Origin of the sequence: Bacillus australimaris, from assembly GCF_001307105.1 — a bacterium.
In the GTDB taxonomy this organism is placed as follows: domain Bacteria; phylum Bacillota; class Bacilli; order Bacillales; family Bacillaceae; genus Bacillus; species Bacillus australimaris.
In genome coordinates this window covers 230,687-288,357 of sequence record NZ_LGYN01000023.1, presented here as the reverse complement: position 1 = coordinate 288,357, position 57,671 = coordinate 230,687, and the positions used below count along the sequence as shown (strand labels likewise).

Below are 57,671 nucleotides of genomic sequence, written 5' to 3'. Positions count from 1 at the left end.
TACTCAGCTCCGTATGCGAGCTCCTCAGAGGCCATTCTCGTTTACTTAGATGTGGAAACATTGTTTATGTACCATCAATCATCATTTGCAAGCGGACAATATTATTACGATACCTTTGTCGATACACTTGGAAAGCTAACGCCAAGGCGCTTAGATATTGACGATTTGACAAATTACGGAGATCATATTTTAGCTGTCGATTTAAAAACTGGACAGCCGATTGATTTCTTCAGTGTGCTGAATTTCTACTATGCTGCAGGTGTCGAGAAGCTGCCTACAATCAGCACGTTGAATTAAGAAAGGCGGTTGACATCAAATCGCCACATGTGTAGAGTAAAGATAATTAAATGACAAAAGTCCACTAGGGGAGTCATGTATGACTGAGACAAGAGAAAATCTTGGACCCTTTGAACCTGATCTAGTTCGTACTAGCGGAGGGAAGTGGAGCTGGACCTTGTCTTATTCATGTTTGAATCGATAAGAAGGCCGCTCCATTTGGGGTGGCTTTTTCATTTATTCAACTGAAAAAGAGGAGGTTTTTTTTATGACATTTTCAATGCAATTAAGAAAAGAAGCAGAATCAATATTTGAAGCCATTTATCAGCATCCGTTTGTCAGGGGACTGGCAGCAGGAAAACTGGAAAAGGAACAGATCATTCATTACGTCAAACAAGATGCAGAATACTTACAGGCATTCATTAAGATTTATGCAGCAGCGCTTAGCAGATGTACAGACAGGGAGGATATTGCCTTTTTCCATCAGCAAATCGCGTTTGTACTAGATAGTGAGACGCACCCTCATCAAAACCTCTGCCGAGTGGCAGGCGTAGCATATGATGAACTTCAAGGTGCTTCTTTGGCCCCGAGTGCTCATCACTATATTCATCACATGCTGCAAGTTGCACAGGAAGGCACGCTTGGAGAAATCATCGCTGTCTTGCTTCCATGCCCTTGGACATATTGGGAGATAGGGAAACGAATGCTCTCAGACGTGCAGCCAGACCCGTCACATCCGTTCTATGAATGGATCACGTTTTATGGAGGATTAACGGACTCTGTCACGGTTGAGCTTTGTAAGCGGCTTGATCAACTGGCGGAAGCAGCAAGCGAGAAGGAAAAGGAAAAAATGAAACAGCACTTTATCTTAAGCTGCCAGCTTGAGTACAAGTTTTGGGAGATGGCATTCACTGTAGAAGAGTGGCCAGTCCAACTGGAGGTGCATTCATCATGACATGGAAGATGAAAGAAGTTGTCCTAGCGGTGATTTTATCCGTTGCGTGCGGTGTGATCTATTTAGGATGGTCCACGCTTTACTTACCAATTACAGCACTTGTTGGCCCGGCAGGAGGAAACATCATGTTTGGAATCTGGGTCATTGCCAGTCCAATTGTCGCGTATATCATTCAAAAACCGGGAGCTGCCCTAATTGCGGAAACAGCCGCTGCAGCAGTGGAATTACTGACAGGCAGCCACTTCGGACTTTCAGCCTTGCTGATTGGTGTATGCCAAGGGCTTGGGGCGGAAATCGCCTTCGCTCTTTTTGGGTATAAACGGTATCGCATGTGGACACTGATGCTGTCTGGTGCCTTCGCAGCTATCGGAGCAATGGCGTACAGTCTCGTGGCAAATGGCTTTGGTTATTACACGTCTCAAGTTTTACTCATGACTCTTGTGACTCAAATCATCAGTGGGATGATACTTGGCGGCTGTTTAGCGAAAGTGGTGGTGGATGCACTATCTAAAACAGGTGTACTGAATCAATATGCCATCATGAAAGAAAAACGAAACAAAGGTGAGCAGCATGAATTCATTTCTCGCGTGCAATGATCTGACTGTCCGTTTTTATGAACAGCCTAAGCCCGTTTTGCATCAAATCTCCCTTACGATTCAAAAAGGGGAAAAGGTGCTTATTTTAGGTCCGAGTGGCAGCGGGAAATCCACGCTCATTTCGGTTCTAGCTGGAATCATTCCAGAACATGTGGAAGCAGACATGCAGGGCGAAGTGGTGTTACAAAGACATACAGGTGTCATGTTTCAAGATCCCGATTCCCAGTTTTGTATGCATCGCGTCAATGAAGAAATTGCCTTTAGCTTAGAGAACCGTTCCGTCCCTCGTGAAGAGATGGATGACATCATTCAGCAGCTCATGCAAAAAGTCCAACTGGATGTCGACCCGAATACAGAGATTCACACATTATCTGGCGGCATGAAGCAGAGATTGGCACTTGCTTGTTTACTAGCATTGCAGCCGGATGTTCTATTCTTTGATGAACCGACCGCACAGCTTGATCCGGCAGGCAGAATGGACATATTTCAACTGCTGCAGCAGCTTGCAGCCGATCAGCAGCAAACCATGATTTTTGTAGAGCATGTGCTAGACGGTGTCATCGAATGGATGGATCGGGTGATTTTATTAGACGATCAAGGCAGCATTTTAGCAGACGGATCTCCAAAAGATGTGCTCACGACATATGAGGAAGAAATGAAAGCGGCAGGAATTTGGCGGCCAAAATTATTTCCCGAGAAATGGTCCACGATCATTCAAGATCCCTTTCATCCAATGAGTCAAACCCTTATGAGAACCTTTGAAGATAGAAAAGAGCAGCATCAAAAAGTGCCATCAATTGAACGAGAGAACATGATACGTACAGACGGTCTTCAATTAAGCTACGGGAAAAAACGGATTATGAGTAACCTTCAGCTAGATATCAAAGCTGGAGATTGGGTAGCGATTATTGGCGAGAATGGAAGCGGTAAAAGTACCTGTCTCAAACATTTGATCCGTTTAGAACCAGCTAAAAAAGGTCATATTTTCTTAAAAGAAACCAACCTCAAAAAATGGTCTGACCGACTGCTATATGAAAAAGCAGGTTTTGTATTTCAAAATCCAGAGCTTCAATTTATACAAGATACAGTGTTTGATGAACTTGCATTTGGCGGCAGACAACGGAATTGGCCAGAAGCAGTAGTACAAGAAAAAACGATTCAGCTATTGGAAGAGTTTGGTTTAGAAAAGCATGCAAAAGCGCATCCTTTCACCTTAAGCTTAGGGCAAAAAAGAAGATTGAGTGTCGCCACGATGCTTCTTTTTGATCAAGATGTCTTGCTGTTAGATGAACCGACTTTCGGGCAGGATGAAAAAACGGCGAAGGAATTAATGAGGCGTTTAAAAGAGCGTCAGCGCCAAGGCACGACCATTTTGATGGTCACACATGACATGGAGCTTGTCGATGAATGTGCCGATCAGGTGCTTCTTTTTCATCAAGGGAAGCATGTGTATGATGGCACCCCGTTTGATTTATTTTCAAATCAGAACCTTGTCGATGCTTATCAGCTGAGAGTCCCTCTACATTATCGCTATGTGGCTGAAAGAAAGGATGTGCTGACACTTGCAAAGTAATCACTCCTTTCTCTCAACTGTCAATCCAGTCATAAAATTACTCGCTCATCTGTTTGCGATGTGCTGCCTCATGGCAATATCTGATCCTAAAACAACCTTCATCATCTGGCTGTTTGCTCTTGGCATTGGACTTGTCTTAGGTGGATGGAATTTGAAGTATCTTATCACAAGGCTTGTCCCTTATCTGCTCTTTTTTATTCTCGTGTTTTGGATGATGGCGGCCTTTGGTAAGGGGGATCATACCGTTTGGAAGTGGGCGTGGTTTCATATCACAGAGGAAAGTTTAAGAAATGGGCTCACGATCGCTTTCAGAATGCTTGGATTTGTGACATTTGGGCTCCTTTTTACGTCCACAACTGATTTGACAACCTTTATGATGAGCCTGATTCATCAATGCCGAATGTCCCCAAAATGGGCGTATGGGATGCTTGCCGGCTTCCGGTTTATTCCGTTATTTCAAAGTGAATTAAAGCAAATGAAGGCTGCGCATAAAATCAGAGGCTACAAGCAAAAAAACAGCTGGAAAGCCTTTATGCGATATGCACTGCCTCTTTTTACGCAAGGCGTACGAAAATCAGAGCGTTTAGCGATTGCGATGGAAGCACGGGGCTTCACTGGGACGAGGGAGCGAACGTATTATCATGTCATCAGCACCTCATGGATCGACTATATGTATCTTTTTCTCATCAGTATCAGTGTCTTTATATGCATTTACTTTTTTTAAAAACTCCCACATTCTCTTAATAGAATGTGGGAGTTTTTATATGTCTTAGGTCATTTGATTGATATTAGTACACATTACAGGCTGTAATAGATCATATAACGAACCGATAAAGAAGATGTACTGAGAAAAAGAGAGGATGAACATAAGCGAATGTCACAGAGAATTGATAACATAATAGACGCTTTACCAATCATTGGACTAGCCATGAGAGAGCAGCTAACCTTTTCTGTTTTAGGGAAAGAGAAGGTTCTTTATTATCAGCAGCACGGGAAAATTGATTTAGGCTTTAAAGCTGGTGATGCACTAGATGTTGGATTCCGAAACTTTGAGATGCTGAAAAATGGGAGAGAAGCATCGTTTATACAAATTCCAAAAGAAGTATACGGGATTCCAATGGATATCGTAGTTGTTCCAATTACTGATGAATCAGGTCAAGTAGTCGCTGCCTTCAGTGTGGCCTATGACCAAACCAATCAACAACGATTAGAGCACATTATGACGGAGAGCAACCAAGCTTCCGAAAAACTAGTCGCAATGGTTCAGCAGGTTGCCGCACATTCAGAGGAACTACAAGCGACAAGTGAACAAATTCTACAAAACACGAAAACCACTGTCGAAAATTCCTCTAAAATCAATCAAGTATCCAATCTCATCAAGGGTATCTCTGATCAAACGAACTTACTTGGACTCAACGCATCAATTGAAGCTGCAAGAGTAGGGGAAGCAGGAGCAGGCTTTGGAGTGGTCGCAACAGAAGTGAGAAAGCTGTCAACTCACGCAAAGCAAGCGACGACTGATATTGAAACAGCTTTAAAAGATGTGCAGGGATCGATTAAAGGAATGGAAGAAGAAATTGCCCAAATTGTCGCTTCCTCTGAACATCAGGCAGAGCTTGTAGGCACTTTTACAAAAATTATTGAAGGTCTTCACGAAACAAACGAAACAATGAAATCATTGGCAAACGATTTAGTGAACTATCAAGTGAAATAAAAGAACGATAAACCTCCAGTTGAATTGGAGGTTTTTTTATCATTTCAAGGTGAGAAACTTGTTAGGATCATGACCGTTTTATCGCTGACAGGCAGGGTACACTTCTGTATGATAGAAAAAGAGAGACTAGTTTTGTGATTAAACCTATTCATAAGGAGGAAGATCATCGTGACACAATCAGCGAAGCTGAAAGAAATACTTGCACCCTACCGTCCGTTGTTAGAAGAAACTGAAAAACCAATGATTCAATTACAGATGAAACACGGAAAAACAGGACTATACGACAGCAAAATAGCAGGAGATCCTTACTTCCCAAAGAGCGACGAATATCCGGTTGATGGTGAAGGGCATCCTATGAAACTTTTGGCACAAATTAATTTCGGCCAGCTGCCAAAGCTGAAGGATTATCCAGAAACAGGACTTTTGCAAGTCTTTATTTCTGTGCATGATGATCTTTATGGGATGAATATTGACCATAAAACAGAGCAAAAAGATTTTCGAATTAAATTTATTGAGGAACCTTTTCTGGCAGAAGAGGAGTTGCTGACTGATTTTTCTTTTGTGAAAATTCCTGACGATTTTTATTTTCCTGTTACGAAGGAAGGCGCGATTACAGGTGAATTATCAAGCGAAACGATCAGTGTAGAAGATTTCCGCTTTGAAAAAGTCACAGGAAAGCGCAGCTGGGATCTATTCGAAGATGCAGAGGGTATTGATGGTGATGAAGCAGATGATTTGCTAGATGAATTTTATGAAACAGCGAGTGGATTTGGTCACAAATTGGGTGGGTATCCAGGGTTTACACAAGAAGATCCGCGTACCTATGTAGATCAAGAACATACCGTTTTGTTATTACAAATTGACTCAGATGATGAAGTAGATTTGATGTGGGGAGATTGCGGTATTGCCAACTTCTTTATCAAACCAGAAGACCTCAAACGAAAAAATTTCGAGAATGTTGTCTATAATTGGGACTGCTCTTGATTTTGTAAAAACACTCTTTATAGAAGATTTGCCTACGGTATGCACCTCCATCTCAGATGGAGGTTTTTTGTGGTCACGGCTCAATCGATCATTGATAGAAAATATCTATTAACCTATAAAAGTATTCGAATGAAATCAAATTGACCGTGAAAAAGTTGAAGGATAATATAAATTAAACAGACCAATTTACTATGTTTTCATACAATATGATAAGTCAAATTAGAATTTTATTCATTTATATTTTAAATAACTGAATTGTCTGAATAATAGTTGTGTGATAGAATGTGAAACATTCATTTACAAAGAAGGTGCGCCATGAACATTGATCACTTAGAGGCATTCGTTTATGTTAATCATTTTGAGAGTTTTAGAAAAGCAGCGGACGCACTGTTTTTGTCACAGCCTTCTGTCTCTGCAAGAATTCAGTCTTTAGAGCGCGAACTTAATACAAAATTGTTCTTGAGAAAAGGGAAACAGTTTCACCTCACTGAACAGGGAAAGAATTTCTTACCATATGCCGAGGAGATTTTAAAAAGTTATCAAAATGGAAAAAAACAGTTGCATGTGCCGAACGAAAAAGATCAAGTTACAATTGGTTCCAATTTATTAATGGCACAATATTATTTACCGTACCTATTACCGTATCTGAGCAATTGCTACCCAAACGTGACATTTAAAACGATGACGACAACGAATGATTCGATGCTCGAAGCGATTTTAAATCAACAGGTGGAATTTGGATTAATGAAGCATACTTCCCATCCAGGAGTGGATTCTTTTAAACTGTTAGACAATCAAATTCACTTGATTGTTCCACCAGAACACGAATTATTGTCGATTGAGAAGCCAACAATTGAGGATATTAGCCGTTATCCCATTGTTTTTTATCAATGTGGCTCATTTGATTGGGCAATGATTCATAAAATATTTGAAGCACTTCCGGAGACGCCTAATATTGGTTTTCACACAGACAATCTTGAGGTAGCTAAAGAACTAATTAGACATGGAAAAGTCGGTTTTTTACCTGAATTGAGTGTGATGAAAGAATTGAGAGAAGGCACGTTGATGAAAAAGAAATTGAACATGTTAAGCGTGAGTCATCAAATCAGTCTTGTTTCATTAAAAGGCACAAAATCTGTTTTTACTGATCGTGTCAAAGCGATTTATCAACAATTCAATAGGAGCCTAATGCTTGCATAAATGAGTTTTGTATACATATAAATCATACTATTTTCATAGTAATAATCAGTTTTGACAACCATAGATGAGGTGATGAATGATGTCGTCAATAAAATTAAGCGTTCTTGATCAAAGTGCTGTCCACCAAAATGAGACCGCTCAAGAAGCTTTGCAGCATACCGTCGAACTAGCAAAAATTGCGGATGAAAAAGGATTCCATCGGTTTTGGGTAGCGGAACACCACAATATGAAAGAGCGAGCAGGTTCTTCGCCGGAGGTGCTCATCTCATATCTGCTCGCTCAAACAAATCAAATTAAAATCGGATCTGGTGGAGTGATGCTGCAGCACTATAGCCCATATAAAGTTGCGGAGAACTTCAATGTACTGGCCAGCCTTGCACCGGGAAGAGTGGATCTCGGTGTGGGGAAATCACCTGGTGGACTGCCTGTCTCAACTGCTACCTTACAAAAAGGTGTATCACAGGATGATTATCCGTTCACAGAAAAAATCAAAGAGCTGGCCCTGTGGCTTCATAACCAAAAACATACGGATGAAAAAGGGGATGAGATTAGAGCCTATCCGCTCCCACCGGTACCTGCTGATCTTTTTTTGCTTGGTACAAGTAAGGGGAGTGCTGAACTTGCTGCTAAACTAGGCGTTTCCTTTGTCTTTGCTCGATTTATCAATAGTGATGAACGGGCACTAGAGGAAGCAATAAAAGCATTTCAACAGAACGTAGATCCACATGTACACAAGAAGCCGTCATTCATTCTCGCATTGTCTGTCATCACAGCTGAAACCAATGAAGAAGCAAAAAGCCTTATTTCAAATGACGAAATTGTCAAAGTCTACTTAAAGAGCGGAAAAACATTTACCCTAGCAAGCGAGGAAAATGCAAGAGAATTTGGAAATCAGAGCGGAGAACCCTATGAGATTAAAAAACAAGAGCGAAAGGTTATTTTCGGCACACAGGAGATAGTTCGAGAGGAACTACTTGCTTTGCAGAAGAAGCTGGGAATTGATGAATTTATCATTTTAACACCAATTGATGATGCGGAAAAACGAAAAAGGTCTCTTGTTCTTTTAAAGGATGCCTTTCATCACGATCACGCAGAGACATTGGCATAAAAGGAGAAGATGACAATGAGAAAAAATAGTGTGTTTATTTTACTAGCAATTATAGTGACAGTCCTAGCCGCATGCGGTGGTCAACAGTCAAGCAGCAAAGGAAAGCAGGATAAAATTGTAATTGCATCACAAGGATCAGACGCCCAAGTTTGGCAGTTTATTGCGAAAACAGATGAGGCAAAAAAAGCAGGCTTGAATATTGAAGTCAAAGAATTTAATGACGGTGTGCAAATCAATGAAGCCACAAATGATGGTCAAGTAGATGTAAATGCCTTCCAATCACTATCCTATTTCCAAGATTACGTGAAGAAAAAGAAGGCAAAGCTTGTCGCCATCGCCACAACGTATCTTGAACCAATGGGACTTTACTCTGACAAATATCAAAAACTTGAGGACATTCCAAATGGTGCGAAAGTGGCGATTCCAAATGATACAGCGAATACAGCAAGAGGACTCAGAGTGCTAGAAAAGGCTGGTCTCATCAAGCTCAAGCCTGATTTCAACTCTTTTAGCACCTTGAAGGACATTAATGACAATCCGAAAAAGCTGCAATTCGTTGAAACAGATGGTACAGCTACGGCACGGGTGCTCCCGGATGTAGACGCTGCGCTAATTGGAAACAGTGTTGCACTTGATGCCGGTCTAAACGCTATAAAAGACTCACTATATCACGAAGAAGTGAATCAAGATACGAAGGCGAATATTAACCTGCTTGTGACACAAGAAAAAAACAAAGACAACAAAACGTTAAAAAAACTTGCAGAGGTTTATCATTCAAAAGAAGTTCAGAACTATGTCAAAAAAGAATTTGGCGGAACGAAAATTCCTGTCGATAAACCAGTCAGTGAAATCACGAACTAAAACCAATACAGGAGATGAATGCAATGACAAATATTAAATTAGATGGTGAAGAATTTTCGATTTATAACGAAAGTGGCAAACAGGTAAAAGGCAGTCGCACCATAGGAACAGAGGGTTTAACACCACTTGAATTATTAGGCGCTTCACTTGGATACTGCACATCGCTCAATTTACGAGTGTTATTAGAAAGAGAAGGGACTCCGATCACAGAGGAAAACTTCAATGTGGCTGTCCAAGCTCAAAAAGCAGTGGAGGGACCATCCAGAGTAGAAAAACTGCACCTGTCAATCAAGCTGCCTAAAGAATTAAGTGAAGAGGCTCGTCAAAAGGTCATTACATCTGCTGAAAGAGGCTGCACCATTAGACGTTCACTCGTGAATGCCATTGATATTACATTTGAGGACGTGACAAATCAAACAAAAGCCGTTAGTTCATAAAGAGGAGATGAATTTACATGAGAAAAATCAATATACTCGCTTTTATTTTCATACTGAGCCTCCTTGTTACCGCTTGCGGACAAACAAATGCGTCGAATGATAAACAAACGCTGACTTTAGGAACCACTGAGGCAACCCTTGATTTTTGGAAGGTTGTAAAGGAAGAGGCGAAAAAGAAAGGCCTTACTTTAGAGTTAAAAACATTTACTGGTGGCGTTGATCTGAATCAATTAACAGAAGATGGCGAAATAGATGCGAACTCCTTTCAGCATCTTGCCTATTTAACAAGCTGGAATAAAACAAGAAAGGGCGAACTGGTAGCGGATATTTCTACCATTGCAGCGCCTCTCGGTATTTACTCTAAAACAAGAAAGAGCTTAAAAGATATTAAAAAGGGCGATAAAATTGCGATTCCAAATGATGATAGCAACTGGCCTCGTGCCCTCGTTTTATTGCAAAATGCCGGTTTAATCAAGCTAAAGGATGATTTTAATGGACAAGGGGGAGAGGACAAAATCTTAGAAAATCCATACAACTTAGACATTGTCCCTGCTCAAGCGGCAAACCTGCCCCGTCTTTTAGATGATGTGGATGCAGCGGTCATCAATAATGGTATAGCCCTTGAAGCAGGCTATAAATTGAAAAGTTCTTTATATCATGAAAGTAAAAAAGAAGCTCCGTACGTTAATGTAGTTGCTGTGACAAAGGATGTCCAAAAGGAGAAAAGGAAAGAGCTTGATACAATCACAGAGATTTTACATTCTAAAAAAATCACGGATTATATTACGAATCACTACGAAGGAAATTTTCTTCCAGTCACCACACCGATTGATCAATTACTAAAGGAATATGACAAAGCTTTACAAAAAGAGGGGGCGTAAGCATGACCAAAGAGATGAAATTAACCGTATATCTCGTTGGATCTGGTATGCATCTTGGCTCATGGAGACTCCCTCATGTGCAAGCAGATGCAAGCATTGATGTGAATTTTTACCGAGAAATGGCTCGGAAAGCAGAGGAAGGAAAACTTGATGCGGTATTTATTGCAGACAGCCTTGCCATAGATGAGAATTCACACCCTCATATTCTTAATCGGTTTGATCCAGCGATTCTCATTACGGCGATGGGCGCTGCTACAAATCGGATTGGTGTTGTAGCTACTGCTTCAACAACCTATAGTGAGCCATATGTGCTCGCAAGACAGTTCGCATCTATTGATCATGTGACTGGAGGACGTGCTGGGTGGAATGTCGTCACCACAGCAGATGCAACGGGGCGAACTGCACAAAACTTTGGACGAACGTCACATGTCAAACATGATGACCGTTACCAAATGGCAGAGGAATTCATCGATGTCGTACAAGGATTATGGGATTCATGGGAAGATGATGCCTTTATTCGAGATAAGGAGACAGGGCAATTTTACGATGAACAAAAGGTGCATCCAATTCATCATAAAGGTACATACTTTCAAGTTCGAGGTCCTTTAAATATAGGAAGAACACCCCAAGGGCAGCCCGTCATCTTTCAGGCGGGCTCTTCTGAACCAGGACAACAATTTGCCGCACGTACAGCGGAAGTGGTATTTAGTCATAAGAAGGATTTGCAATCTGCTCAAGCGTTTTATAAAGAATTGAAAGAGCGGCTGCCTCAATTCGGAAGAAGGCCGAATGAACTTCATATTTTACAAGGCATATCACCGGTTATCGGAAGAACAAAAAAGGAAGCACAGGAAAAAAAGCGTCAGCTGGACGAAGCGCTCCTGCCTGAGCAGGCACTAAAGTTCTTATCTGGTTATGTTGGAAATGTGGATTTAACGGCTTACTCTCCAGACACGCCTGCAAAAGAGGTGGCGTGGACGGAAGTAGATAGTATTCAAAGTGACTTTGAAACGATCATGCGTATCATCGATGAGCAAAACCCAACAGTTGGTGAGCTTTATGCCAAGGTGAGCAATGCAGCTTCACATGACCGTTGGATTGGTACACCAGAACAAATAGCAGATGAAATGGAGAAATGGGTGGATGTAGGAGCAGCAGATGGATTTATGCTGATTCCTGCTGTTCTCCCAGATACCTTAAAAGACTTTGTCGAGCTCGTTGTGCCTATTTTACAGGAAAGAAAATTATTCCGTACCGATTACAAAGGGAACACGCTTCGGGAGCATTTAGGGCTTCGTGTACCAGTGAACCGATATCAATAAAGTAAAGAGAGGTCCGGCCAATGATTGAATTTAAAGATGTACAGAAAGTATATCAGAGTGGACAGCAAAATATTGAAGCCTTGTCCAACATCAATCTGACCATCGAAAAAGGTGATATATTCGGTGTGGTTGGATATAGCGGGGCGGGAAAAAGCACACTATTAAGACTCGTGAACTTACTAGAACGACCAACAGCAGGAGAGGTAAAGGTAAATGGAAAAATATTGACCTCACTGTCTAAAGCGAACTTAAGGAAAGAGAAAAAAGACATTGGCATGATTTTTCAGCATTTTCATTTACTTCAATCAAAGACAGTGTTTGATAATGTGGCTTTGCCGCTTCTATTAAACGGAAGCTCAAAGCGGAAAATCAAAGAAAGAGTAGATGAGCTTTTATCATTCGTAGGTCTTGAATCAAAGGCGAACAATTACCCAGAGCAGCTATCTGGAGGACAAAAGCAGCGTGTCGGAATTGCACGTGCACTGGCAACGAATCCATCCATTCTTCTCTGTGATGAAGCGACATCTGCACTTGATCCAGATACGACGTCTGCGATCTTAGACCTGCTTAAAAAAATCAATCAAGCATATGATATTACGATTCTGTTAATCACTCACGAAATGTCTGTCATTCGTGATATATGTACAAAAGTAGCTGTCATGGAAAATGGCCAAATCGTTGAAAAAGGTTCAGTGTATGAGATTTTTTCTCATCCGAAAACGGAGATTGCAAGACGTTTTGTCAGAACGGTTATCCATGAGCATTTGCCAAATAGTATCATTGAAGAATTAAAAAATGGCCAAAAAACGGTGTGGAAAATGAACTTTATTGGTCACAGTTCCAGCAAACCGCTCCTATCCACAATTGCAAAGAAATATGATATTGATGTCAATGTCTTGTCGGCTAATATTTCAGAAATTCAAGATACCCCTTTTGGCAATATGATTGTTGAAGTGACAGGTGAACAAACCGAAATTGAAAAAGCTTTTTCATATATTCAACAGGAGAAGATCAATGTACAGGAGGTAGCGGGTCTTGACTAGTACATCGCAGCTTTTTGGAATGGAAGTATCGCTAGATCAACTTTTAACCGGATTTGGTCAAACATTATATATGGTCACTTTATCCCTTTTATTTTCTATCATTATTGGGCTGCCGCTTGGGATTATTCTGGTGATCACAAGAAAGGGACACATTTGGGAGCAGTCGGCCATTTTTCATCTGTTGAATTCTGTCATTAACATTTTACGCTCGATCCCGTTTATTATTTTACTGGTTGCACTTATTCCATTTACTCGACTCGTGGTTGGAACAGCGATAGGAACGACTGCAGCAATTGTACCGCTTGTTGTTTACGCCGCACCGTATATTGCACGACTTGTTGAAAACTCACTTCTTGAGGTAGATAAAGGGATTATTGAAGCGGCAGAAGCGATGGGAGCGACAATTTGGCAAATCATTTATCGATTTTTATTGCCTGAAGGTCTCAGCTCGCTTGTGCTTACATTTACAACAGCTACAATTGGTTTGGTAGGAGCATCTGCAATGGCAGGCGCAGTTGGAGCAGGCGGAGTTGGTGATTTGGCATTGACGTATGGGTATCAGCGCTTTGATACAGCGACCATGGTGGTCACTGTTTTCGTATTAGTTGTGATTGTGCAGGTCATTCAATCCGCGGGTAACATCACAGCCAAAAAAATTAGAAGGCGTTAACAGCTTGGAAATATTTATGTATGAAAGAGAAAGTAATCAACAAGGATGCTCTCTCGTGAATGATTTTTCCAAACTTCAAAAAATGAACACCTTTGTATTTTATAAAGTGAGACAAAGTGCTAAAATGTCATTTGTTTTAGCACTTTTTTGTTTTTTCGTGAATGTTTTTAGACTTTTTTGTCCCTATTTCGTCATTTCTGAGAGGCAATATGTCATTCTTACTAGTTGACCGGATCAAAAAAAAATGTAAAATCATCTTAAAGTCCTCTTTTTTGAAAATAATAATAACATGACATATAATTCAACGATAAAATGCTCGAAAAAGCGGAATGTACTGGGGGGTATCAATTGATCATTTCTAAAGTAATCAATAATAATGTTGTCAGTGCGTATGATGACGAGCAGCATGAGCTGGTCATTATGGGCAGAGGGATCGCATTTCAAAAGAAAAGCGGAGACCCAATTGATGAAGAACGTATCGAAAAAGTATTTTCTATTCAAAATAAAGATATATCAGAAAAATTCAAGACCCTGCTTTATGATATTCCGATCGAGTATATGCAAGTGTGTGAGGCAATTATTGATCATGCGAGGACGTCCCTTAACAAAACCTTAAATGACAGCATCTATGTGACGTTGACGGATCATATTACCTTTGCCATTGAACGTCATCAAAAGGGAATGGATATTAAAAATGCTTTGTTATGGGAAATTAAGCGGCTGTATAAAGAGGAGTTCATGTGCGGTGTAGAAGCGATTCGGATCATTCAGGACAAGCTCAACATCCATCTCCCTGAGGATGAAGCCGGCTTTATTGCCATGCATATTGTCAATGCAGAACTCAATGAAGAAATGCCCAACGTGATTCAAATCACAAAGCTGATTCAAGATATTTTGAACATCGTAAAGTATCACTTTCAAATTGATTTAGACGAGGAATCATTAAATTATTTTCGATTTGTGACGCATTTGAAGTTTTTCGGACAGCGTCTGTTTAACGAAACACAAATGGAAAATCAAAATGAATTTCTGTATGAAGTGGTAAAAGAGAAAAATACCGCAGCTTTTCAGTGCGCTGAAAAAATTAACGAGTATGTACAAAAAGAACACAACCGAAGTCTCATAGAAGATGAAATGCTATATTTAACTTTGCATATAGACAGAGTAGTAAAAAGAAAATAAATTCAAAAAGAAAGCGTTGACATCACAAAAATAACATGATAATTTATAACTATAAACTCAATAACCCACAATCTTTTAGGATTGTTACTGGTCAAGCAGGCAAAACCTAAATCATTGTCCCTATCTTTTGATAAGGCGTGATTTAGGTTTTTTTATATCTAAAGACTTATAAAATTAAATAACGATCAATCGCTATGAAGGATTGTTACTGGTTAAGCAGGCAAAACCTAAATATCGATTAATGTCTGAATCGCTATTTTTCGGGCATTAATGGATGTTTAGGTTTTTTCTATATCAAGATTAAATCAACGATTGGAGGGTAACACAATGAACCACAAACAAACAGCAAAAGAAGTGTTAGAGCTTGTCGGCGGTGAAAAGAATGTTAAGCATGTTACACATTGTATGACAAGACTCCGCTTCAACCTATACGATGAAAACAAAGCAGATAAGGAAAAACTGCAATCAACAGACGGTGTCATGGGCGTGAATCAAAGCGGCGGTCAATACCATGTCATTATCGGTAACGATGTATCAAACGTCTATCAAGCAATGATTGCTGACTCTGGGTTATCAACAGATGTAAAATCAAGCGGTACAGAAGAAGCATCAAAACAAAATGTGATATCAAAGCTTTTCGATTTTATCTCTGGTGTCTTCACACCAATTCTTCCAGCCATCGCTGGAGCCGGTATGATCAAAGGAATATTGGCACTCATGCTCACGTTCCAGTGGATATCAGATAAAAGCAGTACGTATACGATTTTAGCAGCAATCGGAGACGGAGCCTTTTACTTCTTACCGATTCTACTAGCTGTAAGCGTAGCTAAAAAACTTGGCACAAATCAATATATCGCCGCTGCCATTGCAGCAGCAGCACTGCACCCGCAGTTAACTGCTTTACTGGGCGCGGGAAATACTGAATTTCTAGGTTTGCCAGTGGTTGCCGTTGTGTACTCTTCATCGGTGATTCCAATTCTACTTACCATCTGGCTCGGCTCATATGTTGAAAGATTCGCAGAAAAATATAGTCCAAAATCATTAAAAATCATCCTTGTCCCAACAGTGACACTTCTTGTCGTTGTACCAGTTATGCTCATCGCGGTTGGACCGCTTGGTGGGATTATCGGAAATGGCCTTTCAGGCGGAATTGATTTATTGTTTAAACATGCAGGCATTTTGGCCGGACTCTTGATCGGCGGATTCATGTCACCATTGATCATTACAGGCATGCACTATGCACTACTTCCAATCATGATCAACAACATTACGTTAAACGGTTTTGACTACATTCTTCCAATGATGTTTGTAGCAAATATGGCACAAGCAGGCGCAGCATTTGGTGTCTTCTTAAGATCAAAAAACAAAACATTCAAATCATTGGCGATGTCAACAAGTATCACAGCTTTAATGGGTATTACTGAACCTGCTATGTATGGTGTGAACATGCGATTGAAAAAACCGTTCCTTGCAGCCCTTATTGGTGCAGCAGCAGGCGGCGTGTTCATGTCGATCTTTAAAGTAAAATCATATGTGATATCTGGATCAGCAGGCCTCCCAGGTCTCCCAACATTCATTGGACCAACATTTGTCTACTCAATCATCGGTTTAGTGATCGGATTTGTTGTAGCAACGATCATGACACTTGTTCTAGGATTCAAAGATGTACCAGTAAAAGATGATACAAAAGCAGACAAACCAGAAGAAAAGAAAGACACAGGAGCACTTCAAAATGAAGTGGTACAAAGCCCGCTTGAAGGTCAGCTAAAGCCGCTCAATCAAGTAAATGATGCAACATTTTCTAATGAAATCATGGGTAAAGGTGCAGCCATTGTACCAACAGTTGGGCGTGTTGTCGCACCGTTCAACGGCAAGGTTGAAACCATTTTCCACACAAAACATGCCATTGGCTTGAAGAGTAACCAAGGCACAGAACTTCTTATTCATGTCGGAATTGACACAGTAAAACTTGATGGAAAGTATTTCACAAGTCATGTGCAGTCCGGTGATCTTGTACAAGCAGGAGATGTGCTCATTGAATTTGATATCAAGGGTATTCAGCAAGAGGGCTATGATGTGATCACACCTGTTATTGTCACCAACACGAATGATTATGCACAAGTTGATGCGAAAACAGATGGAACAATTACAGTGAAAGAGGCACTGCTCACAGTCAGTGTAGAAGAAAAAGAGGAGGGCATTCAACGTGAACAAGTTAGAAAAAACATTTCCTAAAGGTTTCTTATGGGGCGGCGCTGTTGCAGCCAACCAAATTGAAGGCGCAAATAACAAAGATGGAAAAGGCTTATCGACAGCAGACGTATCACCGCATGGTATTATGCACCCATTCGATGAATCCATGAAAGACCTTAACTTATATCATGATGCAATCGATTTCTACCATCGCTATAAAGAAGATATCGCGCTCTTTGCAGAAATGGGATTCAAGTGCTTCAGACTATCCATTTCTTGGCCGCGTATTTTCCCAAATGGCGACGATGCGGAACCGAATGAAGCAGGCCTCGCTTTTTATGAAAGAGTATTTGATGAACTGCGTAAGCATGGAATTGAGCCAGTTGTCACGATTTCTCACTATGAAATGCCGCTTGCACTTGTGAAAAACTACGGCGGATGGAGAAACCGTAAGCTTGTGGATCTTTATGAAACATATGCTAAAACATTGTTTACTCGCTTTAAAGATAAAGTGAAATATTGGATGACCTTCAATGAAATCAATGTCGTATTACATGCACCTTTCACTGGCGGCGGGCTTGTATTTGAAGAAGGAGAAGACGAGAAAAGCATTCAATATCAAGCAGCGCATCACCAATTTGTTGCAAGTGCTCTGGCTGTTAAAGCAGGACATGAAATCATTCCAGATGCAAAAATTGGCTGTATGATTGCAGCGATGACCACATATCCGTATAGCTCAAGACCAGAGGATATGTTTGCTGCAATTGAGCAAGATCGTAAAACATTGTTCTTCTCAGATGTACAGGCAAGAGGCTATTACCCAGGTTACATGAAACGTTACTTCCTGGAAAATAACATCAACATTGAATTCCAAGACGGGGACGAAGACATTTTAAGAAACCATACAGTTGACTATATTGGCTTCAGTTATTATATGAGTTTTGTGACGAGTACTGATCCAAAGATCCTTGAACAAGTTACTGGTGGTAACCTATTTGACGGTGTGAAAAACCCTTATCTAGAAGCAAGTGATTGGGGCTGGCAAATTGATCCGAAAGGACTTCGTACAACACTGAATCAGCTGTACGATCGCTACCAAAAGCCATTGTTTATCGTAGAAAATGGATTGGGTGCTGTCGATCAAGTGGAGGAAGACGGATCGATTCAAGATGATTACCGTATTGAATACCTCAGAAGTCATTTGCTAGAGGCGAGAGAAGCCATCGCAGACGGAGTAGACCTGATCGGTTATACAAGCTGGGGCCCAATTGACCTTGTCAGCGCATCAACGGCTGAAATGAAAAAACGCTACGGCTTCATTTATGTCGACCGTGATAATGAAGGAAACGGTACATTAGATAGAAAGAAAAAGAAAAGCTTCGATTGGTATAAACAAGTGATTGCGACGAATGGAGAGCATTTAGACGCATAACAAAAAGAGACAAACCGCTCATACGGCGGTTTGTCTTTTTTTCGTCAAAGGGACTACGAAGTCCACACTTGATCAGCAATCTCAATCACATGACGCAGCTTTTCCCATTGCTGCTCTTCTGTTAACAGGTTGCCTTCCTCTGTTGAGGCGAACCCGCATTGTGGACTCAAACAAATTTGGTTAATGTCTACATATTGAGCCGCTTCCTCGATCCTTTTTTTAATCTGTTCAACCGGCTCAAGCTCTCCGTATTTTGAAGTGATAAGGCCTAGTACAATTTGAAGGTTTGGGTTCTTCACATATCGAAGAGGCTCAAACCCGCCAGAACGATCGTCGTCGAATTCTAAAAAGAGACCATCAAGATCTAAGCCGGCGAAGATTGTTTCTGCCGCTGCTTCGTAACCACCTTCAGCAGCCCAAGTTGATTTGAAGTTACCGCGGCAAATGTGCATAGTAATCACCAAATCCTCTGGGCGATCGGCAACGGCTTCATTGATTGTCTTCGCAAACGACTCACGAAGTTCATCTTCTTCTCGGCCAAAGGCTTTGATTTGTTCATGACCTTTTTCAGAAAAGAACACAGCCCATGCCGTATCATCCAGCTGTAAATAGCGGCAGCCTGCATCATAAAATGCACGGATGGCTTTCTTATATGCCTGTGCCACATCATGGTGGAATTCTTCTAAGCTGGCATATACCCCTTCTTCAAGCTTTCCACGGAAAAAGAGCATATTCGGACTTGGAATCGTCATTTTAGCCGTATGATCACCAGCGATGCTGTGAAGGAAACGATAATCCTCTAGCATTGGATGATCTGTAAAATCGATCTTGCCTGTTACCTTGATCCCTCGTGCTTTTGTCGTTGTGTTATGGAATTGAATGCCCTGATCTGCCTCAAATCCTTCAACCCCATCGAGCCCTTCAAGAAAGTCAAAATGCCACCATGCACGTCTGAACTCCCCATCTGTGACAACCTCTAATCCAATTTCTTTTTGCTTCTCTACAATACGTGTGATTTCTTCATTTTCGATTTGTCGGAGCTGCTCCGCTGTCAGTGTACCGTCTGCTTTTTGCTTGCGTGCTTCCTTAATGCGCTCTGAACGAAGTAAGCTTCCTACTTGATCTGCGCGAAATGGCGGCTTCGTTGTTTTCTTTCCAATGGTTTGTACTTGTGTCATGCTGAATCCCTTCTTTCTCAGGTTTAAAAACAAATAAAAAAGCTCTTCCTTTGATAAGGAAGAGCATCATATACAGTGAGAACTCTGCCTTATCTTCAAACAAGCATCTGCTTGCTTAAGGAATTAGCACCATTCTGTTCCTAGGAACAGCGGTTGCCGGGTTTCACAGGGCCAGTCCCTCCACCACTCTTAATAAGGTTACCTTTTGATTAAATTTTCTTAATAAACACAATTATTAAACCTTTTCGAGAAAAAGTCAATGGTTTTTACAATTTAATTTCCTACATGAACAAATCAGCGATAAGAACACCAGCTAGTCCGACAAGTGAAAGCACGGTGACCATCAATGTCCACGTTTTAAAGGTTTGGGCCATTGACAGGTTAAAGTATTCTTTATAAATCCAGAAACCTGCATCATTCACATGAGAGAACGTAATACTGCCAGCACCTGTTGCAATCACCATTAATTCAGGGCTGACACCTGTCAGGCCAATAAGTGGTGCAGAAATGCCAGCCGCTGTGAGGCCGGCGACAGTCGCTGATCCTAAAGAGACACGAAGGACCGCAGCAATGAGCCAGGTGAGAAGCAGTGGAGAAAGTGTGCTTCCTTGCATGATTCCTGCAATGTATTGGTCGACGCCGCTATCAATGAGTACCTGTTTAAAGGCGCCGCCTCCTGCAATAATCAATAGAATCATGGCAATAGAGCCGATAGAATCCGTGATGGATTTCATCACGTCCTGCATGCTCTTTCCTCTGCCCAGCCCAAACGTATAGATGGCAAGCAGCACTGAGATTAATAGTGCAATGGCCGGCTCGCCTAAAAACTCAGCTGTTGGCAGCAATGGGGAGGATGGAAAGAAAATTTCCAAAAATGCTCTGAATGTCATAAGCAATACAGGCAAAACAGCGGTGAAAATGCTAATACCGAAGCTTGGCATTTCCTCTTCTGTAAATTCCTTTGGGTTAAATAAGTTCTTTGGAATATGTGCGTGTAATTGATCTTTTTTAAATAGTTTTGTAAATAGAAGTCCGCCTACTAAAACAGCAGGAATCGCTAAAATGATTCCAACTAATAAGGTTTGTCCCATGTTTGCTTGAAAGACATTCGCAATGGCAGTCGGCCCTGGGTGAGGAGGGAGGAAGCCATGTGTTGTGATGAGAGCAGCGACGAGCGGCATACCCACATACAGCACAGGAAGTCTTGCAGCTTGAGCGATTGTAAAGACTAATGGAATTAAGATGATGAATCCGGTTTCATAAAAGAGAGCAATTCCAATCACAAATCCAGTCAGCATCGTCGCCCATTGGATTCTTCCGATGCCAAATTTGTCAATGAGGGTCATTGCGATACGCTGAGCACCGCCAGAATCCGCCATTAATTTCCCGAGCATCGCCCCAAAACCTAAAACGAGTGCTAGGTGACCGAGTGTACTGCCAAGTCCTTTTTCAACGGAAGCAATCGCTTCTAGAGGTGTCATCCCTTCCAAAACAGCAACAATTAAAGAGACAATAATCAAAGAAATGAAAGCGTTTAACTTAAAGATAACCATGAGTAAAAGCAATAACAAAACGCCAAGACCAATAAACACTAACGACATCGTCTTTCCTCCTTTGTGGTGCATCAGGGGGCACAAACACCCCCTATGCTTCATCCTTCAAGTATATCTACAGCTTCTTTTAACGTATCCTTCGACCCAACATTTCCCGGGAAAATCACATAAGACATGAAAGGAAATTTACTTTCTTCTCCTGTTTTCCAAACGGGGATACCAGGTTTGATTTGACCTGCCACGGTCGCACGTTTCACGCTAAGTCCTCTTGTTCCAATATCGCTGGAGGTAATTCCGCCTTTGGCAATGAGATACTTAGGACGAATAGTGAGACGCTGGACAATGCTTGTTACAGCATCACTAATCTGTACAGAGAGCTTTAATTCTTCCTCTTGACGACCATCCCCAAGATCAAGCCGTTCTCTTCTTGTATAAACAGCCACAGATTGACCTGATGCTAACAGCGTTTCAGTTTGCTGAATGACGCGGTCAATTTCTTTGTGAAAGGCTTCCGGCTCTAACACGAGGTGTGTATTAAATTCAATAAAAGCCAACTCTTTATTTTGCTGAAGCGCATTTAATTGTTCTGTTGTTTTTTTTACGTGAGAACCGATCATAATGAGACCACCGTGCGGGCTTTCTTCTTGTATCAAGTCATCTCTTGTTAATAATGCTTGATTACCTATACCGCCTAGTACCTTCGTGAGCGCCGCCGCACTTCTGAACATCAGCTGCTGTCCTGCTTGAATGGCTTCAATGAGAGCTGTGACAAAGACTTTGACATCGTCATAGTCTACAGCGTTTACAACTACCTTTTTGAAATCCTTCACACTCATGAGCTGATGTTTGATTTGCCCAATGCGTAAAGCCCGTAGATCATCTAACGAGATGTAGGTGGTGTTCTCTTTTGTGAACAATCCGTCTGACTTTTCTTCAATCCATTCTCCAAGGTGAGAGGACTGAAAACCGAATGTACGGTCTCGCGCAAATTCTGTGTCACCAGCAGGAATTAATTCGTGTCCTTCCTGTACGTAATGAATATTGTTGATCGTAAAGCGTCCACCTTCTTGGAAAAAAGGAAGAAGGATCTCTCCATCGAACTGGCGGGAGCTCCGTTGTTCAATGGTCGCTCTGAGTACTTCAGTTTCAAGAGGGAAGTGTCCGCGAAGAGTAGAATCCCCTCGGCTGACAATGATGAAATCCTGATTAAGCCGTTCAGCCACCTTTACAATGGTTGCTGCGATGGTTTCGTGCGCAGCGGCAGTTTCTTTCTCTGTCATACTGCGAGAATTGGTCAGTATAAAGAACATGCGGTTGTCTTCAAGAAAACCAGCTTCAATGCTTTCTTCTGACCAATCGGTGAAAACAGAGACGCCATGTACAGTTTGAATCCCTGTTGGATCATCGTCTAATACAATGACTTTATGCTGAAAGCTGCTTAATGCTTGTTCGTATGCTGTTTGAATGGCCTTTGAATCCGCGCTCGGAATGGCATTCAGTATGTCAGTGCTTTGCTTCATGACACCTCATCCTTTCTTCACTTCGACATGAGCCATTTTTTCGTAATATTGAACGATACCGCCATGGTCAAGCCCAGATTTTCCGTCTGCTTTGAGGGCGTGGAAGATTTCGAGCAGTTGACTAGAAAGCGGGAGAGGAACACCGATATCATGAGCTGTTTCCATGACATTGGTTAAATCTTTTAAGTTGATGTCGATGCGTCCGCCAGGTTCAAAGTTTCGTTCTAAGATAAGAGGAACCTTTGCGTCGAGAACGGCGCTTCCAGCCAGCCCGCCGCGGATCGCTTCATACATTTTATCTATGGCAATGCCCGATTTAGCAGCAAGAACGAGTGCCTCGGACATGGCAGCAATATTTAAGTTGACGATAATTTGATTGGCAAGCTTTGCTGTTGTTCCGCTTCCATTCGGTCCGACTAATACGACCTCTGTGCCCATCGCAAGCAGGACATCTTTTACTTGCTCAAAGATGACTTCTTCGCCGCCAGCCATGATGGCAAGTGTTCCGTCTATTGCCTTCGGTTCTCCGCCGCTGACGGGTGCGTCGATAAACTCCACCTGATGCTGTTTTGTGAGAGAAGCTAATGCCCTGGAAGTAACAGGAGAAATTGAGCTCATATCTATGATCACTGTGCCAGGTTTAGCTGTCGTTAAAATGCCATGATCACCTGAAACGACTGCTTCTACATGCTCTCCTTTAGGAAGCATTGTAATGATGATATCGCTTTCAGAAGCTGCCTCAGCAGCTGACATAGCACCTTTTGCTCCGGCTTCTTGTAACGCTCGAATGGCTTTCTCATTCAGGTCAAAAACAGTCACAGTATGACCGGCTTTTAATAGATTGAGTGCCATAGGTTTTCCCATAATACCTAGTCCAATGAATCCAATCTTTTTTGTCACGTTGTCCGCCTCCTATATAGAAAACCCTTACAAAAAGCGCTTTCTTTTCATTTTGTTAGTATATATACTATCTTTATAAATTAATAGTAGGAAATAAACTATTGTTCATTTAATGTACATGACATGATAGGAACGTGTCAACGAAAAATATGATAAAAGTCACAAAAAAAGACCGGAAAACAGCTCCGGTCTTTTTCGTTCATGTTTTATTTTTAGCTACAGCTAATCGAGATCGTTTCACGTTTTCAATGGCATTTGATCCTAGTTCTAGAACAGCGTTGACATATAGTACATCAATGATCACAAGCTGGTTGATACGGGAGATCATAGAGTCCGATCGATAGGTTGTCTCTCTGGAAGAACTGAGCAAATGAAAGTCAGATCGCTTTGCGAGCTCTGATTTCGGATAGCTGGTGATAGAGGCAATTTTTGCCCCTTTTTCTTTTGCAAACTGTACGGCGTCAAGAATTTCTCTACTCTCTCCTGAATGGGAGATCGCGACGATAAAATCGTGTTCAGTGGCGTGTGTTGCAATCATATTCATCATGTGTGGATCACTGCATAGACTCACTTCAAAACCAAGCTGCAGGAACTTATGATAAGCATCTCCAGCAATAAAGCTGGACGCACCTGCTCCAAAAAAGACGGTTTTATGTGCCTGTTTCATGTGTTCAATGAATTGTGTCACGGCATGATCTTCTAAAATATGCTTCATGTCTTGAATAGAGTTTGTTGTTAACTCTATGACCTTATGTTTAATGTCAGCTACACTATCGGATGCCTCGATCTCGCCGTATATGGATTGAGGCGTATTGGTCGCGATATCCTGTGCAACATGGACACGAAACACTTGATACGATTCATAGCCAATTTTTCGTAGAAAACGAAAAATCGTCGTTTCACTTGTGTTGCATTCAGCAGCGAGAGCACTAATGGAATGAAGCACAACTTTCTGAGGGTTTTCTAAAATGTAATTGGCAATCTTTTTCTGGGTCGGGGACAAACTATGGAATGTCGTCCGAATGTGACTAAAAATATTCTCTTCTATGATAAACACCACACTTCATCTAGCATTCTACATTAAGCATACAGGAACTTATAAAAACGGTAAACAAACCCGATGTGGAAAAAGAAAGAATAATATGTAAAAAATCCTTCTTTTGGTTCTTTTGTCATGGTATACTCGATTGGTAATAGACAAAAATGGGGGTTTTTACTATGACGATGAAAAAAGGCCTAACGATCAGCCTGCTCATTTTCTCACTAATTGTTTCGTTGTTTGCACCAGTTGGATCGGCCGATGCCAAACAAGCAAAAAAAGCAAAAGTAAGCACACACTATTATAAAAAGAAAAAAACGTTTAAATATCCACAGGTGAAAAACCTAAGCAAGGCGCATATGAAAACCATCAATCGTGATTTAAAAGAAGATATTGCCTTCTCTTATTCTACTTACTTGTTCTTAAAGGACGAAGCGAAAAAGGAAGGCTATGGGAAGATCACGTACGAGAGATCGTTTAAAACGAAATTTAACAATGGGAAGAAACTAAGTATCTTAAACTATGACTACATGAATGATGGCAGCATGCATGGGGATACGATGGTTTCCAGCATGAACTATGTGTTAACAAAGAAAAAAACAAAGCAGCTGTTCTTGACAGACGTTGTGAAAACAAAGAAAAAGCGTACGAAAGTAAGAGATTATATTTATAACTACACAAAGAAACATAAAAGCAAATTCTTTTCGAACCTGAAAAAAAGTGACATTGAAATCAACTATAACACGCAGTATTACTTCACGAAAAAGGGAATTGCTGTTGTCTTCCAGCCATATGAAATTTCACCGTACTATGTAGGAATTCCTATGATTCAAGTCCCTGCGAAGGTGTATAAATAAAAAGAAAAACGACCAGATTTAGTGGTCGTTTTTTGCTGTTGATTCAAATAAAAAGAGCCCCTCAAGAGGCTCTTTTTTGGGATTTATACTTGTTTGGGTGCATTGTTTAGTGGGTGACGGCGTTTTCCGTTGTAGTGGCGGCGCATACGAAAGATTTCAAACTCCGAAAGCTCTGCGCTTTTTCTTTTTTGGGTGCGGTTATCTTTTTTGAAAGAGAATAGTAAGTAGCAGCAAAGTGAAGCGATAATCAATAAAATCATCATATGACATTCCTCCAATTCATCCTATTCTTTCAGTGTAGACAGGGTGAGTGATGTTTATAACTGAAAATATGCAGCAGATTCGGGTTAGTTCTTAAGGTTTATTTGATCTGCTAAATTAGGACTAAAATACTGGTTGTTTTTAACTATTATATTTCCAGTTATTTCACTCGTCAAGAAGAATTTTTCTGGGGTTGTCTCTATTAGTACGATTAAGTGTCATAAAAGTTTCAGAAAATTGTAAACTTTTATTAAAAAACCGTTCCCGAACAGGAACGGTTGTAAACATGTTTATGCTTTTTCTTCAAATAAACGGGCGATTTCAACGATGACTTCTGTTGCTTTCACCATGTTTTCAACAGAAATAAATTCATATTTCCCGTGGAAGTTTTCCCCGCCAGTAAAGATGTTTGGCGTTGGGAGGCCTTTATATGAAAGCTGGGAGCCATCTGTGCCGCCGCGGATGGGTTCGATGACAGGTGTGACTGAACGATTTTCCATGGCTTCATGGGCAATGTCCACAATATGTTTTACCGGCTCAATTTTTTCTCTCATATTATAATATTGATCCTGAATGCTAAGAGTGATGCTGTTTTCACCATAGATGGCTTTTAAGTCACTTGCTATTTTTTCAAACTGTGCCTTGCGGTTGTTGAATTTCTCTTTATCAAAATCACGGATAATATATTGCAGCTCAGCCTCTTCTACTTCCCCTACAAACTTCGTCAGATGGAAAAAGCCTTCATAGCCTTCTGTATACTCCGGAGATTCGTCAGATGGAAGTTTGTTATGAAAGAGCATCCCAATTTTCGCAGCGCTGACCATTTTGTCTTTTGCTGTACCTGGATGGACGTTGTTTCCTTTAATTGATACCTTCGCGCCTGCTGCGTTAAAGCTCTCATATTGCAGCTCGCCAAGCGGTCCGCCGTCAATGGTGTAAGCATAGGAAGCACCAAAGGCATCAACATCAAACTTGTGCGGTCCTCTGCCAATCTCTTCATCAGGCGTAAAGGCTACGCGAATCTTTCCGTGCTTGATGTCTGGATGCTCAATCAGGTAATGCATAGCAGTCATAATTTCTGCGATACCTGCTTTGTTATCTGCACCAAGCAGGGTTGTGCCATCTGTCGTGATCAACGTATGTCCTTGGTACTTTTGTAAATTTGGAAACTGTTTTGGAGATAAAACGATATGTAGATCTTCATTTAATGTAATGTCGCCGCCTTGATAGTTTTCGTGAAGCTGCGGTTTTACATTTTTGCCAGTGAAGTCAGTGGCTGTGTCGATATGAGCCAGGAAGCCAATGGTCGGCACGTCTTTGTCTGTGTTAGAAGGAATCGTTCCCATGACATAGCCGTTTTCATCCATTGTCACTTCTTGAATCCCAATAGATTTCATCTCTTCAACAAGCTGTCTTGCTAAGTTCAATTGTCCTTCAGTAGATGGGCAGCTTTCCTTTTCTGCATCCGACTGCGTATCTACCTTCACATAACTCGTGAAACGCTGAATCATTTCCTCTTTCATCTATACGTCACTCCTTTTGTAGAATACGTTCATTTTATCACGTCTTGAATGCGCTTCATAACAAGAAAGGCTTTCTCTGGCAATTAGAGAGGAAAAAGGCCTACTTTCATTAGGTGATGTGCTGAATGGTTCTTTAGGGTGATTTTTTTGGGTGTCTTTTTATTTATAATGAGGACATATAAAATCATCCATTTGTACGTTAAATTGGGAGAAAGGGGTGCGAAAGTTGGATTCTAGTCAAACGCTGGCACTCGCTCAAAAGTTTCAGGAAGCGGCTGATGAGATTCGGCAGTCAAAGCAGCTGCTGGAGAATCGGCTGAAGGCAGTAGGGTCAGGCTGGCAGGGAGAAGCAAGAAATAAATTTGATCAAAGCTTTGAAGAAACAACGGCTCGCTATGATCAATTTGAACAGGACTTGCTTGAAACAAGTCAGGAACTGCGGGATGCAGCGGTCAAAATCGAGGAGCGTAAAGCTGAAATTGCCCGAATGGAAGAACTTGAGCGAAAGAGACGAGAAGAACGGAGAGAAAGAAACCGAGAAGGGAGATGATGTGATGGCACGTGACATTGTGGTTGATCCAGATCAGCTGACAGGACTGGCGAATGATGTTGTAGGTGAGCTGTCTGCCATTGAAACGAAGCACCGCGATTTACATAGTGAACTGGATGGTCTGATTTTAGGCTGTGATCCTCGGTATAGAAGCTGTTTTTCTGGTGTCGGGGATGCATGGGGGGCAGGACAAGCACTCATCAGCAAATTGAGCAGTGATGATATTGCGATTCGTCATGCAACAGATAAAATGGTCGAAGCGGATGATATCTTGCGGAAAATGTACAGCATCTATGATCAATATGGTACACTCACAAGCTTAGCTGGTATCGTAATGATGCAGGCGAAATATTATGGGCTTGGAATGACGACCTTCATTAAAGAGAATGGCCGATATGCAGCGCAACATTCAAGGCTGCTGCTTGATCTGACGAGCCGGGTAGAAGGAACGAGATTTGACCGGCTAGCAAGGATATGGCTGAGTAAAAAAGAATTATTAAAAAGATCGAACTGGTCGATGGCTGATTTGGTCCATAAGAAATTCACAAAATTTTATCCTAGCGATACAGTTGCGTTCACGAACAGTGTCCGTGATTTTACAAAAGGAAGTATCAATTGGAAGGACACGGCTGCTATTAAGTCTGTTCTGAAAAATGGTGCAAGATTTGCGAAAGGAAATGCTATCATTGCAACGGTTGTCACTGGTGCAACAGAAACGGTTGGCTGTGGATTGAAAATTGCCGAGAACTATGCAGAATTCGGTGATCAGCCAGAAGTCCTCAAACGTGAAAATGCAAAAGCTGTTGGAAATGCAGTGAACAATACAGTCTTTATCGCTGGTGGATCTGTCGCAGGTGCCGTTGTCGGGGGCGCTCTAGGGAGCTTTGCAGGCCCGATTGGAACTGTTGTTGGCGGAGCCATTGGTTCAGCAGTAGGTGGATTTATTGGTGAAAAAGTTGCCAAGCTGACATCTGGATTTGCTGAACAAGTTGCGGTGAAATTAAAGGACCCGATTCATGCGGTCGTGGATAAAGGGAAGAAAGCATTTGAACTGGCGGGTCAAGGTGTAAAAGCAGTCAATGACACCATTGATCAGGCCAATCAGGTGATACATAAAGGGATAGAAAAAACAAAAGAAACCGCAGATTCGCTCATAAAGGGTGCAGGCGATTTCTTTAAGGGTGCATTTTCTTTTGGATAAGGAGAGATCAAGTTGGATCAGCTAAGCCTAAGTATTGAGGAACTCATCTTTAGTTTTTACAGTGAAGGCTATTTTGAACAAGGTATGTCCTTAAAGGAGGCCTATTATCCTGAAGTAGAGGATGAGCGCCTTGGTTTTTTATTTGAAATTGCCTGCCGTTCTTTGCTTGCAAAAGGTGTACTGGAATTTCGAAACAGACAATATCGTTATAAAGCGGAATACCGTCATTTTATTCAGGCGATGAATGATGCCTCTCACACGATCAAGGTGTCTAAATTTGGAGACTCAGATGAAGAAGTCAGTACTTCCTTTCACACGACACAGGCGGGTGTATATGCGCATCATACGCTATATGATCAACAAGTACATCAGATTCGTAAACTGAACGACGAACAGGTAGAGGAGCAAGTCACTGCCTTTTTTAACATACAGATGAATGATTACCCTGAGCCTGTTATCAGCCTGCAAGCAGAGGAATTTGAGATGCTATTAGAGCAAGCAAGCGAAGCGAAAAATGAGTGGCCATCCTTCCTGAATAAAGCGGAGAATCAAGAGCTTGTGAAGGCATTTGTTTCTGATGTACAGACGAGAAGAGGAAAGATGGACTCCCTCATGAAGGTCGTCTATGACAAAAATAATACCCCTGACGTGGAGTCCATGATATTTGTCATTCCAGGTGAGAAACGATCATGGCTTGTATCAGGAATAAAAGAAAATGAATTTCGCATTGAGACGGCTTATAGAGACGGGTTACGTTCTATATTCTAATGGAGAAAAGGAGAATGACGCTTGAATCCAAGTGAAGTAATAGAAGTGAGGAGCAGACCCTTTTTAAGAGTATGGGCATTCTTAGCGACGGGCGGCTTCGGTATTATCGGTATTTGGTTATTTTCAGAAGCTCTTACATTTGAATCGAATTATACATTGTTTTTATTTTTAGGCGGACTATTAGGTATTGTCTATGGCTGGATTTCCTTTTTGATGATTCTGCCTGCTTTTACGAAGAGAGGAAATGTGATTCTTCGCATTCAGCGTGGAGAGAATGGTGCTGTGCTTCATCGGGAGCAAACCATCCCTTTTCGAGACATTCAATCAATTGATATGCGCAGGCACCGGTATAGTATCAGAGGATTTCTCTTTATGGATGTACTCATTCGAAAATTAGATGGGAAATTGATCAAAATTCCAGCATACAGTATTTTGGATGAAGAAGTATTTGAGCAAACCGTCAAACACGAGATTTATCCATATTTAAATCAGACAGCCCAAGAGAACTGGAGGCAGCAGCATGGCCAGGTAGAAGAGAAGGTCGACTAAGCTGTTTTTGTCATGATTCAATAGGTTGAAGCGCCACTTTTTCAAAAAAATCGTGTATGATGTCAGTAAAGACTGAACACTGAAGAGGTGATGAGAGATGGATAAAGAGATGGTAATCGACCTCGTCACAGAACAAATGGCACGAATTCGAAAAGAAAAGAATTATACGCAAGATCGTATGGCGGAGGTACTTGGTTTATCGAAACGGCATTTACAGCAGGTTGAAAAAAACAGGCTGCGTCTCAACTGGACGCAATCTGCGGCCGTATGTGCATTATTCAGGGATAGTGACATTTTACAAGGAACACTAGGGGATGACCCGCTTGAGATTTTGGAAGTTGTGGCACATGATGAATTGAATCTATCAGTTGAGCGTACGATTGGCGGAAAAGTTTGGTGGAGAACGTCTGTCAAAAAAGGCACGTTTCGCCTTCAGCAAAATGTGCTCAGTCAGCATTATCGCATCTTAGATGATGAGAATTATCGCTATTATAGTTCGTTTAATAAGGAAGAAGCGAAGCGGCGGCTAGAGGAATTAAGCCAGCTGTCTTCTCCATATTGATCAGCAGCTGGTTGGAAAAGGAAAGAGAGGCACCCGTTTGATAGGGGCCTCTCTTTTCTGTGTTTATACTTTTAGAGTGTTTTTCGCCCGAATAAAGGCAACAAGCTGTTTGATTTCTTCATCATTTAGGGGAACGCCGTCTACGTGGATGGTTCCTTCTTTTGCTTCCGTCAGTTCAATTTTGATATCAGAGATTTTGCGTTGGATCTCTGGCTCGTCCGTTCTACCAAGTAAAAAATCAATGGACGTATCATACAAATCAGCCAGCAGCTTCACTGCTTCAAGCGAAGGTCGTCGGTACCCAGATTCGTAACCGGCATAGGTGCTTTTGGCGATACCTAGGCGATCTGCCGTATGCTGGAGAGACCATTTTTTCTTTTTTCTAAGTGTGGTTAAACGATCGAGTATCATTCATGAACGCTCCTTTATTTACAACAACAGTATATCATATTTTGACATAGAATGTACGCGTTATGCGTAACAATTTCTTGATTAATTCGCGTTATGTGACTATAATGGCAATGAAGGTACGCGTAAAGCGTATATTATAGAATAGCACAAGCTAGCTTATAATATGTGTGACAAACGGAGTAATTTTACGAAAGAGGTGGACCTGTTGAAGAAATTATTGCTTTTAACGACTGGTGGGACGATTGCATCTGTAGAGAGTGAGAATGGTTTAGCTCCAGGTGTTAAAGCTGAGGATCTTTTGAGCTATTTAAACGAAATTAATGCAGAATACACAATGGACACAAAGTCCCTAATGAGTATAGATAGTACAAATATGCAGCCTGAATATTGGGTAGATATCGCAACAGCCATTTATGAGAATTATGATCAGTATGACGGGTTTGTCGTTACTCATGGAACCGATACAATGGCCTATACATCAGCAGCGCTGTCTTATATGCTGCAAAATCCTGATAAGCCGATCGTGATTACAGGTTCACAAATTCCGATTACTTTTAAGAAAACAGATGCGAAGAAAAATATCACAGATGCGATTCGTTTTGCATGTGACGGTGTTGGCGGCGTGTATGTCGTATTTGATGGCAGGGTCATCCAAGGAACACGTGCGATTAAACTAAGAACAAAAAGCTATGATGCATTTGAAAGCATCAACTACCCATATATTGCATCAATTGAAAATCATCAAATTGAATACAATAGCAAAGTAAAAAGAACACCAATGAAACCGCTTAAATTAGATGCATCCTTGAACACAGATGTTTGTCTATTAAAACTGCATCCAGGTCTGAAGCCTGAGTTTTTAGATGCTGTCAAAAGCATGTACAAAGGTGTTGTCATTGAAAGCTACGGCAGCGGCGGAATTCCTTTTGAAGGAAGAAACCTTTTAGAAAAGATCAACGAACTGCTCGAAGAAGGCATTTCTGTTGTCATCACAACTCAGTGTCTTGAAGAAGGAGAAGACATGAGTGTGTATGAAGTAGGACGCAAGATCAATCAAGAACTTGTGGCACGTTCAAGAAACATGAACACAGAAGCAATTGTGCCGAAACTCATGTGGGCATTGGGCAAAACAACAGATCCTAGAGAAGTGAAAAAGATTATGGAAACGCCAATCGCAGAAGATTTAGTGATTTAACTATTCTATAGAAAGCAGGTCATAAGAGATGGTTCAAGCAACTTATCGCTATGAGAAGGATTTTCTTGGTGAAAAAGAAATTCCAGCAGACGTGTATTATGGGGTTCAAACCCTTCGTGCAAAGGAGAACTTCCCGATTACTGGATATCGGATGCACGAGGAACTAATTAGAGCCTTTGCCATCGTGAAAAAAGCAGCAGCTCAAGCCAATATGGAAGTTGGACGTTTATATGAAGGAATTGGAAATGCTATTGTTCAAGCGTCTGATGAAGTCATTGAAGGCAAACTCCATGAGTATTTCATTGTCGATCCAATTCAAGGCGGCGCAGGTACTTCAATGAACATGAATGCCAATGAAGTCATTGGAAACAGAGCGTTAGAAATCATGGGACATCAAAAAGGTGAATACATTCATTTAAGTCCAAACACACATGTGAACATGTCGCAATCAACGAATGATTCATTTCCAACAGCTATCCATATCGCTGTGCTCAAGCAGTTAGACATTTTACTTGAGACGATGCAAGTGATGCAGGACGTATTCAAAAAGAAAGCAAAGGAATTCGATCATGTCATCAAAATGGGTCGTACGCACTTGCAGGATGCGGTGCCAATTCGTTTGGGACAGGAATTTGAAGCATACAGCCGTGTGCTCAGCCGTGATATTAAACGGATCAACCAATCAAAGCAGCATTTATATGAAGTCAATATGGGTGCGACAGCTGTTGGGACAGGCTTAAATGCAGATCCTCGTTATATTGAAATCGTGGTGAAAAAGCTCGCTGATATTTCTGGTCTTCCGCTTGTAGGAGCAGAGCATCTTGTGGATGCGACGCAAAATACAGATGCGTACACAGAAGTATCTGCTGCATTAAAAGTATGCATGATGAACATGTCTAAGATTGCCAACGACCTTCGCCTCATGGCATCTGGTCCGCGTGCAGGTCTTGCTGAAATTGCATTGCCAGCTCGTCAGCCTGGATCATCCATTATGCCTGGGAAAGTCAATCCAGTCATGGCAGAGCTCATTAACCAAATTGCATTTCAGGTCATTGGGAACGACCATACCATCTGTCTTGCCTCTGAAGCAGGCCAGCTTGAGTTAAATGTGATGGAGCCTGTTCTGGTGTTTAACTTGCTTCAATCTATTAGTATAATGAATAACGGATTCCGCTCATTCACAGATCATTGCTTAGTAGACATTGAAGCAAATGAAAAACGTTTAAAAGAATATGTAGAAAAAAGTGCAGGCGTGATCACTGCCGTGAACCCTCACTTAGGCTACGAAGCAGCTGCTAGAATTGCAAGAGAAGCGATTTTAACAGGTCAATCGATTAGAGATCTTTGCTTGCAAAATGATGTTTTAACGGAAGAAGAACTTGATATTATCTTAAATCCATACGAGATGACAAAGCCTGGCATTGCGGGTGCAGAGCTCCTAGAGCGATAATAATATCAAAAATTTTATTTTATTAAAATGATGAATTGCCTGTGAAAAAGAGAAAAACAGGCAATTCACATTCTTTCGAATTGACATACTTTTTTCACAATATTTTGAAAACGCTTAACGCACGCACAAAGGGAGGAAACAACATTGAAATCGGTTCGCTTGCCATCTATGATGGAGGTCATCGCGGTATTAGGTTTATTTTTAGCGATTGTCCTTTCATTTACTATTTATTTTGACTTAGATATTCAACTGGCCTTATTTATTTCATGGTTTCTAGCAATTGGGCTTGGTCTTCATTTAGGACATGCTTATAAGGATTTACAAGGTGCTATTACAAAAGGGATATCGAATGGCCTTGAAGCCGTTTTGATTTTACTTGCTGTTGGTGCTTTAATTGGTACTTGGATCGCTGGCGGAGTTGTACCGACACTGATCTATTATGGTCTTGAATTTATTCATCCGAATATCTTTTTACTGGCGACACTTATTATTTGTGCCATTATGTCTGTCGCTACAGGTACGTCTTGGGGAACAGTTGGTACAGCTGGTATTGCCATGATTGCCATTGGTGAAGGTTTAGGGATTCCACTCCCAATCGTAGCTGGTGCCGTATTGTCAGGTGCATATTTTGGGGACAAGCTCTCTCCACTTTCAGATAGTACAGTTTTAGCCTCGTCCTTATCAAAGGTGGAAGTGCTGGCGCATGTGAGAGCAATGATGGTGTTATCCATACCTTCCTTCATTATTACCGCCATTATGTTTACAGTGACTGGCTTTATCTATGGAGGACGCAATATTGATCAAGAGAAGGTATCCTTCTTAAAGAATGCTTTGCTTGATACATTTCAAATTAATGTGTGGATGCTTATTCCAGCTGTGATTGTTGTTGTTTTATTGGTGATGAAAAAACCTGCTCTGCCGGTGATTGCGATCGGCGCGTTATTTGGAGCTATCTGGGCATTTGCATTTCAAGGAATGAATCCAGGTGATGCAATCGGTACAGCATACAATGGATTTTCAATTCAATCAGATGTAGACTTCCTGAACCAACTGCTAAATCGCGGTGGAATGGTCAATATGCTTGGCTCTTTGGTTGTGATTATCCTTGGGCTCGGTTTTGGGGGAGTATTGGAACATCTGGGTGTATTGAAAGTCATTGTCTCAACCTTTGAGAAAAAGCTGCACAATGCAGGGAATGTGACACTGTCGACCATTCTTGTTGCATTCTTTGCAAACATTTTTGGCTGTGCGATGTACGTATCATTGATCTTAACGCCGAAAATTATGGAGAAGAGTTATGATAAATTAAAATTAGACAGACGTGTGATGTCTAGAAACTCTGAGGTCGGTGGTACGCTTACGTCTGGAATGGTGCCATGGTCAGATAACGGAATTTACATGGCAGGAATTCTTGGCGTCTCGACATTCTCTTATTTACCATTTATGTGGTTGAGCTTTGTCGCCATTGGTCTTGCGATCATTTACGGATATACAGGAAAATTCATTTGGTACGTGAAAGATCAAGAGGAAAGAGAAGAATCAGCTTCATAAGCCTTTGCAAAAGCCGCTCCTTAACTGGGCGGCTTTTGTTTGTCCTAGGACCGAGAGACTATATATATTATATAGCAGGTGTTCGGGAGTTTAGGCCCTTTATAAAAGAGGTCTAAAGGTGGAACGTAGTGCCGATTGAAAGCATATTTATCCCATAAAAAGGGCGCAAATACCTATTCAAACATGAGTCTTTGAACCTTATAATAACAATATTGGAAAAAGTGCCATTCACCTTACGCTCGTTTAGAGGAACTCTAAGCAGCGTTTTTATTTTTTGACAGGAGGAGGAACCCATATGAGCTTATCGGATATGCTGTCTGCCCTAAACGGTGGCATTTCAAACAAAAAAGCAGAAATTGAAGAGAAAATTGCTCGGCTCAAAAAGGCGAAAAACAAGGTTGAACGTGAACAAGATGCGGCAGAAACAGATTTAAAGCAAATCAAGCAGCCAAAGCTTGGGACCTCTTGGAAAGGTGAGCGAAGCCAGGATTTCAAAACAGAACGAAATGAAGCACATGATGCGCTGCAAACGATCGTGAATGATAAATACCCACGCTACGTAAGCCGCATCGAATTCAAAATCAGTACATTAGAAGCTGAACAAGCTGCGTTATCCTTTGCCAGCTCCTTAGCTGGAGACGCCGCACGTCTTGCTGAAAAAGGAGAAGACGCAGTAGAGGATGCAAAACGCTTGATCTCAAAAGCATGGAGCAGCTTGTAAGCTGTCTTCATGCTGAACAAATCTGGAGGATATCACAATGGGACAAATTAAGTTAAACTACCAAACAGTCATGGATCAACTAGATGAAGTCTCCCAAGCAGTCGAAGCTTTAACGATGAAAAAAGCAGCAGATAAAGCGGGTGAAAACAGCCTTGAATTTGTGACCAAGTGGACGGCACGTGAAGCAGAGGTAAGTGAAATGGTTTCAAGCTTTAAAGAAGCCTTAATCAAAAATGTTCAGGACACGCGCTCTAATGTAAAAACGTTAAAAGAACAGGACGAAGCGATTGCTGCAAAATAATCAGCACAATTGCTTTTATTTATGGGTTACATTGACATGATATCAATTATAGTCTAAAAGACTCATATAAAATAAAGGGTGTAAGACCTTGTATTATTCCGTTTTTCTTCCAAATGAGAGGCTAAAAGGACACCTTTTCCCTATTTAAGGCTAAGGCTTTTCACCTTATACTATACTTAATGAAAGCAGAACGATAGAAATGCCAGGATTGGAAAAATCAAGTGAGTCAATCGTTTTCAAAGGCTCTGATGCCGTGCTTTCGTATGAGGTCAGATAGAGGTGGATGACATGAGTTTATCCGAGATGCTGGACCATCTGCATATGGGAATTGAGAACAAACATGCAGAATTTGACGAAATGATCTCTCGGTTAAAGACAGCCAAAAGTAATATTCGAACAGAACAAGATCTTGCGCAGTCGGATAGCAAGGAAATCAAGAAGCCCGCTCTAGATTCGTCATGGAAAGGTGAAAGAGGAACCGACTTTCATCGCCATCGGAAAGACGCTTATAGTGTAATGCACGACATCGTCAACAACGAATATGAAAAATATATAGCAGAAATTGACCAAAAAATCTTACACTTTGAATTGAAAAAAATGGAACTGGCTGTTGCCAGTAATTTTGCAGGAAGAGCTCAGGACGTGATGGAAAAGGGCGAGGATTTTGCAAATGATGTTAAGCATTTAATAGAACGGGGCTGGAAAGCTCTTTGAACCCATAAACGAAACAGCCGTCTCATAAGTGAGCGGCTGCTTTTTTGTTTAGTCACACCCACCGCCGCTATCACCTGAATCACCCCCGCAGGAGGTATCAGAAGCGTGATGAGTATACGAATCAGTATAGGTGCTTGTCGTTGAATTGTGATGTGCAGAACGCTTAGCAGATGTACGTTTATCCTTTGGTGTGAACAAATGGGCACTGATTGCTCCTAAAGAAACCAATATGATGATGACAACAAACATAAAAGAACCCATGATGCATCCCTCCTCTAGTTTTCTATTCATACGAATGAGCCATATCATGGTTCCCGATTTGAAAGAAAAACTGGGCAAAGAGTTCTATTTTCGTTTATGATGATAGGCAAAAGTAAATGCCAAGGGAGGAGAGCCCATGCTGTCTTTACGTCAGGAGGAGCTCCTGAAACGCTTGATGCAAGCGGAGCAGGAACTGACAAGTGAAGAAATTGCCCGCGTGATCGGAGTCACATCACGAACCATCCGAACAGATATGAAAGCGCTTAAATCAATTTTAGTAGAACATGGAGCCGTACTACATATTAAACGCGGGGCAGGGTATACATTGACTGTCGAGGATTATGGGGCATTTCGTACATTTTTGAAAAAGTCGCTGAGAGAAAGAAATGACAAAAAGGAACAGGTCATTCCCAATCAGCCTGAAGATCGTGTGGCTTATTTATTGAAAAGGCTGCTTCTGTCAGAAGAGTACATCAAATTAGACGGGCTGGCAGAGGAACTATTTGTGAGTGAATCGACAGTGAAAAATGATCTAAAAGCAGTCAGGCACTTGTTTTCATTGCATGGACTTTCTGTGTCGCATCGCCCTAAATATGGGCTGCGGCTGACAGGGGATGAAATGAAATTAAGATATTGTATGGCAGAGCATGTGTTTCAGCAGGAGCGTGCGAACTCTGCATTGTTACCTGAAGAAACGTATCAATTGATTCAGGACATCGTGCGCTCACGTACAAAATCCACTGGTTTTCATCTGTCAGAAATCGGTTTAAGTAATTTAGTAACCCACATTGCCATCGCTTGCAAACGAATTGAAGAGAAAAAGCTGGTCATGATGCCAGAAAGGGAATTAAATGAGATTCAAGTGCAGCCCGCTTTCAAAGTGGCTAAGCAAATGGCAGAGGATATTCGCCGTGTATTAGCGATTGAATTTCCGTTATCTGAAATGGCGTACATTGCGATTCATTTAATGGGAGCAAAGATGATGGCATATGGAGATGCCGGCCATACGCTATTTCACCTGCTAGACGAAGATCACTTTCGTTTCACTCACCATTTGCTTGCTTATGTAGAGGAGCACATGTCACTTGATATTCAATTTGATAAGGAGCTGATTGTTGGATTAAGTCTTCATTTGCGTTCCGCCATTCATCGTTATAGATACGATATGAACATTCGTAACCCTTATTTACCAGAGATTAAAAGGCACTATCCCATTGCGTTTGAAGCGGGTGTCTATATGGGCAGGTGGTTGAGAGAAAAAGAGGGGATTGAGATCCATGAGGATGAGATCGGGTATTTGGCGCTCCATATTGGGGCTGCAATCGAACGAACAAAATCACAGCATGTGAGAAAGACATGTCTTATTGTGTGTGCGACGGGTGTCGCCAGCAGTCAGCTCCTTCTTCATAAGCTTTCGGCAGCTTTTAGCGGAAGACTTGAAATCGCTGGAACCGCAAGCGTAGGAGAGCTTTCTGCTTATGATTTGAGAAGCATTGATTTTATTATTAGTACCATTCCGCTGCAGAATATATTGCCGGTGCCAGTGATTGATGTACATACGATTCTAAGTGATGATGATATTGTGCGGCTGAAACGGTTTGTGCAGGATTCACAGAATACAGGAGTTTTGCGGTATGTCAGTCCGGCGCTGACATTTTTTCAGCAAGACCTTCAATCAAGGGAAGAGGTTCTTCAATTTTTCGTAAACGTGCTAAAGGAACAACATCGAATCCCGGACGAGTTTGAACAATTATTGCTAGAAAGAGAGCAAGTGTCACCCACATCGTTCGGTCATTTGGTAGCCATTCCTCATCCGATTAAGCCAGCAACGGATGACACGTTTTGTGCAATCTGTACGTTGAAAAAACCGGTGATGTGGGGAGAAGATCGAGTACAAGTCGTTTGTTTGTTAAGCATCCAGAAGACGTATCAAAAAGAATTACAGTCGCTTTATCAATTTCTTGTGCGGCTGACCGAACGGAAGGAAGTGGTGGAGCAACTCATCAAGGCCACTTCATTTGAGGAGTTGTCAGCAGTACTTCACGTATTGGAGCAGCCTAATCAAAATACGAGACACCCATTTCCGCATCTGTGAGGAAAAAGATTAGATGTTAATGAAAGCGCTTTTAAAATAACATCAAAAGGAGGATGATCACGAGTTTTTGCAAAGGGGGAGACAGGTCATGAACTTTAAGGAGAAAGCGGCAGACGTCATGGGACATGTGGCTTATCGTATCACCAATCAGAAATATATTATGGCGATTAAACAGGCATTTGTCACACTGATGCCAATCATCATCACAGGAGCTTTTGCTGTATTGGTGGCGAATATGATCATGAGTCCAGAAACAGGGCTTGCTCATTTTGAGATATTCAGGTTTTTAGCAGAGCTTCAGCCTATTATGAAGGCAATCAATTATGCCACGCTGAACTTTTTAACCATTGGGGCTGTGTTCCTCATTGGGATTGAGCTTGGGAAAATCAACGGGCACAAGTCCCTGTTCCCAGGGTTGATGGCATTGATTTCATTTATATCTGTTATTCCAACGACACTTCTTCTTGAAGTCGATGGATCGATGCGTGAGGTTGTAGACGTATTGGCAAGACAATTTTCCGATCCAAAAAGTTTATTTTTAGGAATGATCATTGCGATCGTATCTGTGGAAATCTTTTGTAAGCTGACCGAGGTGAAATGGCTTCAAATTAAGATGCCGGATTCGGTTCCATCGAATGTGGCAACATCTTTTTCGTCCCTTTTTCCATCGATTATTACCATTACGATCATTAGTTCATTCGGCTTTGCATTTCATCGTTTGACAGGCATTTATTTACATGAAGCCGTGTATAACGTGGTGCAGCGCCCGTTAGAAAGTGTTGTACAGGGGCTGCCTGGGATTTTAACGTTGATGTTTGTGGCGCAATTTTTCTGGGTGATCGGCATCCATGGCAACCAGATGATTAAGCCGATCCGAGAGCCGCTCTTATTAGGGTCGATTGCCGTGAATATGACAGCATTTCAAGAGGGGAAAGAGATCCCGAATATTATCACGATGCCGTTTTGGGATGTGTATATGAGCATCGGGGGTTCAGGTGTGACCATTGGACTTTTGATTGCGATTTTTATTGCTGGAAGAAGGGAAGAGATGCGAAGTATTGCGAAGCTCTCATCCGGGCCCGGACTATTCAACATCAATGAACCCGTTATTTTTGGATTACCCGTCATGTTAAACCCTGTGATGGCAATCCCATTTATCGTCACTCCGCTTGTGACAGGTACGATTGGTTATATTGCGACGGCTACAGGATTTGCTGGAAAAGCGGTTGTGATGGTGCCGTGGACGACACCGCCAATTGTGAATGCATGGCTGTCCACCGCTGGCAGCATGGGAGCTGTCATCACACAGCTCATCTGTATTGTGGTGGCAGTCTTCATCTACTTACCATTTGTTCTCTTGTCTAACCGAAAGCCAGAAACGGCACCAGATTCAGAATAAAAGGAGTGAAATGATGAACAAGCAATTGGATGATCCAGCTTCACTCGGCTGTGAGGCGAAGAACGATGTTTCATTATTGCGTAAATATGCGAAAAAAAGGAGGCGGCGACATGAACAGTATTGAGATTCCAAGAGATTTTATCCTAGGTGCGGCGGCCTCTGCTTGGCAGACAGAGGGGTGGAAGGGAAAGCAGGCGCATCAGGACTCGTATATCGACTTATGGTATAAGGAAGGGTATCACGTGTGGCACGAAGGATATGGGCCGGCTGGTGCGACAAATTTTTACGAGCGTTATCCTGAAGATGTGGCCCTCATGAAAGAGATTGGGCTGACGCATTACAGAACATCCATCAATTGGTCGAGATTTCTCATAGATTACGAGAATGGGATTGTGGATGAGACCTATGCTCGTTATATTGATGATTTGATTAATCAATTAATTGCAGCAGGTGTAGAACCGATGTTTTGTTTAGAGCATTATGAGCTTCCTGCCGCTTTGCTTGAGAAGTACGGTGGATGGTCATCGAAGCATGTCGTCGAGCTGTTTGTTCTCTATGCGGAAAAGGTGTTTGAGCGCTATGGGGACCGGGTCAAACATTGGTTTACTTTTAATGAACCGATTGTTGTCCAGACACGTGTTTATTTAGACGCCATTCGGTACCCTTTTGAGCAAAATACGAAGAAATGGATGCAGTGGAACTATCATAAAGCGTTGGCAACAGCAAAAGTGGTGAAGCTGTTTCAAGAACTCGGTTTGAAGGAATCGACAGGTGCCAAGATCGGGGTGATTCTTAATCCGGAAGTGACGTATGCAAGATCGTCTGCCCCGCATGATCAAGAAGCGGCACGTATGTATGATTTGTTTTTTAATCGAGTGTTCTTAGATCCATCTATCAAAGGGGAGTATCCGGAGGAACTGCTCGATGTATTGAAAAAGCATGATATTCTTTTCGATGCCACAGAGGAAGAGCTTCAGATCATCAAGAATCATACAGTAGATGTCGTCGGGCTCAACTTGTACTATCCGCATCGCGTCAAGGCGCCGAGTAAAGCTTGGAACGAAAGGACTCCTTTTCATCCATCTTATTATTACGATATGTTTGAGCTTCCAGGAAGAAAAATGAATCCATTCAGAGGTTGGGAAATCTATCCGAACATTGTCTATGATATGGGGATGAGAATCAAAGAGGAATACGGAAATATTGAATGGTTTGTGGCTGAAAATGGCATGGGGGTAGAAAAGGAAGAACGGTTTAAAAAAGAAGACGGTATCATTGATGATCAGTATCGCATTTCATTTATTAGCCAGCATTTGAAGCGGGCACTTCAAGCGAAAGCAGAAGGATCAAATTGCACTGGCTATATGCTGTGGGCATTTACAGATAATGTCTCACCGATGAATGCCTTTAAAAACCGCTACGGATTAGTTGAAATTCAGCTGGAGAATGAACGGAATCGTCAGCTGAAAGCCTCAGCGTATTGGTACCAAACATTAATCAAAACAAGAGAACTGAAGGTTGAACCAGATGTCATCTATCAATAGGAGTGATGGGATATGAAACGAATCATTCTCGCTTGTGCAGCCGGAATGTCGACGTCTATTGTGGTGTCCAAAATGAAGGCAGCCGCAGAAGTTAAAGGACTGGATTACTATATTTATGCCATACCCGAGGGAGCCATTGCAGATGAATTAGAAGAGCATGGAGAAGATGTACAGGTGATTTTGCTTGGGCCGCAAGTAAGCTTTATGAAAAAGGCAGCAGAAAAAACCGCGGCACCCTATCAAATACCTGTCGATGTCGTCAACGTGAGATTATATGGAACAGCAAACGGAGAAAAAATTTTAGAGCATGCACTGAAACTAGCAAACGAATCTTGAGTAATTGGAGGAGAAGCAGATGACGGTATTAGAGGAAATGCAGGGAGCAGCCTTTCAAATCATTGCCTATGCAGGCGAAGCGAGAAGTCATTATATAGAAGCGATTCGTCTAGCCAGAGCTGATGATTTTGAAAAAGCACAGCAGTTGATTGAAAAGGGGGAGGCAGCGTTTCATAGCATCCACAACCTGCATTTGTCGCTGATTCAAAAAGAAGCGGCAGGTGAACAGCTTCCTTTTTCTTTACTGCTGATACATGCAGAAGATCAAATGCTCACAACAGAGACCATTCATCTGCTCGCCATTGAAATGATCGAAATGTGTAAAAAAATGAACACCCTGTCAAAATGATGTCAATGATTAACCAATTTCTGTTATAATCATTCGGTAGATAAAGAGAAAGCAGGATTGGTGAATGAAGAAAACATGTATGTTGATGGCGGTTGGTCTTTTGGTGCTGCTCATTTCAGGATGTATGGGAATGAAGGAGCAATCAGAAGGAAACCAGCAAGTCGTCAAAGAGGAAAAGGGTCCATTACAAACAAAAGATATTCAGCAAAAAGAAGCGGCAGTAAAAGAGACACAAAACTGGATTGAGGAAAAGGAGCCGGTGGAGCTTCCGATTTTGATGTATCACAGTATTTCAAGCGGCAACTCGTTGCGTGTGCCAAAGAGCGAGTTTGCGGCTCATATGAAATGGCTGAAGGACAACGACTATGTCACACTGTCACCAGAAGAGGCGTACCGCGTCTTCACAACAAATATGAAACCAAGTGAAAAAAGTGTCCTCATTACATTTGATGATGGTTATACGGATAACTATACAAAGGCTTTTCCGATCTTAAAACAGTATGGAATGAAAGCTACGATTTTCATGATTAAGCAATCCATTGGTCGTCCGAATCACTTAACAGATGAGCAAATGGATGACATGATGTCACATGGAATATCGATTGAGAGTCATACGATTCATCATTTAGAGCTCAATCGTTTATCAAAAAAGCAGCAGGAAGAGGAATTAAAAGGATCAAAGATTTTCTTTGATCAGCGATTTTCTCAGCGTACAAGAATGGTCAGCTATCCTGTCGGGCGCTATAACGAAGACACGCTGAAGCTGGCAAAGGAAGCGGGTTATCAAATGGCTGTCACCACTGAACCAGGACAGGCGAAGAAAGAGCAAGGCATGATGTCCTTACACCGCGTCCGCATTTCACCGGGACTTTCACCCGAAAGCTTTGGCAGGCTGGTAGAAGGGAAGTAACGATCAATGTTTCACATGAAACATTTTACGACAAGTTTCAACAAAATGAATCAGCTAATCGACTACACGTACAGCTTGATATAATATAGCTTTTTCAAAAGTTACTACAAGAGAGACTGAGATGGACAGAACTTTCATTACGATGAGAGTTCTGTTTTTGATAAAAGCATTGTCAGCCAGTGAAATCAATCACATTCTACATCTTATGAAATGCCTCATTGGAACACTCCAAGTATCAAGCCCACCTAATGAAAGAATGCCCAAGTGATTTTGCTCAGCCTACTAAAAATGAAGAAACACTTTTTACATTCAATTGAGGAAGGGAGAGAGAATGATGCCAAACTTTGTTGGAATCGATCATGTTCAATTAGCTGCCCCAAAAGGTAGTGAAGAGAAAGCCCGTTTGTTTTTCGGCAAAATTTTAGGGATGGAAGAAATACCTAAGCCTAGTAATCTAGCTAAACTCGGAGGTGTCTGGTTTCAATGCGGTCATCATCAGCTTCACATTGGCGTTCAGGATCATTTTCAAGCTGCAAAGAAAGCTCATCCAGCTTTTCTTGTAAAGAGTCTATCAGAATTAAAAGAGGTATTATTGAAGCATCAGATTAGTATAAAAGAGGATGAGCCATTAGAAGGTGCCAATCGGTTCTATGTAGAAGATCCCTTTGGGAATCGAATTGAATTTTTAGAGAGAAAAGCCTAGAAAACAAAGCTAGATTTTATAAAAAGATAAGGCTGTTGAGATATCCTCAACAGCCTTATTGTATTTGTTATTGATATACGGGATAGCCCGTAATTTTGATATCTTTCCCAAGCGGTTCCACTGCGAGTTGATCGAGTTCGATGGCGTCACTCATGAGACGTATGCCTTCGCCTCCGAAAAAGGAAGGGGAAAGTCGTCCGCCAATGAGCTTAGGTGCCATATAGATGACCAGTTTATCGACAAGCTGCTGTTCTAAAAAAGAAGCGTTAATCTGACCGCCGCCTTCAATCATGAGGGAGGAGACATTTTTTTCTCCCAGCACTTGAAGCACTTCTTGCAGAGGTACCCGTGTGTCGCTATCTGTTATAAAGACATGGACACCCGCTGCTTCTAAAGCTGCTCGTTTTTCCTCATCGGCTTGCTTTGTTGTAAAGATCCAAGTAGGTGCCATCTGATCGTTGACGACCTTTGCCGTCAACGGAATTGACAGCTTAGAGTCTAAAACAATTCGAATAGGATGGTGCCCATTTGGAATCCGCGCAGTTAATGAAGGGTCGTCGTGAATGACGGTTTGAGCACCGACCAAAATGGCATCATTGATACTGCGGATATGGTGAGCATCATAACGGGATGTCTCAGATGTAATCCATTTGCTGTCAGACGTGGCAGAAGCAATTTTCCCATCTAAGGTAATGCCTGCTTTGAGTGTTACGAAAGGTGTTTTTTTCGTAATAAAGTGGTTAAACACTTCATTCATCAGAATGGATTCTTGTTCAAGTACGCCTGTGATGACTTGGATGCCTGCGTCTTGTAAAATGGCAATCCCGCGTCCAGCGACAAGCGGATTCGGATCAAGTGCTGCCACAACAACAGTTTCGACGCCGGCTTTCACAAGTGCTTCCGCGCAAGGGCCTGTGCGGCCATGGTGGGAACAAGGCTCGAGGGTCACATAAATGGTGGCTCCTTTTGCCTTGTCTCCAGCCATGTTGAGTGCATGAATTTCAGCATGTGGTTCACCGGCTTTCATGTGAGCGCCGACACCAACAATTTCATTCTCTTGTACAATCACAGCCCCAACGAGCGGGTTCGGAGATGTCTGACCTTTCATGGCCCGCGCATTTTCAAGGGCTAACTGCATATAACGCTCATGATGTGGCAATCGTACGCACCTCTTGCTCCGCCTTCATGTGTCCTGAGCGGTTAATTTTTGTCTGCAAGTATTTTTCGTTAAATTCAGAGACGTCACCCCAAAGCGGAATGCGTCCAGAAAGAGTTAGACCAGCATGGCTGATGGCATCTGTCTTTTTCGGATTATTGGTAATGAGTCTGACCGGCTTTGTACGAAGTGTTTGCAGAACGGCAATGGCCTCTTCATATTGACGCGTGTCATCTTCAAAACCAAGTGCTTCGTTCGCTTCTACTGTATCGTAGCCGTTTTCTTGAAGAATATAGGCCATGGCTTTACTGAAAAGACCAATACCGCGTCCTTCATGATTGGCTAAATAAAACAGTGCTCCTGCTCCATTGTCCTCAATCATACGCATGGACTGCTTCAATTGGAACCCGCAGTCACAGCGTTTGCTCCCGAAAATATCGCCAGTGTGGCAAATGGAATGCATGCGGATAAGAGCTTCGTCTGCGTGCTCAAAATCTCCATACACAAGAACGCTTGACTGCTGATGTTCCGCAAGCTGGCGGGACGAGAGGCTTTCAATTAAAGCTTCATCTGACAATGGCTCATTTCCATCGTCTTTTAACCATGAATACCAGTTGAACGTGACAGTTCTGCCGTCTAAATTCACCGGCAGTTTAATGGGTCCAGTGATATATATATACCCGTCTTCTTGCTGTACTCGTTTGATTTTATCTTTTAAAATGGCTGTTTTAACCTCTGTGTGTTTGTCCATATTCTGCACCTTCTTTTTTGTCTGTTTCTTCAATCTCTAAACGAACGAGAACGCCAAATGGATCAACAAATTCGTGACTATTTCCTGTCGTGCTGACTTGAGTTCCTGCTTTTGTCAAACGTTCGATGGCTGATTGTCTGTCTGCTTCTTCTGGGAAGACCAGTGTATAACTTCTAATTCCTGAAAAACGTGGGTCAATGGCTCCTTTTCGTCCGCGTCCCCATGCATTAAAGGCAAGGTGATGGTGGTACACACCAGCGGCAATAAATACGCTTGCTGGTGGAGCCATTCGGATATGAAAACCGAGCGTATTGACATAAAAGGGTTCAGCTACTTCCGGATTGAGATGGAAATGCAAGTGTCCCATTACTGTACCGGCAGGGAGTCCTTCCCATGTGGTATCAGCGGCTTCTTTCAGGAGTCCATCTCCATCAAGCGGTGCATTTCCGCCACCTTTCAGTTCTCCATGCTCACCTACCCAAACGCTCTCAGGGCGATCAGCATAAATTTCTACGCCAATGCCGTCAGGGTCACTTAAATAAATGGCTTCACTGAAAAGATGATCGCTTGCTCCAATTAAAGGATAGCCTTTTTTGATCACATGTGCCAGCCATGTGCCCAGGTTTTTTCTGGTAGGTAATAAAACTGCAAAATGATAAAGTCCTGGCTCATGATCAGGCTTCTCTTTGAGCTGTGCGTCTTCTTTTAATAAAAGGATCGGTTCCTTTGCATTGCTGCCAAGTGTCACCGTAGAATCTGTCTTTTCTAATATAGAAAATCCTAAAATATCTGTATAAAAAGGTAAAGAACGATCAAAGCTTGACACGTGTAATTCTGTAACACCCAATCTGAGCTGTTCTATTGTATTCAATCTCGGTCATCTCCTTCATGATATATGCATCGACATGTTCAAATGTTTTTGAAAATCTATAAAAATGAATAGCTTGTTACTTTTAGTAACTAAACTATATAATAGTTAGTGACTTATTTCAAGTAATTAATTGTGTTATAATGAAAAAAAGAGAGAAAAGCAGGAGGGAGTAAGATATGGCTCAAGTAGATGGCTGCCCAATTACAGATGCCATGGAGATTTTAGGCAAGAAGTGGGTCATTCTCATCATCAATCAGCTTCTGACAGGGCCTAAGCGTTTTTGTCAGCTTGAAAATGAAATGAACATAAGTGGAAGATTACTATCAGAAAGGCTGAAGGATTTAGAAGCTGAAGGACTTGTTGAGAAAAACGTATACCCCGATATTCCAGTTCGAATTGAATACGAATTAACGGTGCAGGGGAAAAAAATTGAACCAATTATTCGTGAAATGTATGCTTGGTCTTTAGATCGCTAAACAGCAAAATAGGGGTCGGTGCCCCTTCTTCATCAATTTCGATCAGTATGTCTGATCGAAATTTTTTTGTGTGATTTTCCAGAAAACTAAGACAATAGTATGAAAAATGATGTTGACAATAATTGCATCCATTATATAATATCAAGGAGAAGAGGGTTCTTTTCCCTGTAATGGAATGGAGGTTATGCCATGGTATTATAAATGGGACAGATGACCTAAAACACGTAGCATATCATCATTCAGAAGTAGACATCTTTGACTTTTAGGAAGCAAAGATTTATTTTTTCAACTCAAGTGATAATGATTATCATAATCATCTATAAGTGTATTTTGCACTTATGAAGATTATTTTTTTTATTGTCTATTGAGAATAATTATCAATATCATTTAGGAGGGTTCATATGAAAGTCATTCGTTCAACATCACACGTATTATTATTCTTTAGTTTTGTTCTATTATTCGCGTTAGCCCCGGTTAGCTCTGCTTCAGCAGCTGGCTTAGCAGATGGTCAATATTCAGCTCAATACGTGGTATGGAAGGCAGATAGCGATTCGACTTCAACAGCGAATACGTATTTTGAAAAACCAGCCAAGCTTGTCGTAAAGGATGGGAAAATCAAAGCGCAAGTGACGTTAAACAATAGCTCTTGGATCACAAGTTTTAAAACGCTTGATCAAGGTGTCTACAAAGATGCGAAAGTGATCAGTACCAATACAGCTGCAAATAAAAGAACGGTAGAATTCAATGTGAACAGCCTGACTGAGGTCTTACCAGCAAAAGTGAGTGTGACTGTACCGGTCATCGGATATACAGGTAATTATGACATTCGCCTCAAGTTTGATGCGGCATCTGTTCAATAGAAAGGGAGGAAATTCGCTTGATGAAAAAATGGATGAGGCTACCAGCCTTCATGGCCGCTTTTTTACTGGCACTTCTACTGCCTTTTTCAAACGCACAGGCTGCCACGTTAAAGGATGGTACATACTCCGTCAATTATACTGTGCTGAAAGCTGAAGGAAATGCGGTATCAATGGCAAATGACTACTGGCTGAAGCCGGCAAAAGTGATTGCGAAAAATGGGAAGCTGACTGTGCAAATGACGATTAAAAATAGCAGCTGGGTAACGGAATTTAAAGTGCCTGGAAATGGCGGCTATGTCGACACAACTGTTCTCTCAACGAATAAAAAAGCGAATACAAGACTCGTTCAGTTTCAAGCTCAGAGCCTGTCTAAACCGATCAAGTCAAAAATTCACGTCACTGTAAAATCTGCTGATTATGATCATGATTACACCATTCAGCTGAAATTTGATGAAAGCAGTATGAAATCGCTATCGTCTAACAGTGCAAATAAATCAACGGGTGCACAAGAAAGTCAGCAGCCATCAAAAGAATCAACAAACAAAGCTGATACATCCACAACGAAACAACAAGAAGAGAACCCTCAAACTGGTGATACAAGCCAGGTAGGATGGCTCCTTGTGCTTGTCTTATGTTCAGGCGGGTTTTTAGCAAGAAAGTGGATCATCAAGCAATAACGGAAGGAAGTGTCACCATTTGAAACGTCTTTTTCATCTAAAGGCAGCCATTCTGCTTGTTTTATTCAGTTTGTTGACTGCGTTTCAGATTCCTCAAGGAACAGCTCAAGCGGCATCATTCGTTGATGGGGAATACACAGTCGGATTCACCATTTTAAAAGATGGTACCTCAGAAGCGTCTATGATGGATACCTATACAGAAAAGCCAGCTAAGCTGATTGTGGAAAATGGCAAGACAACAGCTTATGTCACACTGAAGCAAAGCAAAGAAATTACAGACTTCAAGGTTGAACAAAATGGTGCGCTCGTCACCACTGAAACAGTCAGTGAGGATGAAACAGCCAATACACGTGTGATCAAATTTGACGTACCCGACTTATCAGCAAAATTAAACGGCTGGGTGAAGATTTACTGGGATTTAGGCAGCTTTATTTATGACGAAGCGTATGACGTACAGCTTGCATTCGATCAAAGCAGCCTTACACTCGTTTCACCTGCAGAGCCAGAAGAAAACGAACCAAAACCAGATGATCAAAATGGCACAAAGCCAGACGATAACGAAACAAAGCCAGAAGAAAATGAACCAAAACCGGATGATCAAAACGGGACAAAACCAGACGATAACGAAACAAAGCCGGATGATCAAAATGGCACAAAGCCAGACGATCAATCGACAACACCAGGCAATAACAATGGCACAAAACCAGATGATTCCGCGCAAAATCAATTAAATGACGGCGTATATCAAATCAATTACAGTGTGCTCAAAGGTGATACGGATGAGGCATCTCGAATGAGTAATTACTTCTCACATCCTGCATCCTTAACTGTCAAAAATGGAAAACAAACCATCTCCTTTACGGTGAAGGACGATAAGTCTGTAGCATCTTTGAAAACAGAGAAAGACGGTTCTTATCAAGAAGCGAAAACAGTCAGCAAGGATGAAGCGAAGAACACAAGAGTGGTTTCATTTGATGTATCTGATTTGAAAAACGAGGTCAAAGGAAAGGTACACGTTGTAGTAGCAGCCGCTAACTATGACCAAACCTACGATATTCGTTTTCAATTTGATTCAAAGAGTATCGCTCCAGTGAAGGATGGGCAGGTGGTAGAGGAAGAAACACCAGCTACATCAGAAACACCAAAACCAAACACACCACCAACAGAAACAAATAACGGCGGAGCAGATCAAGAGACGGATCAGCTAAAAGATGGTGTATACAAGCTTCCTTTCTCAATGAAGAAAGCAGACAAAGATGAGCTCTCTCGCATGAACGATTACGTCGTGAGTCCTGCGACATTGGTTGTGAAAAATGGCCGCCATTTCGTTTCATATACAGTGAAAAACAGCTCAGCCATCACGTCATTCCAAGTAGGAACAGGTGGAAAGTTTGAAGAGACACTTGTTGCGAAAACAGATGAAAAAGCAGATACACGTGTTATTCAATATGAAGCAAAAAGTTTAAGTGGAGCTCAGGCTGCACGTGTAAAAATTGATATTCCAGCTGCGAACTACCATGAGCAGTACGATGTCACACTTGTCTATGACACAAAAGGAATCGCTCTCGGTGAGGGAAGCGGAATTTCAACAGTCATCGGAGACGATGAGAACATCGGATTTGTTAAAAATCCAAATGAGCAAGATTCTCAAACAAATCAACTTGAGAATTTAGCACCAGAGGAAACGGGTGCGGAGCAGATGACATTTACTCCATCAGATGACCAAACCAAATCTGAGTCTGGACAGCTGAACCCGAAAACGGGAGATACTTCTCTTCTTTGGGTGTATATTCTTTTATTCGGCGGATCTTTATTTGTACTCGTAAGGAAATATCAAACACGGACAAGATAGTTCGTTTTAGTTTAAGTGAGATGCGCCTTTTACCTGGGCGCATCCACTCTCTTTTTTCGAAAGGAGGCTTCTGTTTTTGAAGCATCGAATGTTATGTATCTTGATCGCTGCCTTCAGTGTGTGTGTGATCTTATCGGGCTGCTCACAGTCAGCTGAAAGTTCAGCGAAAGGCAAAAAAAGCGCAGAATCAAGTGCGCGTATTGTAGCAACGACTGTAGCTGCGGCGGAGATCATGGATGCTTTAGAGGTAGATCTTGTCGGGGTGCCTACAAGTCAAAAATCCTTGCCAGCTCGTTACAAAGGACTGCCAGAAGTCGGCAATCCCATGAGCCCGGACATGGAAATCATCCAATCACTTCAACCGACAGATGTCCTGTCTGTCACAACCCTTCAATATGATTTAGAAAAACCCTTTCAGCAAGCAGGTGTTCCTGCCACATACTTAAATCTCGAGAGTATGGCCAACATGGAGAAGGCCATCACGAAGCTTGGAGATCAGTATGACAGGAAGAAACAGGCTGAGCGCATTGTGTCTGACTTTGAGCAAAAAAAGAAAGATATCCAAGAGAAGACGAAAGGAAAACGCAAGCCGTCCGTTCTGATTTTGCTTGGTGTGCCAGGTAGTTATTTGGTGGCGACAGAAAATTCATATATTGGTGATCTTGTGCGTATCGCAGGAGGAAAGAACATTGTCAAAGGTGAGAAAATGGAGTATTTGGCATCCAATACGGAGTATTTACAAAAAGCCAATCCAGATATCATTCTCCGAGCTGCACATGGGATGCCTGATGAAGTCGTCAAAATGTTTGATCAAGAATTTAAAACAAATGACATCTGGAAACATTTTAATGCGGTCAAACAAGACCGGGTGTACGACCTCGAAGAAAGCTTATTCGGGACAACAGGCAATTTAAAGGCAGCAGAGGCATTAGATGAATTGACTCGTATGTTGTATCCGTCATAAGCTTGCGAATCTTAATGATAAAAGGACGTTCAAGATGAAAAAAACAGGATTTTTATTTCTGATAGTCAGTCTATTACTGGTCTGCGTGTTTATTTATTCCGCCATTACTGGGAGCATTCATGTCACCCCAATTGAATTATTGGAAGGGCTCATCACCGGTCAACATGCACAGGTAGAAATCATTAAAGATTTGAGAATCCCCCGCGTGCTCATCGCGATGTTTACAGGGGCCGCCTTATCTGTCTCCGGTGTACTGCTGCAGTCGGTCATGAGGAATCCATTAGCTGATGCCGGCGTCATTGGGATTTCATCAGGAGCCAGCTTCTTTTCTTTAATGGCGATTACAGCGCTTCCTCAATTTTATTTCTACACACCTTTATTTTCGGTTTTAGGCGGGGCGATTGCGTGTTTCCTCGTGTACGTTCTGTCTTGGAAGGGTGGTTTAAGCCCGATCCGCATGATCTTGGTTGGGATCGCCATCAATGCCATGTTTACAGGAATGGCTGAAGCATTTGTGACCATTTGCAGCTATTTCAATATCACGATTAATCAGTCAGGACAGTCGAATCTCACGATGAAAACGTGGGGAGATGTCCGTTTAATCGGTGTTTATGGTGTCGTTGGCCTTGTCGTGGCACTTTTCTTTAGCAGATGGTGTAACCTGTTGGCTCTTCAAGACAAGACAGCGAAAAATTTAGGATTGCGTGTGACCAGAATGCGCCTTTTGATTTCCATCACAGCGGTTTTACTGGCGGCGGTGACAGCTGCAGTAGCGGGTGTGATTGCTTTTGTTGGATTGCTCGTTCCTCATATTTCAAGAAGGCTTGTCGGCTCGGATCATCGGGTGCTGATTCCGTTTTCTGCGTTAAGCGGGGCTTTGCTGATTTTGACAGCTGATACGCTCGGCAGGACGCTTGTGGCGCCAAATGAGATTCCTGCTTCTACGATCATGGCCGTCATTGGCGGGCCGTTTCTGATCTTTTTATTAAGAAGGGGGGACCGTCTCCATGGACATTCGTGAGGTGTCATTCTCATATGACCAGCAGAAGGATATCGTTCAATCCGTTACAACCCAGATTGAAAAGGGGAAAATCACAACCATTATCGGTCCAAATGGCTCAGGTAAATCCACACTGCTTTCCTTGATGGCGAATAATCATTGTCCGAATAAAGGACAGATTCACTTAGACGGGCAAGCACTGAATGCGTTCAAGCCAAAGGAGCTGGCAAAAAAGCTGGCTGTCGTCCATCAGCAAAATGAAGCGCCGCTTGATTTAACGATCGAACGGGTCGTGGCATTTGGCAGAACGCCGTACCAGACAATGCGTGGAGGAGACAAGGAAGAGGATGAAAGAGCGATAGAGTGGGCGCTGTCCAGTACAAAGCTAACGGAAAAACGAAAGGTGCCGCTCGCCTCATTGTCAGGTGGAGAGCGCCAGCGTGTATGGATTGCGATGGCACTGGCACAAAAAACACCGATCCTTTTCTTAGATGAACCGACAACCTATTTGGATATTTACTATCAATTTGACATTCTTGAGCTGATCCGTGAGCTGAATGCCGTACATGGACTAACGATTGTTATGGTGCTGCACGACATGAATCAGGCTGTCCGCTACAGCGATGTCATCATTGCGATGAAGGATGGACAGATCATCAGCGAAGGACAGCCAAACGATGTGTTAACAGAAGAGAACGTACGGCACATTTATGATGTGTCCGTCACGATTAGACAGGATGCAGAAACAGGGATGTACATCGTGCCTGTTGGCATATAAGCTGTGCAAAAAGCAGGTGAAACAGTGTGAAAAGAGGAAAACGGCTCTGGCAGCGGATGCTGACGATCGTCTGTTTAGGTGTATTTATTTATAGTGGTACAGCTATTGGCTTAGAACTATTCGGTTATTATCAAAATCGTCAGGTGCTTGCAAAGGCCCAAACGATGTATGGACACGAAGAGAGAATGAATAACAAACAGAAACCAGGAAAGATCCGTTCGTCATTTGATGAGCTGCGGAAAGTGAATGAGGACATTGTCGGCTGGATCAATATGGAGGACACGATGATTCAGTACCCGATCGTTCAATCACGGGATAATGCGTTCTACTTAACTCGCAATTATTTAAAAAACGACACCCGGGCAGGCAGTATCTTTATGGATTATCGTAACGACGTCCTGCATGAAAGCCCAAACACAGTGGTGTACGGCCATCGGATGAGGGATGGATCCATGTTCGCTGGACTTACAAACTATTTAAAAAAAGATTTCTTCAATGAACACCGGACATTTCAGTACGATACGTTGTATCAAAGCTATGAAGCGGAGATTTTTGCCGTGTATGAAACAACGGTTGACTTCGATTATATTCAAACTGATTTTCAGGATCTTGGCGAATATGCGCATTACTTGCAAGCTGTGCGGAAGAAATCAATCTATCAAACAAAGACAGACGTGTCCACAGATGACCTCATCCTCACCTTATCGACCTGTGATCATGTGCTGGCACCTAAAAATGGGCGTCTTGTGGTACAGGCGAAGCTAAAGAAAGTTTACTAGAAAAGGAGAGACAGGCGGTTGAAATTTTCACATGTGATCTTGGCGGGACTCGTCTTGATGCTTCTCCTCGGCGGATGCAGTCAGGCAGCACCTGTAGAGAAAGAAAGCGCGGCAGGAGCGCTGAAGATAAAGGATTTTACCGGAAGAACGCTGTCGTTTGATGAATCCCCTCAGCGTATCGTCGCATTGTCGACCGGGGACATGAGCATTCTGTATGCTTTAGGCGGTGAGGTGGTTGGCAGGCCAACCGCCGAATTACCAGACAGCTTGCAAAAGGCAAAGTCCGTACAAACGATTGGCACAACGCATCAATTTGATGTAGAGCTGATTACAAGCTTAAACCCCGATGTTGTGCTTGGAAATGAACAATTAAACAGCAAGGACATCTCTACAATAGAAGGAATTGGTTCACAGCTACTTTTGACTAGTGCTAATTCAGTGAAGGACATCCAGCGCCAAATTACGCTATTTGGGGATTTGCTCGGGAAGCAGCAAAAGGCTAAAGCACTCAATGATCAAATCGATCAGCGGAAAAAGCAGGTCAACCAGCCTAAGAAAAAAGTAAAAACGCTCGTTGTGTACGGTGCACCGGGCACATATATGGCGGCACTTCCTCAATCCTTAAGCGGAGATTTACTGCACATTGCTGGGGGTGAGAACATCGCTGAGAATGAACCAGCGCTCGAAAAATTCCCTCAATACGCCCAAATCAATGCAGAAAAGGTGATCGAAGCCGATCCTGATCTCATTTTGCTCATGACACATAGTAATCCTGAAGATGTGAAAGCAGGCTTTATGAGTGAAATGAAACAGAATGCAGCATGGCACGATGTGTCAGCTGTCAAAAATGGACACGTTGAAATTTTGCCTAGTGATCTATTCGGGACAAATCCAGGCGCAGAAGTCATCAAAGCGATTGACGAACTAGAAAAGCGATTGAAGCGATTGTCGTCATGAAGATGAATGCAGAATTAGATTTTCAAAAAAGACAGTCGAGACGAAGATGGTTGATACCGGGACTACTTCTCTCGCTTGGTGTGGGCTTATGTTTAGGGCTTGCATTAGGTTCTGTTCAATTATCGCTGCCAGATTTGATCGCTGCTTTGACGGGATCAGGCCAGCCTGTCCACGAAAAAATCGTCATGGATTTACGCTTGCCGCGTGTCTTAATAGGTTTCATCGTCGGTGCTTGCCTTGCAGCATCAGGAGCGATTTTACAAGGAGTCGTCCGAAATCCACTCGCTGATCCTGGCATTATCGGTGTGACCGCCGGCGGTGGGTTAGCTGCTGTACTCAGCATGATTGTGTTTCCTCAATTCACGTATCTGCTACCAGCGGCTGCCTTCCTTGGCGCTTTATTAGCGGCACTCGTTGTGTATATCCTGTCGTTTGATCAAGGGGTTTCACCGCTTAAATTGATTTTGGCGGGAGTGGCCGTCAATGCCTTGCTTGGTGCGGTCATGAATGGGTTTATGGTGCTTTATAGTGAGCGTGTTCAGGCCGTTCTGCCTTTTTTATCGGGAGGGTTAAATGGACGAAGCTGGCATCACCTCGGCTTTGTGTCGCCCTATGCGCTTGCTGGTTTGTGTCTTTGTTTTTTTGCGATCAAGCCGGCAAATCTCCTTTTGCTTGGTGATGAATCAGCGCAGCTGCTCGGTCTTAGAGTAGAGCGAACCCGATTTTTCTTAATTGCACTGGCGGCGCTTTTAGCAGGTGCGGCTGTAAGTGTGAGTGGTTTAATTGGATTTGTCGGTCTTGTCGTCCCTCATTTTATCCGCCTTTTAATTGGAGATGACTACCGGTACCTGCTGCCGATCTCAATGCTTGGCGGCGGCGTACTTGTGGTCTTTGCAGATACAGCGGCACGGGTATGGTTTACACCAGTTGAACTGCCTGTTGGTATTCTGCTTGCTTGTATCGGTGCACCTTTCTTCCTCTATTTATTAAAAAAGAAAGGGAGGGGTTAAGTTGGATGTGATTGCGATGGATGACGTGAGTCTTAGTCAAGGAGGCTTTCGGCTGTCGTCTATTTCAGCAGCTGTTCCTAAAGGAAGTGTGACAGGAATCATTGGACCGAATGGGTCAGGAAAATCGACGTTTATTAAAGCGGCCGCACGTCTTACGTCGATCGAAAGCGGCGTGATTTACATTCACGATATTCCGCAAAAAGAGATGACGGCACAGGAGATTGCACAGGAGATCGCTGTTCTGATGCAGACGAGAACAGCGATCCCATCTATGACGGTACGTGAACTGGTTGCACTTGGACGCAGTCCGCATCGTTCGATCTGGAAAAAGAGCTCAAAGACAGATCAGGAAGCGATTGAGTGGGCGCTTGATGTGACAAACAGCCGCGTGAATGAAAACAGGATGCTGCATACATTGTCAGGCGGAGAAAGGCAGAAGGCATATATTGCGATGGCACTGGCTCAAAAGACAGAGACCATTATCCTGGATGAGCCTACTACTTACTTAGATATTGCGCATCAGCTTGATTTATTAGAGCTGCTCAAACAGCTGAATGAAACACATGGAATCACTATTTTAATGGTACTTCATGATCTGCAGCAGGCAGCAAAATATTGTGACCGCCTGATTGCGATGAAGCGTGGCCAGGTTTATCAAATCGGGACACCACACGAAGTATTAACAGAAAACTTTTTCAAAGAGGTCTTTGGG

General features: G+C 42.2%; 59 protein-coding genes, 1 pseudogene and 2 riboswitches (2 of these 62 running past the window's edge). Of the genes and pseudogenes, 48 read left to right on the top strand and 12 right to left on the bottom strand.

Features of this window, described 5'->3' with window-relative positions; genetic code table 11:
• The 18 genes from AKG37_RS10845 to AKG37_RS10760 form a co-directional block, all read left to right on the top strand.
• Window positions 1–297: the end of a hypothetical protein gene (locus AKG37_RS10845; RefSeq protein ID WP_060698816.1), read on the top strand. The gene continues 831 nt to the left of window position 1, outside the view; the window shows 297 of its 1,128 coding nt (coding positions 832–1,128); its start codon lies beyond the left edge, outside the window; it ends in the stop codon at window positions 295–297.
• Window positions 298–353: 56 nt separating this feature from the next.
• Window positions 354–457: riboswitch (TPP riboswitch) on the top strand.
• Between the two features lie 87 nt (window positions 458–544).
• On the top strand, window positions 545–1,231 hold the full coding sequence (tenA, locus tag AKG37_RS10840) for a thiaminase II (RefSeq protein WP_060698815.1): 687 nt from the start codon (window positions 545–547) through the stop codon (window positions 1,229–1,231).
• On the top strand, window positions 1,228–1,827 hold the full coding sequence (locus AKG37_RS10835; RefSeq protein ID WP_060698814.1) for an ECF transporter S component: 600 nt from the start codon (window positions 1,228–1,230) through the stop codon (window positions 1,825–1,827). Before tenA ends, AKG37_RS10835 begins: the two co-directional genes overlap by 4 nt.
• The gene (locus AKG37_RS10830; RefSeq protein ID WP_060698813.1) at window positions 1,802–3,400 is read left to right on the top strand and encodes an ABC transporter ATP-binding protein; all 1,599 of its coding nucleotides are present in this window, start codon (window positions 1,802–1,804) and stop codon (window positions 3,398–3,400) included. Before AKG37_RS10835 ends, AKG37_RS10830 begins: the two co-directional genes overlap by 26 nt.
• Window positions 3,390–4,124, top strand: coding sequence for an energy-coupling factor transporter transmembrane component T family protein (locus tag AKG37_RS10825; RefSeq protein WP_060698812.1), 735 nt, complete (start codon window positions 3,390–3,392; stop codon window positions 4,122–4,124). The genes AKG37_RS10830 and AKG37_RS10825 overlap by 11 nt, the downstream gene beginning before the upstream one ends.
• Window positions 4,125–4,274: 150 nt before the next feature.
• On the top strand, window positions 4,275–5,114 hold the full coding sequence (locus AKG37_RS10820) for a methyl-accepting chemotaxis protein (RefSeq protein ID WP_060698811.1): 840 nt from the start codon (window positions 4,275–4,277) through the stop codon (window positions 5,112–5,114).
• A gap of 168 nt (window positions 5,115–5,282) precedes the next feature.
• Window positions 5,283–6,098, top strand: coding sequence for a YwqG family protein (locus AKG37_RS10815; RefSeq protein ID WP_060698810.1), 816 nt, complete (start codon window positions 5,283–5,285; stop codon window positions 6,096–6,098).
• Window positions 6,099–6,413: 315 nt separating this feature from the next.
• Window positions 6,414–7,298: a LysR family transcriptional regulator gene (locus tag AKG37_RS10810; RefSeq protein WP_060698809.1), complete on the top strand. Its 885-nt coding sequence runs from the start codon at window positions 6,414–6,416 to the stop codon at window positions 7,296–7,298.
• Window positions 7,299–7,377: 79 nt separating this feature from the next.
• On the top strand, window positions 7,378–8,406 hold the full coding sequence (locus AKG37_RS10805) for an LLM class flavin-dependent oxidoreductase (RefSeq protein ID WP_060698980.1): 1,029 nt from the start codon (window positions 7,378–7,380) through the stop codon (window positions 8,404–8,406).
• A gap of 15 nt (window positions 8,407–8,421) precedes the next feature.
• Window positions 8,422–9,267: a MetQ/NlpA family ABC transporter substrate-binding protein gene (locus AKG37_RS10800; RefSeq protein WP_060698808.1), complete on the top strand. Its 846-nt coding sequence runs from the start codon at window positions 8,422–8,424 to the stop codon at window positions 9,265–9,267.
• Window positions 9,268–9,290: 23 nt separating this feature from the next.
• On the top strand, window positions 9,291–9,704 hold the full coding sequence (locus AKG37_RS10795) for an OsmC family protein (protein WP_077233713.1): 414 nt from the start codon (window positions 9,291–9,293) through the stop codon (window positions 9,702–9,704).
• Between the two features lie 17 nt (window positions 9,705–9,721).
• A complete protein-coding gene (locus tag AKG37_RS10790) occupies window positions 9,722–10,585 on the top strand; it encodes a MetQ/NlpA family ABC transporter substrate-binding protein (RefSeq protein WP_060698807.1) in 864 nt (287 codons plus the stop codon).
• A 2-nt stretch (window positions 10,586–10,587) separates the two neighbouring features.
• Window positions 10,588–11,907 carry an LLM class flavin-dependent oxidoreductase gene (locus AKG37_RS10785; RefSeq protein ID WP_060698806.1) on the top strand — a complete coding sequence of 440 codons (1,320 nt, stop codon included), beginning with the start codon at window positions 10,588–10,590 and terminating at the stop codon, window positions 11,905–11,907.
• A gap of 20 nt (window positions 11,908–11,927) precedes the next feature.
• Window positions 11,928–12,950: a methionine ABC transporter ATP-binding protein gene (locus AKG37_RS10780; RefSeq protein ID WP_060698805.1), complete on the top strand. Its 1,023-nt coding sequence runs from the start codon at window positions 11,928–11,930 to the stop codon at window positions 12,948–12,950.
• A 19-nt stretch (window positions 12,951–12,969) separates the two neighbouring features.
• Window positions 12,970–13,620: a methionine ABC transporter permease gene (locus AKG37_RS10775; protein ID WP_060698979.1), complete on the top strand. Its 651-nt coding sequence runs from the start codon at window positions 12,970–12,972 to the stop codon at window positions 13,618–13,620.
• A 348-nt stretch (window positions 13,621–13,968) separates the two neighbouring features.
• Entirely contained in the window at window positions 13,969–14,802 is an 834-nt protein-coding gene (licT, locus tag AKG37_RS10770; RefSeq protein WP_060698804.1) for a BglG family transcription antiterminator LicT, read from the top strand.
• Window positions 14,803–15,129: 327 nt separating this feature from the next.
• Complete coding sequence (locus AKG37_RS10765; RefSeq protein WP_060698803.1) at window positions 15,130–17,037, top strand: beta-glucoside-specific PTS transporter subunit IIABC; 1,908 nt, start codon at window positions 15,130–15,132, stop codon at window positions 17,035–17,037.
• Window positions 17,009–18,427 (top strand): aryl-phospho-beta-d-glucosidase, encoded by a 1,419-nt coding sequence (locus AKG37_RS10760; protein ID WP_060698802.1) that lies wholly within the window; start codon window positions 17,009–17,011, stop codon window positions 18,425–18,427. Before AKG37_RS10765 ends, AKG37_RS10760 begins: the two co-directional genes overlap by 29 nt.
• A 53-nt stretch (window positions 18,428–18,480) precedes the next feature.
• On the opposite strand, the gene AKG37_RS10755 is transcribed toward AKG37_RS10760, so the two are convergent.
• From AKG37_RS10755 to AKG37_RS10735, 5 genes are all read right to left on the bottom strand, one after another.
• Entirely contained in the window at window positions 18,481–19,605 is a 1,125-nt protein-coding gene (locus AKG37_RS10755) for a 5-methyltetrahydropteroyltriglutamate--homocysteine S-methyltransferase (protein ID WP_060698801.1), read from the bottom strand.
• An 86-nt stretch (window positions 19,606–19,691) separates the two neighbouring features.
• Window positions 19,692–19,804, bottom strand: a riboswitch (SAM riboswitch).
• 82 nt (window positions 19,805–19,886) lie between these two features.
• The gene (locus AKG37_RS10750; RefSeq protein WP_060698800.1) at window positions 19,887–21,206 is read right to left on the bottom strand and encodes a gluconate:H+ symporter; all 1,320 of its coding nucleotides are present in this window, start codon (window positions 21,204–21,206) and stop codon (window positions 19,887–19,889) included.
• A 50-nt stretch (window positions 21,207–21,256) separates the two neighbouring features.
• Complete coding sequence (locus AKG37_RS10745) at window positions 21,257–22,678, bottom strand: four-carbon acid sugar kinase family protein (RefSeq protein ID WP_060698799.1); 1,422 nt, start codon at window positions 22,676–22,678, stop codon at window positions 21,257–21,259.
• A gap of 6 nt (window positions 22,679–22,684) precedes the next feature.
• Window positions 22,685–23,578, bottom strand: coding sequence for a 2-hydroxy-3-oxopropionate reductase (garR, locus tag AKG37_RS10740; RefSeq protein ID WP_060698798.1), 894 nt, complete (start codon window positions 23,576–23,578; stop codon window positions 22,685–22,687).
• A gap of 199 nt (window positions 23,579–23,777) precedes the next feature.
• Window positions 23,778–24,635 (bottom strand): MurR/RpiR family transcriptional regulator, encoded by an 858-nt coding sequence (locus AKG37_RS10735; RefSeq protein ID WP_193391709.1) that lies wholly within the window; start codon window positions 24,633–24,635, stop codon window positions 23,778–23,780.
• A 161-nt stretch (window positions 24,636–24,796) separates the two neighbouring features.
• Between AKG37_RS10735 and AKG37_RS10730 the strand changes: the two genes are divergently transcribed.
• Window positions 24,797–25,474: a DUF3298 and DUF4163 domain-containing protein gene (locus AKG37_RS10730; RefSeq protein WP_060698796.1), complete on the top strand. Its 678-nt coding sequence runs from the start codon at window positions 24,797–24,799 to the stop codon at window positions 25,472–25,474.
• 83 nt (window positions 25,475–25,557) lie between these two features.
• On the opposite strand, the gene AKG37_RS10725 is transcribed toward AKG37_RS10730, so the two are convergent.
• Together AKG37_RS10725 and pepT are read right to left on the bottom strand one after the other, a co-directional pair.
• Window positions 25,558–25,737 carry a hypothetical protein gene (locus AKG37_RS10725; protein ID WP_060698795.1) on the bottom strand — a complete coding sequence of 60 codons (180 nt, stop codon included), beginning with the start codon at window positions 25,735–25,737 and terminating at the stop codon, window positions 25,558–25,560.
• Between the two features lie 288 nt (window positions 25,738–26,025).
• Complete coding sequence (gene pepT, locus AKG37_RS10720; protein WP_060698794.1) at window positions 26,026–27,258, bottom strand: peptidase T; 1,233 nt, start codon at window positions 27,256–27,258, stop codon at window positions 26,026–26,028.
• 226 nt (window positions 27,259–27,484) lie between these two features.
• Here pepT and AKG37_RS10715 point away from each other — a divergent pair, with 226 nt between their 5' ends.
• From AKG37_RS10715 to AKG37_RS10695, 5 genes are all read left to right on the top strand, one after another.
• Window positions 27,485–27,808 (top strand): WXG100 family type VII secretion target, encoded by a 324-nt coding sequence (locus AKG37_RS10715; protein WP_060698793.1) that lies wholly within the window; start codon window positions 27,485–27,487, stop codon window positions 27,806–27,808.
• A gap of 4 nt (window positions 27,809–27,812) precedes the next feature.
• Entirely contained in the window at window positions 27,813–29,009 is a 1,197-nt protein-coding gene (locus tag AKG37_RS10710; RefSeq protein ID WP_060698792.1) for a DUF6861 domain-containing protein, read from the top strand.
• Between the two features lie 12 nt (window positions 29,010–29,021).
• Complete coding sequence (locus tag AKG37_RS10705) at window positions 29,022–29,777, top strand: hypothetical protein (protein WP_060698791.1); 756 nt, start codon at window positions 29,022–29,024, stop codon at window positions 29,775–29,777.
• A 21-nt stretch (window positions 29,778–29,798) separates the two neighbouring features.
• The gene (locus tag AKG37_RS10700) at window positions 29,799–30,326 is read left to right on the top strand and encodes a YfjD family protein (protein WP_060698790.1); all 528 of its coding nucleotides are present in this window, start codon (window positions 29,799–29,801) and stop codon (window positions 30,324–30,326) included.
• A 97-nt stretch (window positions 30,327–30,423) separates the two neighbouring features.
• Window positions 30,424–30,888 carry a helix-turn-helix domain-containing protein gene (locus AKG37_RS10695; RefSeq protein WP_060698789.1) on the top strand — a complete coding sequence of 155 codons (465 nt, stop codon included), beginning with the start codon at window positions 30,424–30,426 and terminating at the stop codon, window positions 30,886–30,888.
• 63 nt (window positions 30,889–30,951) lie between these two features.
• Here AKG37_RS10695 and AKG37_RS10690 read toward each other — a convergent pair whose 3' ends face one another.
• On the bottom strand, window positions 30,952–31,299 hold the full coding sequence (locus AKG37_RS10690; protein WP_039182556.1) for a helix-turn-helix domain-containing protein: 348 nt from the start codon (window positions 31,297–31,299) through the stop codon (window positions 30,952–30,954).
• A 205-nt stretch (window positions 31,300–31,504) separates the two neighbouring features.
• On the opposite strand from AKG37_RS10690, the gene AKG37_RS10685 reads away from it, so the two are divergent.
• The 6 genes from AKG37_RS10685 (at window position 31,505) to AKG37_RS10660 (ending at window position 37,231) form a co-directional block, all read left to right on the top strand.
• The gene (locus AKG37_RS10685) at window positions 31,505–32,494 is read left to right on the top strand and encodes an asparaginase (RefSeq protein WP_024427527.1); all 990 of its coding nucleotides are present in this window, start codon (window positions 31,505–31,507) and stop codon (window positions 32,492–32,494) included.
• A 28-nt stretch (window positions 32,495–32,522) separates the two neighbouring features.
• Window positions 32,523–33,944 carry an aspartate ammonia-lyase gene (gene aspA, locus AKG37_RS10680; protein ID WP_060698788.1) on the top strand — a complete coding sequence of 474 codons (1,422 nt, stop codon included), beginning with the start codon at window positions 32,523–32,525 and terminating at the stop codon, window positions 33,942–33,944.
• Between the two features lie 144 nt (window positions 33,945–34,088).
• Window positions 34,089–35,495: a Na+/H+ antiporter NhaC gene (nhaC, locus tag AKG37_RS10675; RefSeq protein WP_060698787.1), complete on the top strand. Its 1,407-nt coding sequence runs from the start codon at window positions 34,089–34,091 to the stop codon at window positions 35,493–35,495.
• A 295-nt stretch (window positions 35,496–35,790) separates the two neighbouring features.
• Window positions 35,791–36,216 carry a YwqH-like family protein gene (locus AKG37_RS10670; RefSeq protein WP_060698786.1) on the top strand — a complete coding sequence of 142 codons (426 nt, stop codon included), beginning with the start codon at window positions 35,791–35,793 and terminating at the stop codon, window positions 36,214–36,216.
• A 37-nt stretch (window positions 36,217–36,253) separates the two neighbouring features.
• Window positions 36,254–36,517 (top strand): YwqI/YxiC family protein, encoded by a 264-nt coding sequence (locus AKG37_RS10665; protein WP_060698785.1) that lies wholly within the window; start codon window positions 36,254–36,256, stop codon window positions 36,515–36,517.
• A 288-nt stretch (window positions 36,518–36,805) separates the two neighbouring features.
• On the top strand, window positions 36,806–37,231 hold the full coding sequence (locus AKG37_RS10660; protein ID WP_060698784.1) for a YwqH-like family protein: 426 nt from the start codon (window positions 36,806–36,808) through the stop codon (window positions 37,229–37,231).
• A gap of 48 nt (window positions 37,232–37,279) precedes the next feature.
• On the opposite strand, the gene AKG37_RS10655 is transcribed toward AKG37_RS10660, so the two are convergent.
• Complete coding sequence (locus AKG37_RS10655; protein ID WP_237697723.1) at window positions 37,280–37,492, bottom strand: hypothetical protein; 213 nt, start codon at window positions 37,490–37,492, stop codon at window positions 37,280–37,282.
• A gap of 136 nt (window positions 37,493–37,628) precedes the next feature.
• Here AKG37_RS10655 and AKG37_RS10650 point away from each other — a divergent pair, with 136 nt between their 5' ends.
• The 7 genes from AKG37_RS10650 to AKG37_RS10620 all read left to right on the top strand — a co-directional run bounded on the left by AKG37_RS10650 (window position 37,629) and on the right by AKG37_RS10620 (window position 44,828).
• Complete coding sequence (locus tag AKG37_RS10650) at window positions 37,629–39,587, top strand: BglG family transcription antiterminator (RefSeq protein ID WP_060698783.1); 1,959 nt, start codon at window positions 37,629–37,631, stop codon at window positions 39,585–39,587.
• An 88-nt stretch (window positions 39,588–39,675) separates the two neighbouring features.
• Complete coding sequence (locus AKG37_RS10645; RefSeq protein WP_060698782.1) at window positions 39,676–40,986, top strand: PTS sugar transporter subunit IIC; 1,311 nt, start codon at window positions 39,676–39,678, stop codon at window positions 40,984–40,986.
• A gap of 110 nt (window positions 40,987–41,096) precedes the next feature.
• Window positions 41,097–42,530 (top strand): glycoside hydrolase family 1 protein, encoded by a 1,434-nt coding sequence (locus AKG37_RS10640; protein ID WP_060698781.1) that lies wholly within the window; start codon window positions 41,097–41,099, stop codon window positions 42,528–42,530.
• 12 nt (window positions 42,531–42,542) lie between these two features.
• Window positions 42,543–42,866 (top strand): PTS sugar transporter subunit IIB, encoded by a 324-nt coding sequence (locus tag AKG37_RS10635; protein ID WP_060698780.1) that lies wholly within the window; start codon window positions 42,543–42,545, stop codon window positions 42,864–42,866.
• Window positions 42,867–42,885: 19 nt separating this feature from the next.
• Window positions 42,886–43,215 (top strand): PTS sugar transporter subunit IIA, encoded by a 330-nt coding sequence (locus AKG37_RS10630; protein ID WP_060698779.1) that lies wholly within the window; start codon window positions 42,886–42,888, stop codon window positions 43,213–43,215.
• Between the two features lie 64 nt (window positions 43,216–43,279).
• Window positions 43,280–44,125, top strand: coding sequence for a polysaccharide deacetylase family protein (locus AKG37_RS10625; protein ID WP_060698778.1), 846 nt, complete (start codon window positions 43,280–43,282; stop codon window positions 44,123–44,125).
• A 334-nt stretch (window positions 44,126–44,459) separates the two neighbouring features.
• The gene (locus AKG37_RS10620) at window positions 44,460–44,828 is read left to right on the top strand and encodes a VOC family protein (RefSeq protein ID WP_078061013.1); all 369 of its coding nucleotides are present in this window, start codon (window positions 44,460–44,462) and stop codon (window positions 44,826–44,828) included.
• A gap of 67 nt (window positions 44,829–44,895) precedes the next feature.
• Here AKG37_RS10620 and ribD read toward each other — a convergent pair whose 3' ends face one another.
• Genes ribD through AKG37_RS10605 form a run of 3 tightly spaced genes read right to left on the bottom strand, consistent with a single transcriptional unit; the run spans window position 44,896 to window position 47,606 of the window.
• Window positions 44,896–45,987 carry a bifunctional diaminohydroxyphosphoribosylaminopyrimidine deaminase/5-amino-6-(5-phosphoribosylamino)uracil reductase RibD gene (gene ribD, locus AKG37_RS10615; RefSeq protein ID WP_060698776.1) on the bottom strand — a complete coding sequence of 364 codons (1,092 nt, stop codon included), beginning with the start codon at window positions 45,985–45,987 and terminating at the stop codon, window positions 44,896–44,898.
• A complete protein-coding gene (locus AKG37_RS10610; RefSeq protein WP_060698775.1) occupies window positions 45,974–46,735 on the bottom strand; it encodes a GTP cyclohydrolase II in 762 nt (253 codons plus the stop codon). Before AKG37_RS10610 ends, ribD begins: the two co-directional genes overlap by 14 nt.
• Complete coding sequence (locus tag AKG37_RS10605; protein WP_060698774.1) at window positions 46,713–47,606, bottom strand: VOC family protein; 894 nt, start codon at window positions 47,604–47,606, stop codon at window positions 46,713–46,715. Before AKG37_RS10605 ends, AKG37_RS10610 begins: the two co-directional genes overlap by 23 nt.
• 176 nt (window positions 47,607–47,782) lie before the next feature.
• Between AKG37_RS10605 and AKG37_RS10600 the strand changes: the two are divergent.
• The 11 genes and pseudogenes from AKG37_RS10600 to isdG form a co-directional block, all read left to right on the top strand.
• Window positions 47,783–48,156 (top strand): annotated as a pseudogene (locus AKG37_RS10600) (winged helix-turn-helix transcriptional regulator).
• Window positions 48,157–48,483: 327 nt separating this feature from the next.
• On the top strand, window positions 48,484–48,942 hold the full coding sequence (locus AKG37_RS10595; RefSeq protein WP_060698772.1) for an NEAT domain-containing protein: 459 nt from the start codon (window positions 48,484–48,486) through the stop codon (window positions 48,940–48,942).
• A 20-nt stretch (window positions 48,943–48,962) separates the two neighbouring features.
• Window positions 48,963–49,619 (top strand): heme uptake protein IsdC, encoded by a 657-nt coding sequence (isdC, locus tag AKG37_RS10590; protein WP_047202944.1) that lies wholly within the window; start codon window positions 48,963–48,965, stop codon window positions 49,617–49,619.
• Between the two features lie 19 nt (window positions 49,620–49,638).
• Entirely contained in the window at window positions 49,639–51,471 is a 1,833-nt protein-coding gene (locus AKG37_RS10585) for an NEAT domain-containing protein (RefSeq protein ID WP_060698771.1), read from the top strand.
• Between the two features lie 76 nt (window positions 51,472–51,547).
• Window positions 51,548–52,435 carry a heme ABC transporter substrate-binding protein IsdE gene (gene isdE, locus AKG37_RS10580; RefSeq protein WP_060698770.1) on the top strand — a complete coding sequence of 296 codons (888 nt, stop codon included), beginning with the start codon at window positions 51,548–51,550 and terminating at the stop codon, window positions 52,433–52,435.
• A gap of 34 nt (window positions 52,436–52,469) precedes the next feature.
• Window positions 52,470–53,456 (top strand): FecCD family ABC transporter permease, encoded by a 987-nt coding sequence (locus tag AKG37_RS10575; protein ID WP_060698769.1) that lies wholly within the window; start codon window positions 52,470–52,472, stop codon window positions 53,454–53,456.
• Entirely contained in the window at window positions 53,443–54,213 is a 771-nt protein-coding gene (locus AKG37_RS10570) for an ABC transporter ATP-binding protein (protein WP_060698768.1), read from the top strand. The genes AKG37_RS10575 and AKG37_RS10570 overlap by 14 nt, the downstream gene beginning before the upstream one ends.
• Before the next feature lie 26 nt (window positions 54,214–54,239).
• Window positions 54,240–54,992 (top strand): class B sortase, encoded by a 753-nt coding sequence (gene srtB / locus AKG37_RS10565; RefSeq protein ID WP_060698767.1) that lies wholly within the window; start codon window positions 54,240–54,242, stop codon window positions 54,990–54,992.
• A gap of 18 nt (window positions 54,993–55,010) precedes the next feature.
• Window positions 55,011–55,949 carry an ABC transporter substrate-binding protein gene (locus AKG37_RS10560; protein WP_060698766.1) on the top strand — a complete coding sequence of 313 codons (939 nt, stop codon included), beginning with the start codon at window positions 55,011–55,013 and terminating at the stop codon, window positions 55,947–55,949.
• Window positions 55,946–56,959 carry a FecCD family ABC transporter permease gene (locus tag AKG37_RS10555; protein WP_060698765.1) on the top strand — a complete coding sequence of 338 codons (1,014 nt, stop codon included), beginning with the start codon at window positions 55,946–55,948 and terminating at the stop codon, window positions 56,957–56,959. Before AKG37_RS10560 ends, AKG37_RS10555 begins: the two co-directional genes overlap by 4 nt.
• Window positions 56,960–56,966: 7 nt before the next feature.
• Window positions 56,967–57,671: the 5' portion of a heme oxygenase gene (gene isdG / locus AKG37_RS19320; protein ID WP_275574797.1), read on the top strand. Its footprint extends 411 nt past the window's final position; only the first 705 of its 1,116 coding nucleotides appear in the window; the start codon lies at window positions 56,967–56,969; its stop codon lies beyond the right edge, outside the window.

Coding starts and splice junctions, on each gene's coding strand:
- tenA (WP_060698815.1), top strand. CDS start 545: ATGACATTTTCAATGCAATTAAGAAAAGAAGCAGAATCAATATTTGAA.
- AKG37_RS10835 (WP_060698814.1), top strand. CDS start 1,228: ATGACATGGAAGATGAAAGAAGTTGTCCTAGCGGTGATTTTATCCGTT.
- AKG37_RS10830 (WP_060698813.1), top strand. CDS start 1,802: ATGAATTCATTTCTCGCGTGCAATGATCTGACTGTCCGTTTTTATGAA.
- AKG37_RS10820 (WP_060698811.1), top strand. CDS start 4,275: ATGTCACAGAGAATTGATAACATAATAGACGCTTTACCAATCATTGGA.
- AKG37_RS10810 (WP_060698809.1), top strand. CDS start 6,414: ATGAACATTGATCACTTAGAGGCATTCGTTTATGTTAATCATTTTGAG.
- AKG37_RS10805 (WP_060698980.1), top strand. CDS start 7,378: ATGTCGTCAATAAAATTAAGCGTTCTTGATCAAAGTGCTGTCCACCAA.
- AKG37_RS10800 (WP_060698808.1), top strand. CDS start 8,422: ATGAGAAAAAATAGTGTGTTTATTTTACTAGCAATTATAGTGACAGTC.
- AKG37_RS10795 (WP_077233713.1), top strand. CDS start 9,291: ATGACAAATATTAAATTAGATGGTGAAGAATTTTCGATTTATAACGAA.
- AKG37_RS10790 (WP_060698807.1), top strand. CDS start 9,722: ATGAGAAAAATCAATATACTCGCTTTTATTTTCATACTGAGCCTCCTT.
- AKG37_RS10785 (WP_060698806.1), top strand. CDS start 10,588: ATGACCAAAGAGATGAAATTAACCGTATATCTCGTTGGATCTGGTATG.
- AKG37_RS10780 (WP_060698805.1), top strand. CDS start 11,928: ATGATTGAATTTAAAGATGTACAGAAAGTATATCAGAGTGGACAGCAA.
- AKG37_RS10775 (WP_060698979.1), top strand. CDS start 12,970: ATGGAAGTATCGCTAGATCAACTTTTAACCGGATTTGGTCAAACATTA.
- AKG37_RS10765 (WP_060698803.1), top strand. CDS start 15,130: ATGAACCACAAACAAACAGCAAAAGAAGTGTTAGAGCTTGTCGGCGGT.
- AKG37_RS10755 (WP_060698801.1), bottom strand. CDS start 19,605: ATGACACAAGTACAAACCATTGGAAAGAAAACAACGAAGCCGCCATTT.
- AKG37_RS10750 (WP_060698800.1), bottom strand. CDS start 21,206: ATGTCGTTAGTGTTTATTGGTCTTGGCGTTTTGTTATTGCTTTTACTC.
- AKG37_RS10745 (WP_060698799.1), bottom strand. CDS start 22,678: ATGAAGCAAAGCACTGACATACTGAATGCCATTCCGAGCGCGGATTCA.
- AKG37_RS10730 (WP_060698796.1), top strand. CDS start 24,797: ATGACGATGAAAAAAGGCCTAACGATCAGCCTGCTCATTTTCTCACTA.
- AKG37_RS10725 (WP_060698795.1), bottom strand. CDS start 25,737: ATGATGATTTTATTGATTATCGCTTCACTTTGCTGCTACTTACTATTC.
- pepT (WP_060698794.1), bottom strand. CDS start 27,258: ATGAAAGAGGAAATGATTCAGCGTTTCACGAGTTATGTGAAGGTAGAT.
- AKG37_RS10710 (WP_060698792.1), top strand. CDS start 27,813: ATGGCACGTGACATTGTGGTTGATCCAGATCAGCTGACAGGACTGGCG.
- AKG37_RS10695 (WP_060698789.1), top strand. CDS start 30,424: ATGGATAAAGAGATGGTAATCGACCTCGTCACAGAACAAATGGCACGA.
- AKG37_RS10690 (WP_039182556.1), bottom strand. CDS start 31,299: ATGATACTCGATCGTTTAACCACACTTAGAAAAAAGAAAAAATGGTCT.
- aspA (WP_060698788.1), top strand. CDS start 32,523: ATGGTTCAAGCAACTTATCGCTATGAGAAGGATTTTCTTGGTGAAAAA.
- AKG37_RS10670 (WP_060698786.1), top strand. CDS start 35,791: ATGAGCTTATCGGATATGCTGTCTGCCCTAAACGGTGGCATTTCAAAC.
- AKG37_RS10665 (WP_060698785.1), top strand. CDS start 36,254: ATGGGACAAATTAAGTTAAACTACCAAACAGTCATGGATCAACTAGAT.
- AKG37_RS10660 (WP_060698784.1), top strand. CDS start 36,806: ATGAGTTTATCCGAGATGCTGGACCATCTGCATATGGGAATTGAGAAC.
- AKG37_RS10655 (WP_237697723.1), bottom strand. CDS start 37,492: ATGGGTTCTTTTATGTTTGTTGTCATCATCATATTGGTTTCTTTAGGA.
- AKG37_RS10650 (WP_060698783.1), top strand. CDS start 37,629: ATGCTGTCTTTACGTCAGGAGGAGCTCCTGAAACGCTTGATGCAAGCG.
- AKG37_RS10645 (WP_060698782.1), top strand. CDS start 39,676: ATGAACTTTAAGGAGAAAGCGGCAGACGTCATGGGACATGTGGCTTAT.
- AKG37_RS10640 (WP_060698781.1), top strand. CDS start 41,097: ATGAACAGTATTGAGATTCCAAGAGATTTTATCCTAGGTGCGGCGGCC.
- AKG37_RS10635 (WP_060698780.1), top strand. CDS start 42,543: ATGAAACGAATCATTCTCGCTTGTGCAGCCGGAATGTCGACGTCTATT.
- AKG37_RS10630 (WP_060698779.1), top strand. CDS start 42,886: ATGACGGTATTAGAGGAAATGCAGGGAGCAGCCTTTCAAATCATTGCC.
- AKG37_RS10625 (WP_060698778.1), top strand. CDS start 43,280: ATGAAGAAAACATGTATGTTGATGGCGGTTGGTCTTTTGGTGCTGCTC.
- AKG37_RS10620 (WP_078061013.1), top strand. CDS start 44,460: ATGCCAAACTTTGTTGGAATCGATCATGTTCAATTAGCTGCCCCAAAA.
- AKG37_RS10610 (WP_060698775.1), bottom strand. CDS start 46,735: ATGGACAAACACACAGAGGTTAAAACAGCCATTTTAAAAGATAAAATC.
- AKG37_RS10595 (WP_060698772.1), top strand. CDS start 48,484: ATGAAAGTCATTCGTTCAACATCACACGTATTATTATTCTTTAGTTTT.
- isdC (WP_047202944.1), top strand. CDS start 48,963: ATGAAAAAATGGATGAGGCTACCAGCCTTCATGGCCGCTTTTTTACTG.
- AKG37_RS10575 (WP_060698769.1), top strand. CDS start 52,470: ATGAAAAAAACAGGATTTTTATTTCTGATAGTCAGTCTATTACTGGTC.
- AKG37_RS10570 (WP_060698768.1), top strand. CDS start 53,443: ATGGACATTCGTGAGGTGTCATTCTCATATGACCAGCAGAAGGATATC.
- AKG37_RS10555 (WP_060698765.1), top strand. CDS start 55,946: ATGAAGATGAATGCAGAATTAGATTTTCAAAAAAGACAGTCGAGACGA.